This window comes from Herpetosiphonaceae bacterium, from assembly GCA_036374795.1.
Lineage (GTDB): Bacteria > Chloroflexota > Chloroflexia > Chloroflexales > Kallotenuaceae > LB3-1.
In genome coordinates, this window is sequence record DASUTC010000192.1 from 1 (window position 1) to 53,122 (window position 53,122).

Annotated in this window: 29 protein-coding genes; 9 read left to right on the forward strand and 20 right to left on the reverse strand. The window is 64.8% G+C overall.

Annotated features, from left to right (window positions below):
- Positions 1-210, forward strand: a 210-nt coding sequence (locus VFZ66_14305; GenBank protein ID HEX6290358.1) for a hypothetical protein, incomplete at its 5' end; no start/stop codon positions are given.
- A gap of 171 nt (positions 211-381) precedes the next feature.
- Here the strand turns inward: VFZ66_14305 and VFZ66_14310 are convergent.
- From VFZ66_14310 to VFZ66_14325, 4 genes are all read right to left on the reverse strand, one after another.
- The gene (locus tag VFZ66_14310) at positions 382-1,653 is read right to left on the reverse strand and encodes a PAS domain S-box protein (protein HEX6290359.1); all 1,272 of its coding nucleotides are present in this window, start codon (positions 1,651-1,653) and stop codon (positions 382-384) included.
- Between the two features lie 540 nt (positions 1,654-2,193).
- Positions 2,194-2,367 (reverse strand): hypothetical protein, encoded by a 174-nt coding sequence (locus VFZ66_14315; GenBank protein HEX6290360.1) that lies wholly within the window; start codon positions 2,365-2,367, stop codon positions 2,194-2,196.
- Positions 2,336-2,872, reverse strand: a complete 537-nt coding sequence (locus VFZ66_14320; protein ID HEX6290361.1) for a GNAT family N-acetyltransferase — start codon at positions 2,870-2,872, stop codon at positions 2,336-2,338. Before VFZ66_14320 ends, VFZ66_14315 begins: the two co-directional genes overlap by 32 nt.
- Positions 2,873-2,983: 111 nt before the next feature.
- Positions 2,984-4,330 carry an erythromycin esterase family protein gene (locus tag VFZ66_14325; GenBank protein HEX6290362.1) on the reverse strand — a complete coding sequence of 449 codons (1,347 nt, stop codon included), beginning with the start codon at positions 4,328-4,330 and terminating at the stop codon, positions 2,984-2,986.
- A gap of 395 nt (positions 4,331-4,725) precedes the next feature.
- Here VFZ66_14325 and VFZ66_14330 point away from each other — a divergent pair, with 395 nt between their 5' ends.
- From VFZ66_14330 to VFZ66_14350, 5 genes are all read left to right on the forward strand, one after another.
- Complete coding sequence (locus VFZ66_14330; protein ID HEX6290363.1) at positions 4,726-5,658, forward strand: universal stress protein; 933 nt, start codon at positions 4,726-4,728, stop codon at positions 5,656-5,658.
- A 329-nt stretch (positions 5,659-5,987) separates the two neighbouring features.
- Positions 5,988-6,926 (forward strand): NAD(P)/FAD-dependent oxidoreductase, encoded by a 939-nt coding sequence (locus VFZ66_14335; protein ID HEX6290364.1) that lies wholly within the window; start codon positions 5,988-5,990, stop codon positions 6,924-6,926.
- 55 nt (positions 6,927-6,981) lie between these two features.
- Positions 6,982-7,419 (forward strand): CBS domain-containing protein, encoded by a 438-nt coding sequence (locus tag VFZ66_14340; GenBank protein HEX6290365.1) that lies wholly within the window; start codon positions 6,982-6,984, stop codon positions 7,417-7,419.
- 317 nt (positions 7,420-7,736) lie between these two features.
- Positions 7,737-8,270 carry a hypothetical protein gene (locus VFZ66_14345; protein ID HEX6290366.1) on the forward strand — a complete coding sequence of 178 codons (534 nt, stop codon included), beginning with the start codon at positions 7,737-7,739 and terminating at the stop codon, positions 8,268-8,270.
- A gap of 47 nt (positions 8,271-8,317) precedes the next feature.
- Complete coding sequence (locus VFZ66_14350) at positions 8,318-8,680, forward strand: hypothetical protein (GenBank protein ID HEX6290367.1); 363 nt, start codon at positions 8,318-8,320, stop codon at positions 8,678-8,680.
- A gap of 164 nt (positions 8,681-8,844) precedes the next feature.
- Here VFZ66_14350 and VFZ66_14355 read toward each other — a convergent pair whose 3' ends face one another.
- The 8 genes from VFZ66_14355 to VFZ66_14390 form a co-directional block, all read right to left on the reverse strand.
- Positions 8,845-11,019 carry a GerMN domain-containing protein gene (locus VFZ66_14355; GenBank protein ID HEX6290368.1) on the reverse strand — a complete coding sequence of 725 codons (2,175 nt, stop codon included), beginning with the start codon at positions 11,017-11,019 and terminating at the stop codon, positions 8,845-8,847.
- Between the two features lie 93 nt (positions 11,020-11,112).
- Positions 11,113-12,951, reverse strand: coding sequence for a DUF5671 domain-containing protein (locus tag VFZ66_14360; GenBank protein HEX6290369.1), 1,839 nt, complete (start codon positions 12,949-12,951; stop codon positions 11,113-11,115).
- Between the two features lie 50 nt (positions 12,952-13,001).
- Entirely contained in the window at positions 13,002-13,502 is a 501-nt protein-coding gene (locus tag VFZ66_14365; protein ID HEX6290370.1) for a hypothetical protein, read from the reverse strand.
- A gap of 231 nt (positions 13,503-13,733) precedes the next feature.
- Positions 13,734-14,183 carry a hypothetical protein gene (locus tag VFZ66_14370; GenBank protein HEX6290371.1) on the reverse strand — a complete coding sequence of 150 codons (450 nt, stop codon included), beginning with the start codon at positions 14,181-14,183 and terminating at the stop codon, positions 13,734-13,736.
- 198 nt (positions 14,184-14,381) lie between these two features.
- Positions 14,382-14,843 (reverse strand): ester cyclase, encoded by a 462-nt coding sequence (locus VFZ66_14375; protein ID HEX6290372.1) that lies wholly within the window; start codon positions 14,841-14,843, stop codon positions 14,382-14,384.
- Between the two features lie 157 nt (positions 14,844-15,000).
- Positions 15,001-15,351, reverse strand: coding sequence for a hypothetical protein (locus tag VFZ66_14380; protein ID HEX6290373.1), 351 nt, complete (start codon positions 15,349-15,351; stop codon positions 15,001-15,003).
- A 502-nt stretch (positions 15,352-15,853) separates the two neighbouring features.
- Positions 15,854-16,243, reverse strand: a complete 390-nt coding sequence (locus VFZ66_14385) for a YkvA family protein (GenBank protein HEX6290374.1) — start codon at positions 16,241-16,243, stop codon at positions 15,854-15,856.
- 243 nt (positions 16,244-16,486) lie between these two features.
- Positions 16,487-16,804, reverse strand: coding sequence for a PIN domain-containing protein (locus VFZ66_14390; protein HEX6290375.1), 318 nt, complete (start codon positions 16,802-16,804; stop codon positions 16,487-16,489).
- Between the two features lie 823 nt (positions 16,805-17,627).
- Between VFZ66_14390 and VFZ66_14395 the strand changes: the two genes are divergently transcribed.
- Positions 17,628-18,800 (forward strand): threonine synthase, encoded by a 1,173-nt coding sequence (locus VFZ66_14395; protein HEX6290376.1) that lies wholly within the window; start codon positions 17,628-17,630, stop codon positions 18,798-18,800.
- A gap of 40 nt (positions 18,801-18,840) precedes the next feature.
- On the opposite strand, the gene VFZ66_14400 is transcribed toward VFZ66_14395, so the two are convergent.
- Positions 18,841-19,611 (reverse strand): hypothetical protein, encoded by a 771-nt coding sequence (locus tag VFZ66_14400; protein ID HEX6290377.1) that lies wholly within the window; start codon positions 19,609-19,611, stop codon positions 18,841-18,843.
- A gap of 501 nt (positions 19,612-20,112) precedes the next feature.
- On the opposite strand from VFZ66_14400, the gene VFZ66_14405 reads away from it, so the two are divergent.
- The gene (locus tag VFZ66_14405) at positions 20,113-21,294 is read left to right on the forward strand and encodes an MFS transporter (protein ID HEX6290378.1); all 1,182 of its coding nucleotides are present in this window, start codon (positions 20,113-20,115) and stop codon (positions 21,292-21,294) included.
- Between the two features lie 26 nt (positions 21,295-21,320).
- On the opposite strand, the gene VFZ66_14410 is transcribed toward VFZ66_14405, so the two are convergent.
- Positions 21,321-22,226, reverse strand: coding sequence for a response regulator (locus tag VFZ66_14410; GenBank protein ID HEX6290379.1), 906 nt, complete (start codon positions 22,224-22,226; stop codon positions 21,321-21,323).
- Between the two features lie 395 nt (positions 22,227-22,621).
- Between VFZ66_14410 and VFZ66_14415 the strand changes: the two genes are divergently transcribed.
- The gene (locus VFZ66_14415; GenBank protein ID HEX6290380.1) at positions 22,622-23,083 is read left to right on the forward strand and encodes a VOC family protein; all 462 of its coding nucleotides are present in this window, start codon (positions 22,622-22,624) and stop codon (positions 23,081-23,083) included.
- A 161-nt stretch (positions 23,084-23,244) separates the two neighbouring features.
- Here VFZ66_14415 and VFZ66_14420 read toward each other — a convergent pair whose 3' ends face one another.
- From VFZ66_14420 to VFZ66_14445, 6 genes are all read right to left on the reverse strand, one after another.
- Positions 23,245-24,021 carry a thioesterase domain-containing protein gene (locus VFZ66_14420; GenBank protein HEX6290381.1) on the reverse strand — a complete coding sequence of 259 codons (777 nt, stop codon included), beginning with the start codon at positions 24,019-24,021 and terminating at the stop codon, positions 23,245-23,247.
- Positions 24,022-24,270: 249 nt separating this feature from the next.
- The gene (locus VFZ66_14425; protein ID HEX6290382.1) at positions 24,271-26,883 is read right to left on the reverse strand and encodes a lantibiotic dehydratase; all 2,613 of its coding nucleotides are present in this window, start codon (positions 26,881-26,883) and stop codon (positions 24,271-24,273) included.
- 339 nt (positions 26,884-27,222) lie between these two features.
- Positions 27,223-27,447, reverse strand: coding sequence for an MbtH family protein (locus VFZ66_14430; protein HEX6290383.1), 225 nt, complete (start codon positions 27,445-27,447; stop codon positions 27,223-27,225).
- A 164-nt stretch (positions 27,448-27,611) separates the two neighbouring features.
- Positions 27,612-32,489, reverse strand: a complete 4,878-nt coding sequence (locus VFZ66_14435; protein HEX6290384.1) for an amino acid adenylation domain-containing protein — start codon at positions 32,487-32,489, stop codon at positions 27,612-27,614.
- Positions 32,482-42,237, reverse strand: a complete 9,756-nt coding sequence (locus tag VFZ66_14440; GenBank protein ID HEX6290385.1) for an amino acid adenylation domain-containing protein — start codon at positions 42,235-42,237, stop codon at positions 32,482-32,484. Before VFZ66_14440 ends, VFZ66_14435 begins: the two co-directional genes overlap by 8 nt.
- Before the next feature lies 1 nt (position 42,238).
- The gene (locus VFZ66_14445) at positions 42,239-53,104 is read right to left on the reverse strand and encodes an amino acid adenylation domain-containing protein (protein HEX6290386.1); all 10,866 of its coding nucleotides are present in this window, start codon (positions 53,102-53,104) and stop codon (positions 42,239-42,241) included.
- Positions 53,105-53,122: the final 18 nt, after the last annotated feature.

Sequence of the window (53,122 nt, forward strand, 5' to 3'; positions counted from 1 at the left end):
ATCTGGCTGATCACGCTGCGGACCTATGCCGAGGATGATATTCCGGTGCTGGTGTGTACGGCGGATCGCCAATCGCTGCATCTGCACGCTCAAGATCTGATCGATTTGCAGGCTGAGCTGCTCGCCAAGCCTTTCACGCCCGACGATCTGGTGCAGGCTGTCCACCAGCATGCGATCGGCTCGCGCAGGGCCAGCGCTGCGACGTATTGAACGAGCGATCTGTGTAAGGAAGAACAGGGAACCAATGAGGAATCGAGGACCAAGAACCGACGCCATACGGGTGCCATGCGGTGCCCTCTGGGCATGGGCACCCGGCATGATACCCCGGCGCACCAGGCACCTGGAACTTGGAGCTTGAAACCTGGAGCTTGAAACTCGAAACTAGCTGTGATGATCGAGCGCGTAGGCAATGCCGCTCTGCAAGGTGCTGCGGATGATGACCTCGCCAAGATCGATGCCCAGCGTCACCAGCGCCTGGGCAACTTCGGCGCGCATGCCGGTGATGACCATCTGTGCGCCTAAGAGCTTGAGGCTTTGTCCGGCTTGAATCAGCGTGTTCGCAACCTGGGCATCGATATGCGGCACGCCCGTAATATCGACGATCACAACCAGTGCGCGCTGTGTGCTGACGCCCTCTACCAGGGCGCTCAACATCGCCTGTGCCCGCTGCTGATCGATCACACCAACGATCGGCATCACGAGCACCTGATCGTTGAGCGGGATCAGCGGCGTCGATAATTCCGCCACGATTGCCGCCTGGGTCCGAATGATCTGCTCGCGTAGCCGCACCTGCTCCTGCTCGATGCGTCGGCGCTCCGTGATGTCGCGGCCCACCCAAACCACCGTATCATCGCCGATGGGTGAGATAGCGCCGCTAAACCAGTGCTCGTGCTCGCCGATCTGCAAGGGATACTCGATATGAACCACCTGATGCGAGAGCAGAGCACGCCGAATAATCGTGAGAAAGAAATCGGCCTGCGCTGCCGGAAAGACCTCGTGGAGCCGTTTGCCGGTCAGCTCATTGGCTGGCCTGTACAGCAGCCGAGGATTGGTCGGGGCCACTTTGCGGTAGTAGCCCTCGCGATCGAGCACCAGAATCACGTCCATGATCGCCGCGAGCAGCGCCCGTAGCTCTTGCTCCGAGTCGCGCAGTTGGATCTCTGTTTGCTTGCGCTCGGTGATGTTGCGGTTGACTTCGACGACCACCGCCTGCTGCTGCCAGATGTGCTGCTGCAGGACCCACCGGCTGCTGATGACGAGGCTGTGGCCGTCGCGGCAGCGGTGGATGAGCTCGCCCTCCCAGGCGGCGGCGCGCTGCATCTGCGCTTCGATCTCCGCGAGCGGGATCGGAAATTGTGTTTGGAGCAGCGTGTGAACATGCTTGCCAAGCGCCTCCGCACGACTCCAGCCGTAGGTCTGCTCGGCGGTCTGATTCCAAAATAAGATCGTGCCTGCCGGATCGCGTACCAGCACCGCATCATGCGTCAAGTTAAGCAGGAAGAGATGCTCTTGAAGCGTTGTGATCTGCTGCGCAAACGCCTCTTCGGCATGCCTGCGCTGATCCAACTCCTGCTCTAGCTCCTGAACACGCTGCTGTAGCTGGGCCAGCTCTTCGTCTTGTGCTGATGCGGTAGGGGTAGTAGGTTCCTTCATAAACGTGCCAGCGCGGAGACTGTCGCAACGACGTGACAGCAGAAGCGCCTCCTCCACCCACCCGCTTGCAGAGCAAGGACAGATGTGCTAAGCCGACAATGTGTAAGCAACGCTGGTGCTCTGACAGAGCAAGAATTTCCGCATATGTCCAACACGGCATATGAGGTTGCGGCATGTATACCTCGCTGCCGGGGCAACCATTCGCCCGGCATGTACGCGGTGATACCAATCAGTGTCGGGACAGCCATCCTGGAGCGCTCCGAAAGCGCGACGGCTACCCGTGCGGGTGAGGATGCCTGCGCGAGCGGACGGGTGCTAACTCCATCATCTTCCTCATCATCGGCGGCGCGATCAAGGAAATCTGGGAAGGCCGATGCAGACGACACGATCGGAAGTGTATCTGTACAGTCGGATGGTTGTCGTAGCAGGCGATATGTGCTCATAAGGCGTCTTTTTTTACAGTCTACCAGTCAACCGCGCGCTGACTAGCTGACTGATGTCCTAATGTGACCTGGGTCCTAGATTCCCGCTCCCAATGGACTAGAGTTTGCCGGTCAAAAATCGTTTACTGTTGGATGGTCGGCAGGCGGAGCGGTTGGTGGGCGCGGGGATGCCTGGCGGATAGCGCTGAATCAGCGCGGCGGTATGTCGGCTGTGCGGCAGCAGGGCATGATCGTCGGGCTTAAGCGCGTGGGAGCGCCTTCGGCGGCGCATCGCCATGTTCCTGCGGTGTCGCTCCAGAGGCCGATCGTTCAAGGAGCGTGTGGGGGGCGACAAAGCCAAAGCGTTGATACAGCGGACGACTCTTCCGGGAGGGCCACAAGATGATGGTTTCGACATCGGCTGCCCGGCACGCCTCAAGCGCGATTCGCAGCAGCCGCGAGCCGATGCCACGATTGCGCCACGACGGTACTACATACACATTGGTCAGATAGACCAGCTGCTCGGCTTCGACCACGGGATTGGGAATCTTCTCGACAAACTGTGCAAAGATCTGTCCAACCAGCTCGTCGTCGGCGGTGGCGGCAACCCAGGCCCGCCACGCGGCCTGAGCTAAGCGCGACGCCATCCAGGTGGTAGCGCGCGCGACGAAAAGCTCCTCCGGCTCGGTGGCGCTGGCGATCTCGCTGCGGAACTGGTAGCGCATAGCGGCTAGACGCGGCGCGTCGGCGACACCGGCAGGTCGAATGTGAATTTTCGTCGGGTCGAGAATCTTCATAGCTTAGCGTTCAAAGATTCGGGTTGCAGGCCCTCATCCCAGGCCCGGAGGGCGCCCGCCCTTGTGCTGCGTCTGAAGGGCACCCGCCCGGCCTGACGGCACATCAGCTCGCTACAATCCCGTCGGATACGTTTCGGGCGGCTCGCCGCTCTCCCACTCCGCCGTACGATCCAGCGGCTCGACCGCGCGCGTTTCGTCGAGATGGAGCAGCGCGTCGAACTGTTCGGGGAGCCGGGCGTGGAAATAATGGCTCAGCCGCTCCGTCTCAGGCCGGTAGATCACGCCGATCGCGCGCTGGAGACGTTCCTGGCGCAGCTCATCGATGGCAGGATGCCGCGCGCGCAGGTTGAGCAGGAATGCGGGCATGCCAACCGCGTGAAACAGCGCCTCGTAGCTGCCCTTCAGCCCTGGTCGCACGCGCTTTCGTTCGGGGGGCGCGCCCCAGTCGGAGGCGGCGGTGACGCTGCCGGTGTAGGTGCTGAAGCCGATCAGGAACGACTCGCGACCGTAGCGCTCGCGCACAAGCTGGCCCACGTTCAGCTCGCCGGACTCGCCCATCTCCGTGGCGCGCGCGTCGCCGAGATGCGAGTTGTGCTCCCAGACGACCACCTTGCTACGACCGCCGTGGCGATCGAGATGCCCGATCAGCGCGTCGAGCGTCTCGGCCATATGACAATCGCGCACGTTCCACGACGAGACGCGGCCCTGAAACATGGTGCGGTAGTAGTCTTCCGCGTTTTTGGCAAGACGCGCGTTCTGCTCAGCGTAGAAATACTCATCCTCGGCCACGCCGCCATCGCGCCGGGCGTACTCACCCGCGCGGCGCTGCAGCTCGCGTAGCTGCTCCAGCACCTCGTCGTGGCACGACTGGCTCAGGTTGAAGCTGGCGACATAGCCGTACGCCTGCGGATCTTCGCCGAAGTGCTCGAAGCAGGCGTAGCGGTAGCGCGCCCGCGCCGCCGCTTCGGGATCGACCTTCGCCAGATACTCCAGCACGGCATCGATCGAGGCGTACAGGCTGTACAGATCCAGCCCGTAAAGCCCGACCTTCGGCGCGTTTTGCGGCGCGGCCAGGTTGTGCTCGCGCAGCCACTCCACGAAATCGCGCACGACCGTGTTGCGCCACATCCAGGTCGGGAAGCGCTTGAAGCCAGAGAGCGCGGCATCGCTATCTCGATCGCCGCCTCCGCCCCGCACGTAGCAGTTGACCCGGTAGGCATCCGGCCAGTCGGCCTCGACCGCCACCGCATGAAAGTCGCGCTCGCGGATCAGCCGCTTCGTGATCTCGGCGCGCTCACGGTAAAACTCATGCGTGCCGTGCGACGCCTCGCCGATCAGCACCACACGCGCGGCGCCGATCTGCTCGATCAGCGCGTCGTAATCGGTGGCCGCGCCCGTGAGCGGCTGCGCGACGGCACGTAGGCTCTGCGCAAGGCCGGTTGACGTTGCATCTGTCATGGCGTTTCTCTCCTCAGCATCCCGGCGCGCGCCCCGCCGGATCATGGAGATCCGTGTCCTTATAGCTGCGGTCACATCCGGTAAGGCGCAATCGCTCAGACGATCCGGCTACGCCGATCCTGGGCGCAGCAGCAAGCGTGCCACAACGCCGCGCCGCGTTCTCGACCGAGACAAGCCGGCTACGCGCGCGATCCCGCAGCATAGCGAGGCTAGCCTGGAATGACGGCTGACCCAGGCGATGCAGCTTGGTGAACGAATCGCTACGAGCGATGAACCGTTTCTTTCTGTTACCGGCACTGCTCTGACCTAGACTATGCATACAACCGAGCGCTCATGCGTGAGCGCTGGATGGTGTCTCAGGATCGGGTGGCTGCTTCGTTAGAAAGGACATGCCTATGTTCCGCTCTTTGCTTGTGCCGCTTGATGGCTCGCCCTTTGGCGAACATGCGCTGCCGATCGCCCGGCAGATCGCGCTCCAGGCGCATGCAACGCTGCATCTCGTCCATGTCCACGTGCCGATTGTCTTCGTGTCCATCGGCGATGTATCGCTAGGCGGCGTGCCGATCACCGATATACGCATGGATAATGAATACCGCGAGCGCGAGCGAGTCTATCTGGAAGCGGTGCGCACGCGGCTGACCAGCGACGCAGATCTGACTGTCGATTGCGAGATCGTGGATGGGCCGGTCAGTGGAGCGATCACGCAGTATGCCGCGCGGATCGGCGCCGATCTGGTGGTGATGACCACGCATGGACGAGGTGGTCTGACCCGCTTCTGGCTCGGCAGCACCGCCGATGCGTTTATTCGTCACAGCCCAATCCCAACGCTGCTGGTTCGTCCCCACGAGGCGCTGCCGGATCTCGATCAGTCGTATGACCTGCGGCGAATCTTGATCCCGCTCGACGGATCGGCGCTGGCCGAGCAGATTCTGGATCTGGCGCTCACGCTCGGCGGCCTGAGCAACGCCGCGTACGATCTGCTCCAGGTGATCGAGACTGTGCGAGTCGGCGGCTGGGCACCCGGCGTCAACCTGGCGACTGTCGAGCGCGAGGTGGCGGAGAGCCGCTATGAGCAGGCGCAGCAATACCTGGCCGATGTCGTGGAGCGGCTGCAAGCCAGGGACGTGACGGCACAGCCGCACGTGATCTGCGCCGAGCAGACGGCATCGGCGATTCTCGACTATGCTCAGCGGCACAACGCCGATGCTATCGCGCTGGCAACACACGGCTGGGGTGGATTGAAGCGCGTGGTGCTCGGCAGCGTGTCGGATAAAGTCCTGCGCGGCACGGTCTGCCCGGTGCTGCTCTACCGGCCACGCGAGCCATAGCGCGGAATCAAGGTTTTCGAGTTCAAAGCTCTGATGTCGGAGTTTCGAGATCGGCTTCGTCTTGTTCGCTTGTGCTTTCGTTTGGCTCTCTGCTCTTTGTTCTGTTGTTCTTTCGCGTGATAGCGAGATTAACACGGACAGTTAGCGAACATACACCATAGGCTTCACCGGCGTTGCTATGCTTGAGGTGCCGGTTGGGGCATACCGCGCGCAGCCGTGCGTTACCTGCTGCGCGCGGTGCGCGTGGCCTGATCGCCGGTTGAACAGCGCAGCGCCATCCTCGAACTCTGGCTGCTCATGCGGAATGCTATGTTGCGAAGGAGCATATCATGTATGACCTGATCGTCATCGGCGGTGGACCGGCAGCGATGTCGGCGCTTTTCTATGCCACCGGCAAACAGCTCCATGTCATGATGATCTACGAGGATCTGGGCGGCAAGATCGGCTGGCTTCAAAGCCTGGCCGGTCCGACCCAGCAGCAGTACTTGCCCGGCAACGAGCTGATGCAAACGCTGACGATGCGGGCCTTGTCGCGCGACGATCAGATCCTCAACGATCGCGTGTGCCACGTAACGAAGCCCGGCACGTATTTCAGCGTCGAGACAGCAGAAAACGGAACGCTGGAAGCAGCGACGGTGCTGGTTGCTACGGGCGCGACGCCGCTGCCGCTGCATGTGCCTGGCGCGCAGCACTTCGCCGATCGTGGCCTGGGCTACTCCGTCACCACCTACGCGCATCTGCTGGCAGGCAAGCGGGTGGCGGTAATTGGCGGTACGCCGCGCGCCCTGAGCGGCGTGGCCGAGGCGGCCAATACTGCCGAGCGTGTCTTTCTGATCTCGCCCACCGCCGTGGATCTGTCTCACCCTCTTGGCCGCGCGCTGGTCGGGCGGTCGAATGTCGAGCTGCTCGAAGGCTACGAGGTGGTCGAGATCCGTGGTCAGCGCGTCGTCGAATCGGTGATCGTCGAGCGCGACGGCGTGCGCTCAAGCCTTGCTGTCGATCGGGTCTTCGTGGCGCTGGGCCTGGTGCCGAATAGCGAGATCGTCCGCGACCTCGCCGCGACCGATCCGCGCGGCTATATTCTGGTGAATGCCTACCATGAGACGACGCTGCCGGGCTTGTTCGCCGCTGGCGACGTCTCCTCGACCTTTAGCGAGCAGGTGTTGATCGCGATCGGCGACGGCGCTCGTGCGGCGATGAGCGCCTACGACTATGTGCTGGCGCAGCGGCTATTCCCCGATGCCCAGGAGGCAAGCGACGGCGCGTGAGCAGCCATCGTCGCTGATGCGCCTTGATGATACACGAAGAACGGAGGAACGAAGCATGTTATTCGTACGCGATCGTATGATGACACCGCCCAAGACCATTACCCAGGAGACGCTCTTTAATACCGCCTTGCAGATCATGCGCTCCGGCACCATCCGCCGGTTGCCGGTGGTGGACCCGCAAGGCAGGCTGCTGGGGATCGTGACGGAGCGCGACCTCCTGCGGGTTGCCGATCACTACTTCCAGGCGGCGATCCCGGTTGATGAGTTTATGGTGCGGCAGGTGGTGACGACGACGCCGGAGATGCCGCTGGTCGATGCCGCGTCGCTGATGGTGGCAAACAAAGTCGGCGGCCTGCCGGTGCTTGATCCTGCCCGTCGCGTGATCGGCCTGATTACGGTCACAGATATTTTCAGCACGCTGGTCGAGCTGCTGCGCGCCGCCGATGCTCTGGAGGCGCGCGCGCTTGGGGCGGCGAAGACCAGGCTGGAGTAGCACGCAGCCGACGAACAGCGCTCCTACCTGAAGCTTGCCCTGCGACGAGCGGCAGATCCAGCGCCAGCATGTGTAAAGCAACGAGGAGTCTCGCCTGCACACATGCTGGCGTTTTGGTGCGCGCGATTCTGTCGATTGCACCATTGCGGCGAGCGGATCAGATGTGTACGACAGATGAAGGAATTGTTAAGAAACCTCCTTGAAAATGCGATCACTCCTTTACGATTCGCGATTTCAAGCTGCCCTAAGATAGGCGCAGCAAGAGAGACGAGAAGTAAGTAACGTAGCCGAGCAGGCTGAGACTTAGGAGGTTCGCTATGTCAATGACGAGTCGCGAACTTTGGACCGTGATCCACGGAATGGGACTCGGTGCGATCTTTTTATTGGCCTTTGCTGGTGGGCTGGCCGGACTCTACAGTCTGCGCCCTGAGCTGGTGACGCCGCAAGGGATGCGCGAGCGGCTGCCGCGCCTGATCTCTGGAACATGGATTATGGCGCTGGCCGCGTGGGGCACGGTGATCACCGGAACGTATATTGTGTATCCCTGGTATCGCGCGCGACCACCGGAGGGCACGGCTGATTTGAGAGCCTACCCGCGCAGCTTCCTGCTGGCGGACGAGAATCTCCAGGCCTGGCATACCTTCGGCATGGAGTGGAAAGAGCACGTCGCCTGGTTCTCACCAATCCTGGCAATGGTCGTGGCGTTTATCGTACTGCGCTACGGTGCCCAGATCGCCGAAAATCCTTTCTTACGCAAGGCCGTGATTGTGCTCTTTGTGCTAGCCTTTGCCGCTGCTGGCATCGCCGGGCTGTTTGGGGCATTCATTACCAAGGCTGCGCCGCTGCTGTAGCAGGCGTGTCGTTTGGCAAACAACCATGTGTGGAGTGAGGTGCTACTATGGCAGTAACGCATATACCGATCAAAGGCGTCGAAGAGCGGGCGCGGGAACGAGTTGCGACCGGCGAGGCGGCAGCCGCGTTTATCGCGGGCGGGATTGGCTGCTTCATCATCGGGCTGCTGACCACCGCCGCCGTGATCAGCGAGCCGCTCAAGAATGCGCTCAACTGGTGGAATCCGGCGGGGCCGCTGACCGGCAAGACAGGCGTTGGCGTGATCGCCTTCTTCATCTCCTGGGCGATCGGGCATGTGCTGTGGAACGATCGCGATGTCGACCTGCGACGAACGTTCATCATCACGATGATCCTGCTCGCGCTGGGCTTCGTGCTCACCTTCCCGCCCGTGTTCGAGTATTTCGAGTAGTCCGCTCGATGTCCGCCGGTTGAGGGCGAAGGCTCCATACCGGAGCTGCCCCGATCATTCGATCGCGGCAGCTCTTGTTGATCTCCAATTGTCCCAGCGCTATCAGCGGGGGAGTCGAACCAGCTCGACTCCCCGCTCCGCATGACCTGCCAGCGCCATGCGTGCTACTGCTCAAGCACGTTCTTGATCTGGCCGTCGATAGCGATGCGCACCTCGCGGATGCCGGGGAACTGCTGCAATGTGCGGGTGATCTGCTCGCGGATCAGCCGCCCACGCTCCACACCGCCGCCATAGGCCCACAGCTCCTTCGAGAAGTTGGCGGTCGCCACGCCCTGCTCGATCTTCAGGTCGAGCAGCCGCACACGCGGCCCCCAATTCGCCGCGCGCCCGGAGTAGGCCACCACCTCCTCAGGCGTCGGCAGCGCCGTCGTCAGCCCGACCTCGTTCTTGGGCGACGGTCCCCAGAGCAGCTCTTCCAGCGTCGCCGCCTCAATCCGATCGGTCTTCTGGATGCGGCGATGGGCATGCTGGAAGCTCTGGCCGGACACCCAGTAGACCATCACCGACTGTGTGCATTGATCGTAGGGACAGATCACGGTGAACGACTGTCTGCCGAGCACCTGCTGCGCCGAGCCGCGCAGCTCAAGCGTCGCGGTGCGCGTGCCTGGGCCGGGCGTCACGCTTTCGGCGATCCAGTCCAGGTTGCCGATCACCAGGCCGCGCCCATCCTCGCCGCGCAGCGCGCTGAAATTGCGGGTGATCGTCGCGCCGTCTTGCCAGCGCAGCGTCGCCCGGATCTGCTCGCCGGGAGTACCGACGCGCGCCAGCAGGTGCATCGGCTCCGTCACACACGCGCCCGGCGGTGGAATCTCGATCGCCGTGGAGGGCGGCTGGAAGATCTCGTCGACGCGCCCCTCGATCGCGATGCGCACCTCGCGGATGCTTGCGAACTGCTTGAGCGTGCGGGTGATCTGCTCGCGGATCAGGCGTACCCGCTCCGCGCCGCAGCCATAGGCCCGCAGCTCACGCGAGAAATCGGCGGTGGCAATGTCCTGATCTACGGTCAGACCGAGCAGGCGCACATGATCGCCCCAGCTTGCGTCGCGCCGGGCATACGCCAGCACCTCGGCGGGCGTAGGAATCGCCGTCTTAAAGCTGCTCTGGCTGGATGGAGGACCCCAGAGCAGCTCCTCCAGCACAGCGCTGCCGATCGCCGTCGTGCTGGGAATCTGGCGCGGCTGTGCCCGGACTGTATCGCCGTCTACCCAGTAGAGCTGAATCGTCTGAGTGGTGGGATCATTGGCGCTGAGCACAGTGATCTGCTGGCTGGCGAGCAGGTTGCCCTGCGATCCGCGCAGCTCCAGCGTCGCCGCCTGGGTAGGAACGATCGGCGTGCGCAGGACATTGGTCCAGTCGAGGCTGGCGATCAGCAGGCCCTTGCCGCTCGGATCGGCCAGCGCCGTGAAGGTATAGCTGAGCGTGGTGCCGTCCTGCCAGCGGAGCGTCGCCTGGACCCACTCGTTGGGCTGCCCGACGCGGGCACGAATATGCAGCGGCAGCGTGACGCGCGCCTGATACGCCGGAGTCTCGATCGCTGCCGAGGGCTGCGGCGCTGGCCTCGTCGCCTGGACCGCGTCTGCGCCGATATTGCCGCGCTCGACTCGCCACTCAGCAGGATTCCTGGGATCGTAGGTCAGCACCGTCCGCTCGAAGGCCTGCGTCGTAATCGTGCGGCGCTCGCCGTTTTTCACAGTCTCGACATTGAACGCATCGGTCATCGGCAGGCCAATGTCGTGGAGCCAGCCGCCGGGAAAGAGATCGGCGCGGGTGATGTAGCGCCAGAAGATCGACGGGACGATGTAGCCCGGCGCGGCGCGTAGCTGCGAGTCGTAGGGCACGAACATACCGCCCGCCATCTGCATCACGCCGCTGGTAAAGCTACCTGGCGCGGGGTGGCGGTAGCGCGGATCGGCGGCGCGGCGCAGGTCCGCGTAGGTGATATTGGTGTTGTTGACCGTGCCCTGCGGGCTGCGGGTGAAGAGTTCGTCAGTTAGTCGCCCGTACATAAAGCCCCAGTTAGGATCGACGACCTCGTAGCGGTGATCCTCGATACGGCCTTTCTCGAAGTACTGAGCGGCGTAGCCATCGACCTCAAGCAGATCGGTCAGCGGATAGCCCAGCACGCGAATGCCCTGGTGCTGGCTGTAGTAATCGCGGAACGGCACGGCGACATCGTGCTCCACCTGTGCTGCCCGGCTCTGCACCTGGGCCATCGGCAGCAGCGCGAGAACGACGCCGATCACCGTCAGCGACGATAGCCAACGATAGTTGAGTAACATAGGATTCCTCCTGCTGAAGCTGAAAAGAGCCCCAACCGGTGCGATACGGTCGGCGGCTCTTTCCAGCAGTGATACCGGAAGGAATGCTGAGGGTTACGTAGCGCCCTGCGGCAGCGCCGACCGCGTCGGTGGTACGACCGGCGGAGCGCTGCGTAAGCTGCTGCGCAGCGTGCGCGCCGCATCGCGGACGATGGCGGCAGCATCCTTGTGCGCGCCGATCAGCTCATAGGACGGCACGCTCGTCGCCAGCAGCAGCCGCCGACCGCCGAAGCCGCGCAGCGCCTCGGCGGTCGCGCCGTCCAGCGCCGCCTGCAAGGCTACTACCAGCACATCTGCCGCGCTCAGCGCCTCGCCGATGATAGCTGGCTCGCCGGGTCCGACGACGCGCAATGTCGCGCCCGGCAGCTCGCGCTCGAACGTCGTCGCCACAGTCTGGCGCAGCGCCTCGTCGGCGATAACCGCGATCGTCAGGCCAGCGCCCGTGTCGGCACGAGCCGCGCTCGAACGTCGCAGCAGCAGCGTGTAATAGGCCGTCATCGCCGCGCCGACCAGCGTGTAGCCCAGCCAGCGCGCGATCGAAGCCGCCAGACCGGCCTCAGCCGCGCCGAGCAGCGCGCTCAGCAGCAGTTGCAGCAGCATCACGCCGGTGACGATCGCCGCGACGATGCCGAAGAGCAGCGCCGCGTAGAGGTAGATGCGCCGCGACAGCGTGCGCTCCTCAACCGGCGATCTGCCGACACGTCGCTCGATCGATCGCGCGGTCAGGCCGTACACCGGCAGCGCCACGATCGACAGCGCCAGATACATGCTCAGCGGCTCGGTCCAGCCCGTGCCTAGCGTATCGGGTGCCAGCGCCAGCCGCAGCAGCGTGCTGATCAGCCCGCCGATGCCGAAGAAGAGCGCGCCCAGACCGATCGCGGTGGTCAGATAGCTGTTGACGCGCCGCGCGGTATCGACTCGCATCTCCACCTCGCTCAGACGCGCCTCGTCGGCAAGCTGCCGCCGGTGATACCACCACAGCCCGCACGCGATGATGATCGTCGCCAGCGCCTGCGTATGCTCGACGAGCACCGCGCGCCAGGCGGAGCCGCCCAGCGTAGCGAGCAGCACGGCGTACAGCAGGACCGTCATGCCGCCGAGCGCTGCTACTGCCGCGATCGTGATCACCAGCGCGGCATAGACCTGCCGCAACGTCGAGCGGGTTTCGTCGGCTCGTAGCGGTGTCTGCTCAAGTATCAGCGAGCGCGACCACAGGTGATGCGGCAGCCAGATCAGCAGGCCCGCGATCAGCGACGGCAGCGCTGCGGTGATCGCGTTGCGCCCGATCGGCGCCTCGATCGACGACTGGAACAGCGCATGGAGCAGATCGACCGCTCCATAGCTTGCCACGCCAAGGCCGACCGCCTGCACCAGCACCAGATACCAGCGTCGCAGCGTCGCGGTCGCGCCGGTAGCCTCGACCAGCGGACGGTCGGCGCTGAAGATGCGCCAGTGGTAGCGCCACACGACCGCCCATACCGCAAGCGAGCCGATCGCCGGTGACGCCCTGCCCGCGCCCGTGAACGGCTCCTGCACGCCAAAGAGCGCCGCCAGCAGTTGCCGGATCGCCCCAAAGAGGCCGAGCATCGCGATCAGCAGCACCGCGTAGCCGTAGAGCCGCCGTAGCGCCGAATGCTGCTCTTCGGGACGGCTCTGCATGCGCTGTGCCCAGTACCAGTGTCCCAGCCACAGCGGCAGCCCGACGATCAGCAGCGCCACGCTCTGGCTGAGCACATACACGAAGCTTTCTTGAGCGATGCCGCTCAGCGCTGTTGGCTCGAACATCTGCGCCAGCAGCGCGCCGATAATCCGGCGCGCTCCCCAGGCGGCCAGTTGCAGGCCAAGAAACGCGGCAGCATAGATGTATAATCGTCGCACAACTTGAGTTGCCATAGCTACCTCCCTAGACCGCAAACCTCGACGCGATCATGCCGGACGGGCGATTAGCGCATCGGTTCCTCAGGGATATAAAACGGCCCGCCGATGATCTTCCAGCTCTCGCCGTCGCGCTGGAGCAGCACCTCCTCGTCCATGCTCCACTCGCCAGAGCTAAAGATACCGCCGGGCTGGAAATACGTCACCGTCACCACGACGGTCGCGTTTGTGCCGATGACCGTCGTCTCGCGCACCCGGATCTGGCTGTTTTTCGGATCGATGTTCAACTGCTGCTGCATCTCAACCATCGAGAGCTTGCTCTGGGTGTCGGCGCTGATAAAGCTGTATGCGGTGTTGTAATCGCCGGTGTATACCGCCTGGTAGAACCGCTGCACGGTGCCTTCGGGCGTGGTGGCGGGCGCAAGCGTGGGCGCGCGCCGACCCACCAGCGGAATGCTGATCAGGCCGACGACGATCAGCAGCAGCGCTCCCAGGATCAGCAGCCCCAGATCACGATCGGCAATGCGTCTGGGCCGCGCTGCCTGCGTCTGGCTTTGTGCTGTACTCATGGTAGTCTCCTTATCTATACTCCGAGATACCGATTGATGCAGGCTACAACGCACACTCATCCAAGTATGAATCTAGTATGCGAAGAGCCGTGGCGCTGTGCAGATCGCATTCCCAGCCGTTACACTTCCGCTACGCGCCGGGCAACAGCAAACCGCACCCGAATCGGGTGCGGCTCGTAGGTGGCAGCGGATGCCGTTCTGCCGATACCGGCTTCCACCGGCGGCGGACGATCAGCCGTCGGGATTGGTGTACGGGTTTTTCACCGTCGGCTGGTTCGGGTCGAGGCGCTCGGTGGGCATGCCTGCCGAGGAGGTCGGCTGCGCGGGCGGCTCGTCGTCCTGGGGCTGGATTCGCTGAAGCAGGGCGCGAAGCTGCTCGTTCAGCCGGTGGATCGCCGATGCAACCTCTTCGCGAATCTCCTGCTGCGCCTCGCCGCTCTTCACCGAATCGGCGACACGTGTCGCCTGCGCGCGCAGCCGCTGGACCTCCTCGCGCTCGCGGGCTTTGTCCAGCGTCTCCTCCATCTCCTCGATCATACCCTTGAAGCCTTCGCGCAACTCCTGGCCCAGCTTGCGCACTTCTTCGCCACCGGCAACCGCCTTGACCGTCTGGGTCAGGTGTCGACCAAGCTGCTTAAGCTCGTGGGTGATATGCACTTCATCAGGCTTTCGTTCAGTCATCGCAAGATCCTCCTTTGTCGGGATCGGCTCCGTCTCAACGCTTCTCGAACCAGCATACCACCAGCCGCACGCCGCTCGGTGAACAGCCCGCCATCGTGCGGCGAGATTGCTTCACCGAACCCTGCTCCGGTCACGGATGGCAGGCCATCTGACTGGTTTTCGCCTGGCGCGCTCCTCAGGCCAATCGCGCGCTGATCGCTACGCGCAGTAGCGAACTGCGCGGCACGAGGCCCGGCCTGGGCGCATGGCAGTATGTCGCAGCAGCTCAGCCCAGGATTGCCGGATCATCTCCACGCTGTCGCGCTGCACGCGAGCCTCACGGATGCGCTCCCCGCTGATGAAATAGACGCTGATGCCGCTCGTCTCCAGCCACGTGCCAGTCGGGGCCATGCCCATAAACTCGCCGCGCTGAGTGCCGCACGCTGTCCAGCGCACAAGCACGCGATCCGGCATAACGATCGTATCCTCAATGGTTGTCTGCCAGTCGGGAAAGGCCGCGCGCAGCATGCGCATGTTCGCGCGGATCTGCTGAATCGCCGGTTGGAGCGAGTCGCTCGTCTGCTCCGCGACTAACAGCTCGTCGAGAAGCTGGGTCTGGCCCTGGTTCCAAACATGGTCGAACAGGCGCTGGATCAGCGCTAGCTTGGTTTCGGCTGACATGGTCTGGATTCCTCCTCACGGGGGAGTGAAGGAATAGTCGCTTCAACATCGCTGCGAACCCGGCAGCAGTGCGCAGCGCAGCTTGAGCTTCGGCTGCCGGTGTGCCTTGGACGGACCAGACGATACATGAATGGGTCTAGGTTGTGCGTGTGCCGCGCTATCCCTCGCCGACGGCGCGCGTCTTGCCTGGCGCGCGCTCCTTCGCCTGGATCGGCTCCAGCACATACCATAGGTTCAGCTTGGGATAGTCCGGTGTCAGCCGCCGCCGGTCGGTGGCGTCGCAGCGCGCGGCGAACATCCGCCCGATATACACGTAGGGATCGCCGTCGATCGGGCCGCCATAATGATCGTGCGATTTGCCGCAGTAGGGGCAGGTCGGAACAATCCAGACCCAGCTAAATCGCCCGCGATCGAGCACGCACGGTGCGAACAGCACGGTTCGATCAAGCGCCGGATCGACGATCGATGGTCGTGAAGGCTGGGAGGTGGTGTTAACCGGAGTTGGCATACATCTGTCTCCTCGTGATACCTCTGGGCTATGCCGCCGATCCAGAGAGGTCGAATCCGCGCGGTGCTGGCTTACGCCCGCGTGTCGCATCCGAGATGCCGGTTGTCGATCGCTACACAGCGTAGTAAAAACCGGATGCACTAGGCCGCTGGGGGAATCGGCTATGCAGAGTTGCCGTTTCTTAAAATACCTGCCGATGGATTACGTGGACGTAGCCTACAGGGTTTGATGTAGAAGCGAGGAAGGCTCCGCAGATGTAGTTGTCTCTTTGGTCCCCATATTGTGACATATAAAAGTGCTGTGGTCAAGCCGACTTTCAAAATGGCTGACTTAAGCCACAGCAATCCGCAGGAACCATCGCCTGTTCGGCTGGCGTTCGATACGTCTCCGGCTGTGCTATCGCCACGGCGCTATTGTAGGCGATCGTCCGGACGCCTAAGGTGAAGAGCGCGCTACCTGCGGTTGCAGAAGCGCTACCCGTAAGCTTGAGAGGGGCAGCGGCTCAGGTGCGGACCCGCAGCAGCAGCATGAGCGCTGCGGCAGCCAGCAGCAGCCAGATCGCGACGATTATTCCAGCCGCGACCCAATTGGTTGGCTTGCCCTGCTGCATGACGAGCCGCGCCCGCTCGCGGCATTCGGCCATGACCTGCGCCGGTATCAGCCTGAGCGCGATCGTGATGCCGATCGGCAGCACGATCAGATCGTCAAGGTAGCCCAGGATCGGAATCGGATCGGGGATTAGATCGATCGGGCTAAAGGCATAGCCGACCACACAGGCGGCAAACAGGCGGGCGTACCACGGCACGCGCGGATCGTTGTAGGCCAGATAGAGCGCGTAGAGCTCGGTCTTCAGGCTGCGCGCTCGTCGTTTCCACTGCTCAATCACGCTCACGATCGTCTGTCGCCTCCAGGGCTAGCTTGTCACGGCAAAGTCCGCGCCGCCAGTATGCCCGAAGGTGCGTCGTCGGGCAAGTGTGATACTACTCCAGGCAGTAGACAGCGTCCCGCGCAGAGCTGCGGGACGTTCATACGGGCGATCGTAGCGATGGTGAGAGCCGCCTGGAAGATTGGAAGTACCTGCGACCGCCTGAGCCGCTATTTCTCCACGTTGAGCTTGAGCGTCACTGGTGCTGGTTTAGCTCATCAACGATGTCTGGATTGTCAAAATCTTTTGTGTTCTTGTTGCGGTGATCTCTTGGAGACTATTGATGCGCGCTGCGTAGGGTGCTGTGCGAACGAGCTGGCGTAGCTCCGCCGCGAGGGTTTGTTGTAGCTCTTTACGATTACTTGCTTGCCGTGTTAACTTCTCATGTGGCTCGGCAAGGCTATACGCTGGTAGGACTAAACGGGCATTTCCCGCTTCGCAAAGCTGCAATATTTGTTCACAGCTTGCCGCTTGTTCTTGCTGAAAGACCAACTCGAGCACAAAGTTGGTTTCAACATAGATGTTCATGCGACAACCTCATGCTGGAGTCTGCCTTCTGCTACAGCTTGATATAAGCCTGAGCCGAGTAACCATGCCTGTGACGCAGGGAGTTCAGCAGGCAAGATGTCGCCGTGAATGAGTTTGCCGAGCCAGGACGCTACAATCAGTTCAAGACTTTGTTCGCCTACTTGGTTGATGGTTAATCCTAACTGTTGAACATAAGGCTGGAGAATTGGTCGTGCATCTCAGACATCGAAATCAGGTGCTACCTGCTCCAGTATAGCACCTGATTGGCAACTTCTAATAAAGATTAGCAGCAGCGTACCCGCTCGGACGAACGATTATCTCCGCAGAACGCGGCTTAAGGATTCTCGCATGGGAACCGCTCATAGTCCACATACCCGCTCTGAGTCCCCCATGTCCAAATATTCCCATAACAATCATAGACCCAGCTTCCCACAATTTGGGTCCTGGTGCTATCGCTATAGTAGGTGCGGCGGTCCTCATACGTGCCAGGGAGTGGAATATCCGCGCGCGCTGATGGAGCGAAGAGGGCGATACCAAGCAGGAACATTCCAAGCAGCATTGCGACAGCGGCGAGCCGAGCCGCCCAACGACGAGTAGCCATGAAAACCTCCTGGGTGGAACCAATATGGAGAAAGTAAAAATATTATAACTCTGATGTCAACCGCCGCAGCTTGACCGCTGTGGTCGGCTGGTCGGCGGCACAGGTCATGCAGCGCGCCGGTCGATCGCCGAGGCGATTGCTGGTAGGATACGCAGGAGGTTGCTCGCGCGGTCCTCGCTCTCGACAGCCTGACGTGATGCGCCGGAAAGGAATCGGAACGACGTGACTCGATCAACGCTAACCCATCTGGAGTGCGGCGCGTGTGGCGCGACCTACTCGCCGCACCAGTTGATGAACCTCTGCCCGGCCTGTGGCAAGCCGCTGCTGGCGCGCTACGATCTCGCGCGGGCCGCGCAGACGATGACGAAGGATGCGCTCCGGCAGCGCCAGGCCACGCTCTGGCGCTACCAGGAGGTGCTGCCGGTTCAGGACGATACGGCGGCGATCAGCCTGGGAGAGGGCTGGACTCCGCTCTATCACGCGCTGCGTCTGGGAGCGCGCGTCGGATGCGCTCGCACGTACATCAAGGATGAGTCGCTCAATCCCACGGGCAGCTTCAAGGCGCGCGGTCTGTGCATGGCGGTCAGCCGGGCCTTTGAGCTTGGCGCGCGCGAGCTGGCGATTCCCAGCGCCGGAAACGCCGCCGGGGCGATGTGCGCCTACGCCGCTGCCGTTGGTTTGCCTGCGCATGTGTTCATGCCCGCCGATGTGCCGCCGACGTTTCAGGTGGAGTGCAAGGTGCTCGGCGCGCAGGTGACGCTCGTCGATGGGCTGATCACCGACTGTGGCGCGCGCGTGCGGCAGGGCGTGGCCGAGCGCGGCTGGTTCGATTGCTCAACGTTGCGCGAGCCCTACCGGATCGAGGGCAAGAAGACGATGGGCTACGAGCTGGCCGAGCAATTGGACTGGACGCTGCCCGATGTGATCATCTACCCGACCGGCGGCGGCACCGGCCTGATCGGGATGTGGAAAGCCTTCGACGAGATGCAGCAGATGGGCTGGATCGGCTCGGAGCGGCCCCGGATGGTCTGTGTGCAGAGCACCGGCTGCGCGCCGATGGTCCGGGCGTTCGAGGCGGGCGCGGATCATGCCGAGCTGTGGCAGGGCGCCAGGACCGTTGCGGATGGCCTGCGCGTGCCGGCGGCGGTCGGCGATTTTCTGATCCTGCGCGCGCTGCGTGAGAGCGGCGGCACCGCCATCGCCGTGGATGACGCCGAGATGCTGGAGTATGCCGGGGTGATGGGCGCGATGACCGGGATCTTCCCCGCTCCTGAGGGCGCGGCATGTCTTGCCGCTCAAGTCCGGCTGCTTGAGCAGGGCTGGATCAAGCCCGATGAGACGGTGGTACTGTTCAACACCGGCACCGGGCTCAAGTACGCGCATCTGTGGCGCTGAGCTGCCAGCGATGCGCGTAGCGTCATGGATGTTCTGTCGGTCAGGGTGTTTTTCTGACCAGGGGCAGGTACATCAGACTGGTGTAGGGGCGGCACGGCTCCTGCGCGCACGCCAGCTCTAATGTATAGCTCCCCACACGGCTGCCATTATCGTCCGCCAGGATGGCATAGGTGCCCCGGCTAGCTAATGGACAGCTCGTAATCTCGGCAACCGAGCCGGAGGTAAAGGCCGAGCAAATGTTGGTGCCAGCCGGGTCGTAGATGCGGATGCGTGGACGCAGGTCATCTGCGGTACGGCTCATCTTGATCCTTGCGCTACCGCCTCCGCTGCTCAGGAAGGTGTAGGTGTTAATCTCGGCGGCTGATGTAATTGTGCCCGTGAGGATTTGACCAAAGCCGATCGGCTGCGTGTTGCCTGGGTTGTTAAGGCGCTGGATGTACAGATTATAGGTGCCCGTGTTGGTGCGATAGGTATCGCTGGCGTGCAGCGTGTATATGCCAGCACGAGGAATGACACAGTTATTGATCTCGACGATCTTCTCCGAGGTAAAGGCCGAGCACATATTGGCACCATCCGGGTCGTAGATGTGGACCGCAGGATTGAGCGTGCCGGAGATGCGCGTCATCCTGACTTTGACCACATCATCGATCGCTGCGGTGAACGTGTGCATGTCGATCTCTCCCGCAAGATCGATCGTACACTGCATGGTTTCGCCAAAATCTAGGGCGGTGGCGCAGCTTGTCACCGTCGCCGGGAGCGAGGCGGCGATCTGCTCCCCGGCGAGCCACGGCTGTACCCGTGCGCTAGCCATAGACACCTGCGATCCGCTTGCGAACACCAAGAAGGCCAGGAGTAATCTTGTGAGCGTGTCCAACGAAGTGTACATGGAGTCCTCCTTGTCGCATCGACATTGCCAGGCAGCGGTGTCCTGCCGCCGATCATCCTCGACCATCGTCAGCGCATGTCACTCCTTGCCCCTCGCTTCTTCCTGCCACCCGATGCGTATGCTCTGTCCTCGAATGAAGCCGCGCGGAGGTTGTATGCGGCTCCTGCGGATACCAGCCCTTATACGCTTAAACGCCGAAGAAGCCCACAAAAGTACTGTGTAGCGTGGAGGATTTTTGGCAAAGAGCAAAGGAACAAAAGGATCAGCGGCGGCGATCATTCCCAGGCATTCCCGCTCTGATGCAGGATCTCGCACACCAATTCTCCAACAAGCCGCTTGATACAGCCGATTGTCACATCTTTTGTCCCTTGACGACCCGCGCTTCTGTCGGCACAATCTGGTGAAACGATCTCAGGAGTTTTCGCTGTGCTGACGTTATTCCGCAGCCGCCTCTTTCTGGCGATTGCTACCGGCCATTTTGGAGTGGATATTCTGAACAGCGCCGGCCCGGTGCTGCTGGCGGTGCTGTCGAAGCCGCTGGGCCTTTCCAATGCGCAGATCGGCCTGGCGCTGACGCTGTACACCTTCGTCGGCTCGCTCTCGCAGCCGCTGTTTGGCTGGCTGGCCGACCGCGTGCAGAGTCGACCGGCGGCGCTGGCGGGTGTGGGCGTTGGCTGGATGGCGCTCTGCTTCAGCGCGGTTGCCCTGGCGCAGAGCTGGCTGGTGCTGCTGCCGTGCTTTCTGCTGGCCGCGCTTGGCTCCGGCCTGTTCCATCCGGTCGGCACGGCCAACGCTGGCGCGGCGCATCCCAGCCGCGCGGCCAGCGCCACCGCGCTCTTCTTCTTTTGCGGGCAGATGGGTCTGGCGCTCGGCCCGATGCTTGGCGGGCTGCTCTTTCGTGTGAGCGGCAACCTGGGCACGCTGCCGATGGCCGCGTTTCTGCTGCTGCCGGTCACGCTGCTGCTGACCGCTCCGGCGGGCGCGCGCATCCACGGCGCGTCGAAGAAGTCGGCAAGCGGCCCTGCTCGTACTGCGGGCGCGATCGTCGCGGCCTTCATCCTCCTGGTCGCGCTGCGCTCGTCGATCCAGGCGGCCTATTCGGCGTTCCTGCCCAAGCTCTTCGCCGATCGAAGCTGGGACTCGGCTGCCTATGGCATGCTGGCGGGGACGTTCATGCTTGCGGCGGCGATCGGGAACATCGTCACCGGCGAGCTGGCGGATCGGCGTGGCATGCGGGCTGCTACCGTGGGGCCGTTGCTGCTGGGCGTGCCTGCCGGGCTGATCTGTCTATGGGCACCCACGCCACTGGCGGCATTTGTGGCGAGCGCGCTGAGCGGCCTGCTGATCGGCGGGCAGCACAGCGTGCTGGTCGTCCACGCGCAACGACTGATTCCGGCTAGGCAAGGCTTCGCGGCTGGCCTGATCCTGGGCTTTACCTTCGCCGCCGGTGGTATCGGCACCTGGCTGGCAGGTATCGCCGCCGACCAGATCGGGCTGCTGCGAGCGCTTCAGGCGATCACGCTGCTGGGAGTGCCCGCGGCGCTGCTGGCGCTGACGCTGCCGGGCCGCGCGACTCCAGCGCCCCTGGCGGCCAGGGCGGAGGCGTGATCGACGCGACAGCAGCGCGGCGTAGACTATCCCGACTCGTGGCCGTTGCGCTGCGACGCCTGCGACTTAAGCCGGTCGCTGATGCGCTGTGGTAGCTCTTTGATGCAGGTGTAGATGCGCGAATCCTCGTAGAAGCCGCGATCGACATAGTACTTGACGATCGCGCGACGCTCCCAGCCGTCCAGAAATTTTTGCAAGATCTCGCTGTGCAGGCCATAGCTCTTCTCCATCTGCGTCGCACAGCGCTGAAGCTCTTCGCGCGCCGCGGCCTGGCCGCCAAGCGCATACAGCAGCGCGCCCGCCCGCCCCTGATCGACATCTGACGGCGGCGGAAACGGCGTGATGCTGCTGAGCACAAGATGGGCATCCTCAGGCGACCACAGCGTCAGCGGATGGCGATTCCTGAGATCGTTCAGCGTCTTTTCGGCAAAGCTGCGAAACACGCGGAAGCCCTGCGCCTTATACGACGAGACTTTGATATTCGGCAGGACCGGTGGCTCGTGGGCAATCTTGAACAGCTCTTCGGCGTGCTCCCTGAGCAGCGGCTTGGTCAAGACCATACTACAGCCTGCGAAGAGCGCGGCCTCTTTGCGCTCTTTGGTCAGCTCGCCGGTCAGCGCAACAATCGTCGCCGGATGAATCATGCCATCCAGCATTCTCCCAAGCAATGCCGCTGCCAGCACCGAGCCTTCCATGCTCTGGAGGATCAGATCGGGCAGCACAAGATCGAGGACGATCACCGTTGGATGAGCCGGTCTGGAAAGATCGAGCAGCGACATGGCATATTCGACGCCTTCAACTGCCGAAGAAGCGACAGAAACCTCAAATCCGACGCTCTCAAGCGTGTGTCTTTCAAGGACGATCTGTTGTGGATTATCTTCGATAAGGAGGACTCGCGGTTGTAAACGCTCGCTCTGTCTTTTCGATGTCATTCCTGATCCCTGTGTTTTTGCGTAGGTTAACAAGAAGGAAGGATGGATGCGCCGACAGATTTTTTCAGTATATACTTAAATCACGAAATATGTTAAGTTTCTTTTTTGTCAGTACTGGGTCTTCTGGAATTCCTACTACAGGGTGTAGAGCCAATACCACCAGATTTTCAATACCCTGGATCGTCCGGCTGGCGTCTGGTGCTAGGCGATGCGAGGCATTCGAGCCGCCGATAGTATAATCGTTTTTCCGATCGCCGACACACGATGCAGCCGTTCGTATGGACGTATCGACGCTTACGCTACATCTTAACATAATCTTGATGATCCGGCAGCAGATCTGCTGAAGGATAGCGCTACACCGTGTCGTAGGGCTATCCATGCGAAGGAGCATGAGTGTGAGCTACTACGGCGTTAATCATCTTGCGCTGCGGGTGGTCGACCTGCGCCAGGCCGAGTCGTTCTATTGTACACTTTTTGCGCTTGAGGTTCTATTCCGTGAGGCGGAGCACGCCGATGGCTGGCGAACGCTGCCGACAGCCTCATCCTGGGATGACGCGATTGCCGCAGGGATTGATCTGGGGCTGAGCATGCTCCAGCGCGAGGGTTTTACGCTGGCGCTCGAAGCTCAATCGGCGATCATGCCGGACGGCACGCTATCGCACATCGGGCTGCATGTGGATCGTGCGGAGCTAGCGGAGCTCCGTCGGCGGGCGGCGCTGCTCGGCTGCACGATCGTCGCCGATCGACCGGACGCGCTGATCATCGACGATCCGTATGGCGTACGCTGGGAGGTGATGACGCGGGCGCATGTGCTGAGCACGAGCGAGCGCACGGGGGTATGGCTGGAGCTTGGGTGACAACAAGCCTATACGTTCGAGCACCGAGCGCTGGCTATGCTCGATTGTCCGCAACGTAGCTGAGTACGCACTCCTGCAAGGGAACGACGTTCGCGGCGCGAAACGACGCCACGCCGAGGAGCGATCCCCGGCGCGGCGTGCCGCTTCCCGATCTTGCCCGGTTATCTAGGGGGCACGCGCCGGAGCACCTGCACCAGGTCCTGGGCTAGCGTTTGCAGCAGCAGCGCGCGCGAGCCATGCAGGTAGAAATGATCGCCGGGGAACATCCGCATCGTAAAATGGGCGCTAGTATGCTCGCGCCAGGCTGCGAGCTGATCCCGGCTGACTTCATCGTCCTGCAAGCCGCCGTACGCCGTGATCGGGCAGGGCAGCGGCGCATCCTCGGTGAAGGTGTAGGTATTGCAGAGTTCAAAGTCGGCGCGCAGCAGCGGCAGCATCAGCCGCATCAGCTCGTCGTTTTGCAGCACCGCGTCGGGCGTGCCGTTGAGCGTGCGCAGCTCCTCGATAAACTCCGCATCGGGCAGATGATAGATCGGCTCGTCGTCGTCGGGGATCTGCGGCGCGCGGTGGCCCGACACGAAGATATGCAGCGGCAGCGGCGCGTTCTGCCTGCGCAGTTGACGGGCTAGCTCGAAGCAGGTCAGCGCGCCCATGCTGTGACCAAAGAAGGCATACGGCATGTTGAGATGCGGCAGGATCGCGCTGCTGAGCGACGCGACCAGCTCTGGAACCTGGGTGAAGGGCTTATCTTTCAGCCGCGTCTCGCGTCCCGGCGGCTGCACCGGATAGACTTCGATCTCAGGCGGCAGCACGCTCGACCACGTTCGGTAGATCGAGGCACCGCCACCGGCGTATGGAAAGCAAAACAGGCGCAGGCGAGCCGCTGGATTCGGGCGCGGAAAGGTGATCCAGGGTGTCTGCGCGGGTGTTGTCGTCATAATCCACTAATCCTTGTTCTAGTGCAGAATCAGGCAGCCTCTTAGGAAAACAGCATACACGATGCTGCATCAGAAAGGGGAGTGGTTGGGGGACTCCCCCACACTCCCGGCCTGACGGCCCTCTCGCTCAATCGCAGTGTACCATGTCCCGTCGCCTGGCGCAGGTATGCACGAGGATCGATCCGGAGCCGATCACGCTCATTATACTGGACGAATCCAGCATGCTCCTGCGCTGTTCGGCGCGTCGGATCAGATCCGCGTCCCGCTGTCGTAGGCGCTGAGATCAACGCCGACGATCCGTAGCTCGCTGGTATAGTGCTGGCCTTGCGCGTCGGCGAGCCAGGTCTGATCGGGCATTGGCAGCATCTCCGAGCAGGTGACGCGCGCGTCGGGACCGGCGTGCTCGACGGTGCGGCGGATCATTCTGCTCAAGATGTCGATATAGATCGGGCTGGCGAAATCCACGAAAAACGGCTTGACCTCAACCGGCACTTTGACAAAGACAAACCGGGGCATGCCGTGCTCATCCGCCCAGCGCTGCACGGCGAGAAAGCGCTCGGCCTCGTGCTTGCTGGCGGCAAACGCGATCTCAGCAGCGGCAAAGCTCCACGCTTCACGGGCGATCACCAGCCGGTCGATCGTCACGCGCGGCGTGTGCCTGGCCGGACGCAGCACCTTGAACGAGTTGGCGACGATATTCGAGAGCAGCGAGCCGAAGGCTTCCACGATGTCGAAGCGGAGCTTGCCGTCACGGGTCCGAATCGTCAGGCTATCGTCGGCAGGCTCGATCACCAGCGCGCCGATCGGCACGGCCCGCGATTTTTGCACGCCGCACGCATCCTTCGATAAGAGCAGCCGGTAGTCCCACGGCGAGACGAGCGCCGATCGAGTGCGGGCCGTCAGGTGGTGCCAGTTGCGCGGCGTTACCGGCACCAGGCGCGGGCCGGGCAGGTCTTGCACGACGGCCTGAAACAGATCTTCGGGCGCTGGATGCTGCGTCAGAAAGGCCGCGCCGCCGATCGTATTGTGCGCGACATGAAGCTCGCCCATCACAAACAGATACTCGTCGCGCTCGATCGCCTCGGCGTCGGGCGCGGCGATCATCACGTCGGGGCTGTGGTAGTGAGCCAGGCTCCAGCCGGGCTGTGCGTCGCCAAACGCCGTCTCGACCGGCTCGCGCAGCGCGTCGCTGCTGTACTCGACGCGGCGCTGATCCGGCGGGATCGACAGAATAGCGGCCCAGCGCGCTTGGAATTCTTCTGTCACCGCCTGAACGATCTGGCTGCTGTCGTCCTGGAGCAATTCCTGCACTTTGAGCCAGAAGTCGAGCGCCGCGACCGTGGACGAGCCGGATTTGTGGGCGAGATCGGCGTAGATCTGCTTGAACGTCTCGCGGTAGGCCGCTGCCGCCTGCGCGGTAATCCAGCGCGCGCTGAGCAGCAGCAGCGAGAGCGGCCCGCCGAGCGCGTCGAGCACCGCAGGGCCTAGCTCCAGCTCCAGATCACGGCGACACTCCTCATAGACCAGCGTGCGTGCCGCGTAGGTCTGGCCCGCCGAGCGCGTCGGCATCGCGCCCGTGATGCGATTGAACGTCGTCTCAAGCTGCTCCAACGCCTGATCGAGCTGCTCGACGCTGCCTGCGGCGCGCGCCACGGCGGCACGGGCGGACTCAAGCTCGGCCAGCGCATTGAGCGCGGGACGGCGCAGGCTTTCATCGCCGATCCGCTCAAGCAATCGGCGCAGGGTGCGCTCTGGCCGCGATTCGAGCGGCACCTCAAGCGTCCAGGCGATCAGGCCCATCGTGTGGAGGCTGTCAAGCACCTGATACACGTCGGCCTCGCCAGCGAACTGCCTGGTCGGCGCGCGCAGCAGCTCGACGGCGATCTCCCTGGCAATGCGCTGCCCATCGCACGCCTGCAACACCACGGCCTGTTTCGGCGAGAGCTGCATCGGCTGCTCAAGCGGTAGATGGAGCTGCGCGCCGTCGAGGTGGATGAACGGCATGCGGCGCGGCGCGAGCCAGGGCCGGATCGCTTTCTGTCTCGCCAGCGTCTCGGCCAGCGTATCGATGCACCAGCCCTCGAAGAAGACCTCGCGCGCCTCAAGCAGCTTGTCGCCGGGCGTGAAGCGGATCGGCTGGCCCTGCGGCACGAATGTCGCCCAGGCCACCGGCCCAAAAAAGCCGATCGTATCGTTCTTGGCGCAGTAGCGCTGCAAATAGTTGGCGACCAGCACGTGCTTGTTGCTGCGCTTGTAGAAGGCGCTGCCGCTTGGATGGCGTAAGAGCTGGTTAATCGCGGTGTGGAGCGCGCTTCGGTTCTGCCACGTAACGGCTTCGCGGAAGCGCTCCATGGCGGCAGCCTCGGAGATCGCATCGGAGATCTGCGCGGTTGCAGCCTGAAACGCTGCCTCAAAGGCCACCTGCGCCGCCTGGAGCTGTTCGCGCGCCGCGTGAAGCTCCGCCAGCGCCGTTGCGGCCTCGCCGCCGACGACGCCGGGAGCGGGCCACTTGCCCTTCTTCAACTGGCGCAGGGCCTTGACCAGCGGCATGCGCTGATCGGGTGGAGTAGTCTGCATCTGCTGTCGCACCGTCTCGCGCGCGGCCTCCCGGCAGCGAGCCAGATTGCGCTCGGCCTGCATCAGCGTCATGGCTGCGGCGGCACACGCCGGGCTGCTCAGCTTCAGCACGTGCGCGATCGGGAAGCCCGCGCCGCGCAGCACCGCCGTGCGCCACACGCCCCAGCGCTGATCCGCGAGGCGCAGCAGGTGCTCAGGGAGCGTCGGCTCTTCGTCGTCCCAGCTATCGGCGGCGAAATCATTGATGAAGGAGGATAAACTGCCAGACTGTTCTTTCTGATCCATGCTCTAAGCTCCTGAGCCAAATGCAAGGCAACACGGTCGCGGCTTCAATCGATGTAGCGGATTCGGGCTAGCTAGGGCGATCCTCGGCGATCCCGAAACTGAGCAGGCGCGGCTGTAGCGGTTGACCGTGACCCATAGTGGCTTGCTCTGCGCTTCGCCGATGGTTCGACCGAGACTGGCAGCATTCAGATCCGACAGGGAGCGTTTCGTGTGGTGTTGGAGCCTCGTGAGCGGCGCGTGGCGTCACGTTGGTAAGGATCGTCCGCTGCAAGCATCGACCTGGCAGCGTATAGCACCGGCTGGGTACACGCTGCCAGGTCGACTGAGAGCCGCGCAAAGCTACTGATTGCCTGCGTTCTCTTCCATCTTTTTGCGCAGGCTCAGCGGGCGCATGTCGGTCCAGACCTCTTTGATGTAGTCCAGACACTCCTGCTTGAGTCCGCTCTTGCCGGCGTCGCGCCAGCCCAGCGCGTTCTCGCGGTCGGCGGGCCAGATCGAATACTGCTCTTCGTGGTTAACAACGACCTTGTAGATCGTCGTATCTTCTTGTTCGTCCCGATTCATGGTGCCTCCTAAGGATAACTCAGTGCTCAATGGGATTGCTCCGGCGCTGATCATGCGCCGATGCTCGCTATCGTTGCGGGATCGACGGCTTGTGCTGGCCGACCCGCCGTGTATGTTCTGTCGCGTTCCAGGCCCTCACCCCGGCGCCGTCGCGCCACCCCTCACTAGAGCGGCTGCGGCAGCGTGCTGGTCTGCTCAGCGCGAATCTCCTCGGCCTCGCTCTCCTCGGCCTCGCTCTCGCTCACGCCGAGCGGCGCGTCGGGTAGCTCGTCCTCTACCAGCCGGATGCGCGGATAGGCATAGCCGACGGCGACGGCTGCCAGCGTGAGGATGCCGAAGACGATAAACATCAGGCCGATACCGCGTCCGGGTCCGTACCCGATGATCTGCCCGATCGAGCCAGCCAGTGGCGCGCGCTCATCCCGCAGCAGCGGCTGGAAAACATAGTCGGCCAGCGGACCCGCCAGCAGATATGCCAGCGGCGTGGCCGAGGTGGCGATCATCATGCGGATCGAAAAGACGCGGCCCTGAATGTCGGCGGGAACCTTGCTCTGCCAGATCGCCTGGCTCGAGCCGCCGACGAACGGCATCATAAACAGGAAGAAGAAGGCCATCACGGTCAGGATCAGCGCCGACGGTTGCAGCCCCGCGATAATGATACACAGCCCGGCCAGGCCCATTGCGCCGAGCACGCCGTTGACGCGCCGCCGGGGACCGCCCCAGATGCTCATCACGACGCTGCCGACGAGCATGCCCGCGCCTGCCACCGAGAGCACCGTGCCCAGCACGGCGGGCGAGCCCGACGGGAACGACAGCACAAGCGGCTGCGCCAGCACAATCACCATGCCGACCATGAAGTTGCTTGTGGCGAAGAACATCAGCAGGCCAAGCAATCCAGGCCGCTGCTTGATGTACGTCCAGCCATAGCGCGACTCATGCAGCAGCGAGCCGCGCGCCTCCTGGCCTGCCGTGGTCTGCTCCGGCCTCGGAACCCTGACGCTCATCAGCGTCAGCACCGCCACCACAAAGGTTGCCAGGTCGACGGCGATCACGCCGGACAGCTCGACGTATTGCACCAGCACGCCCGCCAGGATCGGCGAGATGAGCTGCCCGATGCCCTGCGCAAGCTGCACCAGGCCGTTGGCGCGGCCAAGCTGCTCCCTGGGCACCAGCAGCGTGGTGACAGCGGTGTAGGCGGGCATCTGAAAGGCCCGCGCGATCGAAGAGATCGAGGTCAGGAGGTAGATCATCCAGATCGCGAGGTCGCCTGTGTTGTAGAGCACCATGATCGCCAGGGTCGTGAGCGCCGCGATCGTATCGCTCATAATCATCGTCTTGCGGCGATCCCAGCGGTCGACCATCACTCCGGCGAGGGGCGAGACGAGGATGAAGGGCACCGCCGCGAACACGGAGATCAGGGCAAATTCCGTAACAGACCTGCTGTTCTGGAGCGCCCACACGCCAAGCGCGAAGCCGGTCATCATCGATCCGAGGATCGAGACAAGCTGGCCCAGCCAGATCACGAAGAAAACCTGCATGCCTCGCGCAGCAGTCCGTTGTTCCACAGCATTCTCCTTTGCTTGCGAGCGAGCCGACGCGGTTCCTGCCTCGGCGCTGGATGGTTCCATGGGCTTGAGCTGCGGTAAGACGACCTCATCCTGCCGGATTGAGTCGGCCTGCGCCTCAAGCTGCTGCGCCAATTGCTCGATCGTCGCCTCGCGGACGATCCGCGCCAGGTGGTCGATCGTCGGGTTCTGAAAGAACGTCGCCAGCGGCACGTCCTGCCCGAACACCTTTTGAATCAGCAACATGAGCCGAACGGCAAGAAACGATGTTCCGCCGAGGTCGAAGAAGTTATCGGTCACGCCGATCGGCTGCGTGCGAAGCACCTCTTGCCAGATCGCGGCAAGCTGCTGCTCCAGATGATCGCGCGGCGCGACAAACGCGGCTGGGAGTGTCTTTCCGTCTGCGGCGGGCACCGGCAGCGCCTGCCGATCAACTTTTCCGTTGGTCGTTCGTGGTAGCGCGTCCAATGAGACGAAGGCCGCAGGAATCATATACTGAGGAAAGAAATTCCGCAAGTAGCTTCGTAGCGCGATCGTCGGCGGGGCCGGTTGCTGGCGCGGCACGACATAGGCGGCCAGATATGTCCTGCCCGGCTCGTCGGTGTAGGCGCGCACCGCAGCCGCGCGCAGCGCGGGGTGGCGCTCCAGCGCGGCCTCGATCTGCCGCAGCTCGACCGGATGATCGGCAACCTCGACGCGATAGTCTGGACGACCCAGCAGCTCGACACGGCCATCGGGCAGGTAGCGCGCGTAATCGCCGCTGCGGTACAGGCGCTCTCCCGTGCGCGGATGCGTCAGGAAGCTGGCGCGAGTCTGCTGCGCGTTGCGCCAGTAGCCGCGTCCCACGCCCAGCCCGCCGATGTAGAGCTGGCCGACGACCCAGTCGGGACACGGCTCCAGTTGCTCGTTGAGGACATGGAGCCGCTGGTTGGTCAACGGCCTGCCCAGCGTCACGCGGCTCTGCTCCGGCTCGACGGCGGCGATCGGCTCGGCGCTCGACCAGATCGAGGTTTCGGCTGCGCCGCCCAGGTTGATCACCGTCACCTGCTCGGCCAGCGCCCGTAGCCGCTCCGCCAGCGTCACCGGCATCCAGTCGCGGCTCAGCAGCACGAGTCGCAGTGTACGCGGATACCGATCAGGCTGGTCCTCCACCTGCGCGATCAGCGCTTCCAGCAGCGCGGGCGGCGAGTTCCAGATCGTGACGCGCTCGCGGAGCATCAGGTCGGCCCAGTATGCCGGATCGTGGCGCGAGGCCGCGTCGGGCACGACGATCGTGCCGCCCGCCGCCAGCGTGCCGAAGATGTCGAAGACCGACAGATCGAAGCTCAGCGGCGCGAGCGCCAGCGTGCGGTCGTCGGCGTCGATGCCGCAGCGCCGGTTGATGTCGAGCACGGTATTGACCGCGCCGCGATGGTCGATCATCACGCCGAGCGGCTCGTCGCTGGCGCTGCTGTAGATCACGCAGGCCAGATCATCGCCCTGCTGCACCGGCTCGATCGGATGGTCGTCGACGCCGCTCCACTCGTCGGAGTCCAGGCACAGCCGCTCGATCGCGGCGGGCCAGCTCATGCGGCGCTCGATCGAGGTTTGAGTCAGCGCCAGCGTGGCCTCGCTGTGGGCAAGAAGCCGCTGGAAGCGCTCGCCGGGCAGCGCGGGATCGATCGGCACATAGGCCGCGCCCGCTTCGAGCACGCCCAGCACCGCGACGATCTGCTCCCATCCCGGCTCCATGACCACCGCGACTGGCGTGTTGGGCTGCGCGCCACGCTCGCGCAGCCGCCGACCGACCTGCGCGGCGCGTCGTGCAAGCTCGGCATAGGTCAGCGTGCGGTCGGCGGCCACAACGGCGCTCTGCCGGGGGCGTAGATGAACCTGCGCCTGGAAAAGGCTGTGCAGCAGCCCCGGCGGCGGCGTTGCCTCGGCGGCGTTGAGCGCCGCGCGCCGCTCCAGTTGCTCGGCGGGCAGCAGTTGCGGCAGCGTCTCGCTCCAGGCCGTCTCGTCGCTCGCCAGGCGCTGGATGAAACGCCCGTAGGTATCCAACATTTCCTGCATCAGCCTTTCGGGGAAGACCTGCTCGACGGATTGCCAGCTACAGGTCAGCGCGCCGTCGGCGCTCTCGCTGACCGTCGGCGAGAGCAAAATCTGTGGAATATGCAGGCCCGCGTCGAGCTGCTCGAACGACAGCATCCCGCCGTTGCCGGACCTGCCGACGCGCGTCTGGTAGCTGGCGTGGCTGTACTCGATCACGCTGTTGAAGAGGATCGGCAGCGTGGGCCGCGACGTGCCGCCTTTGCGCCGGTTCAGCTCGCGGAGCACCTGATGGCCCAGGTAATAGCGCTGCTCCAGGTCGGCGGCGATCTGCTGCTGGATGCGCCGGGCACGTGCCTCGAAGGTGCCGGAGTCGTCCTCGACCGCCAGCAGGTAGATCGTGTTGAAGTTGCCGAGCATGTCGGCCATCTGCGCGTGGAGCGGCGGGCGATAGGTGCCGACCAATCCGAGCGTAAAGCGGCGGCTGGGCTGCCACGCGGCCAGCACCTCGACAAACGCCGCCGTGGTCACGCCGGAGGGCGTCAGATCGGCGCGCGCCGCGCGCGCCTTGAGCCGCGTCCAGGCATCGGGCTCCAGCAGCGTCACGTTGTGCTTGACGAAGGCCGAGAACGTCTGCGGGCTGAGATTCACCGCCAGCGGCAGCTCCGCGATCGGCGGCAGCGTCGGCAGACGGTCCAGCCAGTACTGGCGGGCGCTCTGGCACAGCTCGCTCCGCTGAAAGGCCGTCCAGGTCAGGACGTAATCGCGGTAGGTCGCGGCCAGCGGCTCGACCGGCGCGTTGCCCAGGTGCCGGAAGAGCTCCTGAATGAACAATCCCCGGCTGGTGCCATCGACCAGCAGCGCGTCGAGCCGGATATGCAGCCGCACACGCTCGCCGTCGAGCCGATGCGCCAGGATCTCGAAGAGCGGCCACTGGTCGATCGGTGCCCTGGCGGTGCGCATCCGCTCGCGCACCTGCTCGATCGCGGCCTCGACCGTCGCTGCGTCTTTGCCGCGCAGATCGACGACCTGAATCTGATAGGGCGGCACCTGCGGCAGAATGCGCTGCTGCCCGTTGGGCTGAACGACCACGCGCATGATGTCGTGGCGCTCGATCACCCGCTGGAGCGCGCGGTTAAGCCCGCCCAGCAGGAAGTTCGTCTTGAGGCGATCGAGCCGCGAGGGCGTGGCCCAGCGTAGCTCGGCCTCGGTGTACACATTCGTGCCAACCGCGCCCAGGTCGAAGAAGCCGCTGCGCCCGGCCCAGTAGTTTTGCTGGATCGGCGACAGCGGGAAGGGCCGATGCCGATCCCTGCGATTCACGCCCAGCGCGGGCAGCGTCGCGGCAACTTTGGGAGCCGCCGTCGGCTGCTTCTCGCGCAGACGCCGCAGCAGCAGCTCGCGCTTCTCCGGCGAAAGCTCGGCGACACGCTTTGAAACCTCACTCATCTCGGCCTTCTCCGCTGGCGAGCAATGCCTGCACTTCTTCATCCGAGAGCTGATCAAGCTCGGCTAACATCTCGTCCAGCGCCTCGTTATCGGCCTGCTCCGCCTGTTTTTGGACGATCGCCAGCGCCAGATCGGCAACCGTCGCCGACTCGTACAAGATCCGCAGCGGCAGCTCGACCTGGAACGCATCGCGCAGCCGCGAGATCAACTGCATCGCCAGCAGCGAGTGGCCGCCCAGCTCAAAGAAGTTGTCGTGGACGCCCACACGCTCCACCACGAGGATATCGGAGAGGATGCGCGCGACGGTCTGCTCGGTGGGGGTGCGCGGCGCGACATAGCCCTGCTCCGATCCGGCGCGGCTGCTGTCGGGCGCGGGCAGCGCCTTGCGATCGATTTTGCCGTTAGGCGTCAGCGGCAGCGCGTCCAGAAACACAAACGCGCTCGGCACCATGTACTCCGGCACCTGTTCCAGCAGGGAGCGACGCAGATCGGCTCCGAGTTCCAGATTCGAGGTTCCAGGTTCCGCGTTTTCTGCTCGTTGTGCTCCCACCACGTACGCCACCAGCCGCTTATCCGGGTGCCCGCCTGCGGACGGCTGATCCGCGCGCAGCAGCACCACCGTGTCGCGCACGGCCGCATGCCGCCGCAGCACGGCCTCGATCTCGCCCAATTCGATGCGGAAGCCGCGCACTTTGACCTGCTGGTCGATGCGCCCGATGTAGTCGAGATCGCCGTTGGGCAGGTAGCGCGCCAGGTCGCCCGTGCGGTAGAGCCGCGTGCCGCCTGTTTGGCTGAACGGGTTGGGCACGAAGCGCTCGGCGGTCAGATCCGCGCGACCATGATAGCCCCGCGCCACGCCCACGCCGCCGATGTAGACCTCGCCGGGGATGCCTACCGGCGACGGCTGGCGCTGCTGGTCGAGCACATAGACCTGCATGTTGGCGATGGCCGGGCCGATCGGCGGCGTGCGGCTGCCGTCCCGACAGCCGGCGATCGTCGCGCAGACCGTCGTCTCGGTGGGGCCGTAGGCGTTGAGGAAGCGCCGCTCCGGGGTGGCCCAGCGCGCCACCACCGTGGCAGGACACGCCTCGCCCGCCGCGATCACCGATTGCAGCGAGGGAAAGTCGGAGGGCGTGAGCACCGCCAGCACCGAGGGCGGCAGCGTCGCCACGGTGATCGCCTGCTCGCGCAGCACGTTCAACGCGGCGGGACCGGGCACCATCGCGTCCTGGCTGCCAAGGCAGAGCGTCGCACCGGCCAGCAGCGCCATGCAGATCTCGGAGATTGAGGCGTCGAAGCTGAACGAGGCAAACTGAAGCACGCGGCTATCGGGCGTGACGCCAAAGGCGCGGATCTGCGCCTGGGCCAGGTTGCCCAGCCCGCGATGCGGCACCAGCACGCCCTTCGGTCTGCCGGTCGAGCCGGAGGTGTAGATCATGTACGCCAGGTTATCGGGCTGCGCGCCGCTGCTGGGGGTGTCGCGGCGCTGCTGCGCGATCTGCGGCCAGTCGGCATCGAGCCGCACCACCTGCGCATGGTGGTCAGGCAGGACGCTCAGCAGCGGTGCCTGGGTCAGCAGCACGGATACCTGCGCATCTTCCATCATGAACGCGAGCCGCTCCTGGGGATAGGCCGGGTCGAGCGGCACGTAGCAGCCGCCGGCCTTGAGGATACCGAGCAGCCCGACGATCAGATCAGGCGAGCGCTCCACGCACAGCGCCACGCGCGACTCGGGCCGAACGCCCAGGCTGCGCAGGTGATGCGCAAGCTGGTTGGCACGCTCGTTGAGCGCCCGATAGCTCAACGTCTGGTCGCCGGAGAGCACGGCGATAGCGTCGGGCGTGCGCATCGCCTGCGCCTCGAAGAGCTGATGCAAGCACTGCTGCGGATACTCCGTCGCGGTCGCGTTCCAGCCCACGATGAGCTGACGGCGCTCGGCCTCGCTCAGCAGGGTGTTGCGATCGTAGCGGGCGTCGGGCTCGGCGACCATCGCGGCCAGCGCGCGGGCGTAGTACCCGGCGATGGCATTGGCCTGCGCCTCCGGGATCTCGGCGGCATCGTACTCGACGCCCAGTTGCAGGTGGCCCGTCCCCTGATCGAGGCCGAAGTTCGCCGACAGCGGAAAGTTCGTCTCCTGAAAGAACTGCCCGCCCATCGGTCGGAAGCCCGGCAGCTCGCCCAGGCGCTGGTAGACGTGGAAATCGATGTAGTTGAACGCCGTCTCAAAGAGGTCCTGGCCGCCCAGGCTGCGCTGGATCTCGGCCATCGGGTACCAGCGATGCGGCAGCAGCTCGCGCTCCGCCGCGAACGTAGCGCGCACCAGATCGAGCCAGGTGCCGCCAGCCAGACTGAGGCGGAAAGGCAGCGTGTTGAGGAACATGCCCAGGATGCGCTCGCTGTCCTCGGTTTCGGGGCGTCCGTGCGAAACCAGGCCGGTCAGCACGTCGTCGCGCCCATGCAGCACGCTCAGCACGCGCAGATGCGCCGCCAGCAGCACGCTCTTGAGCGGCACGCCCGCCTGTTGCGCCAGCCGCTTGAGGCCGTTGGACAGCTCCGGCGTCAGCGCCACGTCGTGGGTCTGGATCTGCCGCTGCGCTGGCTGCGCGCCGTCGGCAGGCCAGCGCGGGATCGCTTCGCTGGTGCTGTCGCTGAGCGTGCGCGTCCAGTAGGCGCGCGTCTCCTGCGAGGCGAGCGCCTGCTGCTCCAGAGCGATAAAATCGCGGAAGCCGCTGGCAGGCGGCGCGGCGAGCGCGGGCGCGGCCAGGCCCAGGTGGGCGAAGTAGAGCGTGAACAGCTCGGTGTTCATCGCGGCGACGCTCCAGCCGTCGAGGATCGAATGGTGGAAGCTGACGGTGAACTGGATGGCATCGTCGGCGCGGCGCTGGATCTGGAAGCGCAGCAGCGGCGCGCGCCGCCAGTCGAAGGGGCGGCGCTTCTCGGCTTCCATCGCGGCCAGCAGCGCGGCGTCCTGCTCGGCGGGCGAGCAGGCGCGCAGATCGTCGATCTCGACGAGGGGCTGGGCCGTGCGGTACACCAACTGCAAGGGCTGGCTGTAGTTGGTCAGATCGAAGCCGGTGCGCAGGATCGGATGGCGGGCGACAAGATCGCGGATCGCGACGCGCAGGGCGTCGGCGTCGAAGGGCGTGCGGATGTGCTGGGTGAAGATGTCGTGATAGACCGCCGAGTCGGGCTGGTACTCGCTGTGGAAGAGCATGCCGACCTGAAGCGCGGAGAGCGGATAGGCATCCTCGACCTCGCCGGGCAGCTTGAGCCGATCGTCTTTGGTGATCAGGCTGAAGGGCACGACCGGCTGGTCGACGACGGCTCGCGAAGGCTGTTCGCCAAACATACGCGCCAGCTCACCGATCGTCTGATGCTGGAAGAGCTGCTGCAACGAGAGGCTGAAGCCCCGATCGCGCGCCTGGGAGAGGACGCGAATGCTGCGCATCGAGTCGCCGCCGAGCGCGAAGAAGTTGTCGTGGATGCCGACGCGCTCAAGACCCAGCACGTTTTGCCAGATCGCAGCCAGCGCCTCCTCTTCGGGGGTCTGCGGTGCGACAAAGGTAGCCTCTAGCTCAGGCCGCGCGCTGTCGGGCGCGGGCAGCGCCTTGCGATCGATCTTGCCGTTGGGCGTCAGCGGCAGCGCGTCCAGAAACACAAACGCGCTCGGCACCATGTACTCCGGCAGCCTCGGCTCCAGGAAACGCCGCAGCGCGCTGACGCTCAGTTCCGCCGTTCCATGCTGCTGCTGCGCGACCACGTAGGCCACCAGCCGCGCGTCCGGGTGCCCGCCTGCGGGCGGTGTGTCCTGCCGCGCCGTGACTACCGCCTCGCGCACCTGCGGATGCTGCGTGAGCGCCGTCTCGATCTCGCCCAGCTCGATGCGAAAGCCACGCACCTTGACCTGGAAGTCCAGCCGCCCCAGGTACTCGATCGCGCCGTCGGGCAGAGAGCGCGCCAGGTCGCCGGTGCGGTAGAGCCGCGCGCCAGGATTCTGGCTGAAGGGATCGGGGATGAAGCGCTCGGCGGTCAGCGCGGGACGGCGATGATAGCCGCGCGCAAGCTGGATGCCGCCGATGTGCAGCTCACCGGGCACGCCGATGGGCACGGGGTGCAGGTGGCGATCGAGCAGGTAGATCTGCGTATTCGCCACGGGATAGCCGATCGGCACGGTGTGGAGCGCGCGGTCAGGGTGGCAAGGCCAGAAGGTGACGTCGACGGCGGCCTCGGTGGGACCGTACAGGTTGTGCAGCTCGGCATCCAGCCGCGCGAAGAAACGCTGTTGCAGCGCCAGCGGCAGGGCCTCGCCGCTACAGATCACGCGGCGTAAGGACTGGCAGCGGTCGAGATCGCGCTCTTCAAGGAAGACCTGCAACATCGAGGGCACGAAGTGCAGCGTCGTAATCCGCTCGTGCGCGATCAGCTCGACCAGATAGGCCGGGTCTTGATGGCCGCCGGGCCTGGCGACGACGAGGGTCGCACCCGTGAGCAGCGGCCAGAAGAACTCCCAGACCGAGACATCGAAGCTGAAGGGCGTTTTTTGCAGCACGCGATCGGTCGCGTCGAGCCGGTAGGCGTCCTGCATCCAGAGCAGGCGGTTGACGATCGCCTGGTGGGTGTTCATCGCGCCCTTGGGCTGCCCGGTCGAGCCGGAGGTGTAGATCATGTAGGCCAGGTTCGTGGCCCCGGTCCGCAGCGCGGGATTGGTCGCGGGCTGCCGGGCGATCTCGTCCCACGCGCTATCCACGGATACCACCTTGGCGCGCTGTGTGGGCAGGCGGGTATCCTCAGGGAGCAGCAGCGGCGCCTGGGTCAGCAGCACGGGCGCGGCGGCATCGCCAAGCATGAAGTGCAGGCGCTCCTGGGGATAGTCGGGATCGAGCGGCACGTAGCAGCCGCCGGCCTTGAGCACCGCCAGCAAGCTGACCACCAGCTCCAGCGAGCGCTCCATGCACACGGCCACGCGCGTCTCCGGCCCGACACCCAAGCTCCGCAGGTGATGCGCAAGCTGGTTGGCGCGCGCGTTCAGCGCCGCGTAGGTCAAGGCTTGCCCCTCGAACGTTACGGCGGTCGCGTCGGGCGTGCGCTCAACCTGCGCCTCGATCAGCGTGTGCAGGCAGACATCGCGGGAATAGTTCGCCGCCGTGGCGTTCCACGTCACGAGCACCTGCTGCCGCTCGTGCTCCGGCAGGATCGTCACGTCGGCGATGCGCTGCGTGGGCTTGCTCACGATGCTTTCGAGCACGGTCTGGAACTGCGCGGCCATGCGCTCGATCGTGGTCGGCTCAAAGAGATCGGTGTTGTACTCGATAAATCCGCCGATGCCCTCGGCTGTCTCCGTCAGATCCAGCGCGAGGTCGAACTTGGCGGTGCCGTTGTCGATCTCCAGCGAGGCCAGCGTCAGGTCGCGCAGCGATTGGTTTGGCATCGGCGCGTTTTGCAGCGCGAAGAGCACCTGGAAGAGCGCCGAGCGGCTCAGGTCGCGCTGCGGCTGGATCGCGTCGACTAGCTGCTCGAAGGGGAGATCCTGGTGAGCGTAGGACTCAAGCGCCACCTTGCGCACGCGCTTCAGCAGCTCGCGGAAGGTCGGATTGCCCGACAGGTCGGTGCGCAAGACCAGCGTGTTGACGAAAAAGCCGATCAGGTTCTCCGTCTCGCGCTGCGTGCGTCCGGCGGTCGGCGTGCCGATCAGCAGATCATCTTGCCGCGTGTAGCGCTGCAACAAGACCTGGAGCGCGGCCAGCAGCGTCATGTAGAGCGTGACGCCTTCGCGCTGGCTCAGCCCGAGCAGCGCGTGCGAGAGCTGCCGGGGCAGCGCGAGCCTATGACGCGCGCCTTTGAAGGTCTGCACCGCCGGACGCGGATGGTCGGTCGGTAGCTCAAGCAGCGGCAGCGCACCGCCGAGCTGCTGCTTCCAGTACCCAAGCTGCTGTTCGAGCACCTCGCCCTGAAGCCAGGCGCGCTGCCAGACCGCGAAGTCGGCGTACTGGATCGGCGGCGGGGTGCCCACAGGGCCCAGCAGGCCGGACGGATCGACGCTCGAATCATCGACAAAGGCATCGTAGAGCGTCGCCAGCTCGCGCAGGAAGACGCCCACCGACCAGCCATCCGAGACGATGTGATGAACGGTGATCAGCACCACATGCTCCTGCTCATCTAACCGCAGCAGCTTCGTGCGGATCAGCGGGCCGCGTTGCAGATCGAACGGCGTTTGTGCCTCGTCGCTCGTATGGCGCAGCACCGCCAGCTCGCGCTCGATCGTCGAGCGACCGCTGAGATCGACGACCGGCAGCGGCAGCTCAAGGCTCGGCGCGATCACCTGCACCGGATCGCCGCTCTGCTCGATGAACGTGGTGCGCAGCGCCTCGTGCCGCCTGACGATCGTGTTCAGGCTTTGGTGCAGTGCCGTGATGTGGAGCGTGCCGCTCATCTGCACGGCGGCGGGAATGTTGTAGGCCGCGCTGCCCGGCTGCAACTGATCGAGGAACCAGAGGCGCTGCTGCGCGAACGACAGCGGCAGCGGCTGCTCGCGCGAAACCCGCTCGATCGGCTTGATGCTCAACCCCTGCGCCGCCCGCTGCGCCTGCTCGACGCGCCCGGCCAGTCCCGCGACGGTGGGCGTGTCGAAGAGCGCGCCGAGCGGCAGATCGATGCCGAACGCATCCCGCACTCTCGACATAATCTGCGTCGCGACCAGCGAGTGTCCGCCGAGCGCAAAGAAGCTATCGTGGATGCCTACGCGCTCGATCTTGAGCACCGCCGCCCAGATCCCGGCGATCACCTCCTCGGTGGGCGTGTGCGGCGCGGCAAAGCTGCCCTCGCGCTCGGACTGGCCCTGCTCCGGCGTGGGCAGCGCCCGGCGATCGACTTTGCCGTTGGGCGTCAGCGGCAGCGCGTCGAGAAACACAAAGGCCGCTGGAACCATGTAGTCGGGCAGGAGTTGCTTGAGATAGGTTGTGAGCTTCCCGTTGCGGCCCTCAACCCCGGCCTGCGCGGCGCTCGGCACCACGTACGCGACCAGCCGCGTGTCACCTGGCCGGTCTTCGCGCGCCAGCACCATGGCCTCGCGCACATCGGGATGGCGCTGAAGCACGGCCTCGATCTCGCCCGGCTCGACGCGGAAGCCGCGCACCTTGATCTGGAAGTCCAGGCGGCCCAGGAACTCAAGCACGCCGTCCTCACGGTAGCGCGCCAGATCGCCGGTTTTGTAGAGCCGCGCGCCACCCTGAGGGTCCCCGGTCTGGCTGAACGGATCGGGAATGAAGCGCTCGGCGGTCAGATCAGGACGATTGCTGTAGCCGCGCGCCAGGCCCACGCCGCCGATATGCAGCTCTCCGGCGACGCCGACCGGCACGGGGTTGAGCTGGCGATCCAGCAGATAGATCTGCATGTTGGCGATCGGACAACCGATCGGCACGCCCTGCTGCGGCACGTCTCGCTCAAAGACCCAGGCGGTCGCGTTGATCGACGCCTCGGTCGGGCCATAGAACTGGATCAGATCGGCATCCAGCCGTGCAAAGAAGCGGTCAGGCAGATCTCTGGGCAGCGCCTCGCCGCCGCAGAAGACGCCGCGCAGCGCGTCGCAGCCGTCCAGGCCGGGCTCTTCCAGCAGCACGTGCAGCAGCGACGGCACGAAGTGCGCGACCGTCACCTGCTGCTCGGCGATCAGCCGCACGAGGTAGCCGCTATCCTGCTGCCCGCCGGGACGGCCCATGATCACCTGCGCGCCCGCCAGCAGCGGCCCGACCAGCTCCCAGAGCGAGATGTCGAAGCTGAACGAGGCGATCTGCAACACGCGATCCGCCGCGCTCAGCGGGTAGATCTGCTGATTCCACAGCAGCCGGTTGCCGATCGCGCGGTGGCTGTTCTGCACGCCCTTGGGCCGTCCGGTCGAGCCGGAGGTGTACATAACGTACGCCAGGTTATCGGGGTCGACGCCGCTGCGCACGTTGTCGGCGGGCTGTCGCGCGATCGTCGGCCAGTCCGCGTCGAGGCACACGATCCGCGCCTCGGTCTGCGGCAGATGCTCGCGCAAAGGCTCGGCGGTCAGCAGCACGCCGATCCGGGCGTCCTCGGCCATGTAGGCCAGGCGGTCGGCGGGATAGGCCGGATCGAGCGGCACGTACGCGCCGCCCGCCTTGAGCACGCCCAGCAGGCCGATCAGCAGCTCCGGCGAGCGATGGAGGCACAGCCCAACCCGCGCGTCGGGGCCAACACCCAGCGAACGCAGGTGACGCGCCACCTGATTGGCGCGGCGATTAACCTCATCGTAGGTCAGGTGTCGATCCTCGAAGACCAGCGCGGTCGCGTCGGGTGTTCGCGCTACCTGGGCCTCGACCAGCTCATGCACGCAGCGATCGAGCGCGTAGTCGGCGGCGGTGGTGTTCCACGCGACCAGCATCTCGCGTCGCTCGGCCTCGCCCACGATCTGCACGTCTCCAAGGCGCTGCTCCGGTCGCGCGACGATCTGCTCAAGCGCCATCTGGAAGTGACGCAGCAGCCGCTCGATCGCCGTCGCCGAAAAACGGCGCTGATCGTAGTTCATTTGCAGCTTCAGCTCGGTGCCTGGCTCCACCGCGATCGTCAGGGGATAGTTCGACTGTTCGCTGAAGTGCAGATCGCTGACGCGCAGATTGCCGCCGCTGGCCCTGGCGTAGGCGTCCATGGGATAGTTTTCAAAGACCAGAATATGATCGAAGAGCGGCTGTCCGCGCGGCACATCGCTCCAGCCCTGGACCTGCACCAGCGCGCTGTACTCGTACTGCCGCAGCTCGACCTGCTGCGCCTGCAACGTTTCGAGCCACGCCCGCAGCGATTCATGCGCATCGACGTGCACCCGCAGCGGCAGCGTGTTGATGAACAGCCCGACCATCGCATCGCTGCCGGTCAGCGTTGGCGGGCGGCCCGAAACGGTGACACCGAAGACGACATCCTGCTCGCCGCTGTAGCGGCTGAGCACCAGCGCCCACGCGCCCTGCACCAGCGTGCTGATCGTCACCTGCTGCTGGCGAGCCAGCGTTTGCAGCGCGGCGGTCGTGGCCGCGTCGACCAGCAGCTCCGCTTTGACGTAGCCCTCGGTGGCCTCTTCTGCGCTGCGGGCTGAGCCGATCCCAAGCTGTGTCGGCGCGGTAATGCCCCGAAGCATCCGCCGCCAGAACGCCTCGGCCCGCGACTGGTCTTGCTGCCGCAGCCAGACGATATAATCGCGGTAGGAGCGGCTAGGCGCGAGCCGCAGCTCACGACCCCGGCAGTTGGACTCGTAGGCCGCCAGCACCTTTTCGATCAGCGACGAAACCGACCAGCCATCCAGCAAGATATGATGGAAGGTCCAGACAAAGAAGTAGGCGTCGTCGGCGATGCGGAAGAGCGCGAAGCGCATCAGCGGCACCCTGGTCAGATCAAAGCCCTGCGCTTTATCGTCGTGCAGATACGTTTCCAGCCGCACCGCCTGCGCCATCGGCGAGATCCCGCGCCAGTCTTGCTGTTCCAGCGGAATGGCTACCTGCCGGTGAACCAGTTGCACCGGCTCGTCGATGCCCTCCCAGACGAACGCCGTGCGCAAAATAGGGTAGCGATCGACCAGTTGTTGCCAAGCGCGCTCGAAAGCTGGGATATTCAGATCTCCGTGCAACGTGCAGGACAACTGCTCCACATACACGCCCGATGTCGGCGCGTGCAGGCTGTGGAACAGCATGCCCTGCTGCATTGGCGCGAGGGGGTAGAAATCTTCTACGGTCTTTAAGCGCACTTTACACGTCTCCTATCGATTTCCGAATGATGTCAGTAATATTATCGAGGCTATCCTGGCTCCACTCGAACTCGGCGAAGTCGGACGGCGTGTACGCGCCCGCCTCCGGCGCGAGGCAGTGGCCGATCAGCGCCTGGAGCGTATCCAGGTAGGTGTACGCCAGATCCTCGATCGTCGTGCGGCGGTACAGGTGCGGGCTGTAGGCCAGCTCTAGCTGCAATTGCCCGCCGATGATCGCGGCGTTGATCTCAAGCAGGTAGGATCGCCGGGCAGATGGGCTGCGCTCCGGCCCACGCGACTCCTTCGCCAGGGCAAAGGGCGATTCCTCAGGCAGGATCTGATCGAGCTGGCCCATGTAGTTGAATATCACCTGGGCCTGCGGCAGCGCATGAAGCTGCTCGCGCAGCGCGGCATCCTGGCTGAGATAGCGGAGTATGCCGTAGCCAACGCCTCGGCGCGGCAGCTCGCGCAGTTGCTCTTTGACCGCCACGATCGCCTCGCCGGTGCCGTGCGTATGGCGCAGATCCAGCACAACCGGGAAGAGCGAGGTAAACCAGCCGACGGTGCGCGATACGTCCACATCGCCAAACAGATCCTCGCGTCCATGGCCTTCCAGATTGAGCAGCATCGTCTGCCTGCCGGTCCAGTCGGCGAACGTCTGGGCCAGCGCGGTCAGCAGCAGATCGTTGATCTGCGTGTTGTATGCCTGCGGCGCGTCCTGAAGCAGGGCGCGCGTCTCCTCGGCGCTCAGCTTGACCGCCACGCGCTGCGTCGACTCCTCGGTATTCGCGCGCTCGTCCGCGCCGTCTACGGGCAGCGGAGGCAGCGCCGACCACGGTCGCGTGGTCCAGTAGTCGCGCTCGGCCAGCAGCTCCGGCGCCTGGGCAAACGCTTGCAGCCGCTCGGCCCAGTGCTTGAACGCGGTGCTCTTGGCGGGCAGCGCTACGGCCTGGCCTTGGCTGAGCTGCTCGTAGACGGTCTGAAGATCGTCGAGCAGGATGCGCCACGAGACGCCATCGACGGCCAGGTGATGGATCACCAGCAGCAGGCGCGCCGGCTGATCGGGGCCGAGGTCGAAGTACGTCGCGCGCAGCAGCGGGCCATGGGTCAGATCGAGGCTGGCCTGCGCCGCCGCCGCGTGCTGCGTGATCGCCTCGGCCTGCTCAGAGGCGGGCACGGCGGAAAGATCGACGACGGACACGAGCGGCTGCGATGTGATGGCGGCGTTGTGCTGCTGCCAGCCGTGGGCGTCGTGGATGAAGCGCAGCCGCAGCGCGTCGTGGTGGGCCGCAAGCTGCTGCATGGTCGGCTCCAGCAGCGCCGGATCGAGCGGCTGGCGAGCCTCCAGCAGGACCGCCTGATTCCAGTGGTGGGGCGCGTCAAACTGCTGCTCGAAGAACCACTGCTGGATCGGCGTCAGCGGCACCGCGCCTGTCACGACTCCCTGCTCGGCCTGTACCGCCGGTCCCGTGCCGATCACCGCCGCCAGCTCCGCGATCGTGCGGTGCTGGAAGATCTGCGCGGGCGATAGCCGCAGCCCGGCCTCGTTGGTGCGCGCCACGACTTGCAGACTCAAGATCGAGTCACCGCCCAGCTCAAGGAAGTTGTCATGGATGCCGACCTGTTCCAGGCCAAGCACCTGCTTCCAGATCGCGGCCAGCGTCTCCTCGACCTGGGTGTGCGGCGCGGCAAAGGTTGCCTCTAGCTCTGGCCGAGCGCTGTCGGGCGCAGGCAGCGCTTTGCGATCGACCTTGCCGTTGGGCGAGAGCGGCAGCGCGTCGAGGAAGACGAACACCGACGGCACCATGTACTCCGGCAGCGTCGGCTCCAGGAAACGCCGCAGCTCGCTGACGCTTAGCTCGGCTGCCCCGTTGTGCCGCTGTTCCACCACGTACGCGACGAGTCGCGCGTCCGGGTGCCCGCTGGCGGGCGGCGGGTCCTGCCGCGCCAGGACCACCGCCTCGCGCACCTGCGGATGCTGGCCCAGCGCCGTCTCGATCTCGCCCAGCTCGATGCGGAAGCCACGCACCTTGACCTGGAAGTCCAGCCGCCCCAGGTACTCGATCGCGCCGTCAGGCAGAGAGCGCGCCAGGTCGCCGGTCTTGTAGAGCCGGGCGTTGGGCGTCTGGCTGAAGGGATCGGGGATGAACTTCTCGGCGGTCAGCGCGGGACGGCGATGATAGCCGCGCGCAAGCTGGATGCCGCCGATGTGCAGCTCACCGGGCACGCCGATGGGCACGGGGTGCAGGTGGCGATCGAGCAGGTAGATCTGCGTATTCGCCACCGGATAGCCGATCGGTACGGTGTGGAGCGCGCGGTCGGGCGCACACGGCCAGAAGGTGACGTCGACGGCAGCCTCGGTGGGACCGTACAGGTTGTGCAGCTCGGCATCCAGCCGCGCGAAGAAACGCTGTTGGAGCGCCAGCGGCAGCGCCTCGCCGCTACAGATCACGCGGCGCAGGGACGTGCAGCGGTCGAGATCGCGCTCTTCAAGGAAGACCTGCAACATCGAGGGCACGAAGTGCAACGTCGTGATCCGCTCGCGCGCGATCAGCTCGACCAGATAGGCCGGGTCTTGATGGCCGCCGGGCTTGGCGACGACGAGGGTCGCACCCGTGAGCAGCGGCCAGAAGAACTCCCAGACCGAGACATCGAAGCTGAAGGGCGTTTTTTGTAGCACGCGGTCGCTGGGCGTGAGCTGGTAGGCATCCTGCATCCAGAGCAGGCGATTGACGATCGCCTGGTGGGTGTTCATCGCGCCCTTGGGCTGCCCGGTCGAGCCGGAGGTGTAGATCATGTAGGCCAGGTTGGCGGCGCGAACGGCGCTGGCCGGGTTCGTATCGGGCTGCCGGGCGATGCGCTCCCACTCGGTATCGACCCGGAGCACCTGCGCGGCATGGGCCGGGAGCACGGCCTCGATGTGCTGCTGCGTGAGCAGCACGGGCGCGGCGGCATCTTCGAGCATGAAGGCGAGGCGCTCCTGGGGATAGCTGGGATCGAGCGGGACGTAGGCACCGCCCGCCTTGAGCACCGCCAGCAAGCTGACCACCAGCTCCAGCGAGCGCTCCATGCACACGGCCACGCGCGTCTCGCCCTGAGGGCACCCGCCAACGCCCATCGCCCGCAGGGCATGCGCGAGCTGGTTGGCGCGGGCGTTCAATGCGGCATAGGTGAGCTGTCGATCCTCAAAGACCAGCGCAACCGCGTCGGGCGTACGCTGGGCCTGCTGCTCGATCAGCGTGTGCAGGCAGACATCCTGCGGATAATCCGCCGCCGTGGCGTTCCACTCGACGAGCACCTGCTGCCGCTCGTGCTCCGGCAGGACGGTCATCTTTGCCAGGGGCTGCGTCGGCGCGGCGATGATCTGCTCGATCAGCACATGCAGATGCTGCTGCATGCGCTCGATCGTCGCCGCGTCGAAGCGGCTCGTGTCGTAGGTCATGGTGAATTGCAGCACCGGCTCCTGAAGCGCGATGATCGTCAGCGGGTAGTTGGTCTGGTCCAGGCTTTGCACATCGCTGATCGTCAGGCGACGCCGGGTGCTCGAAGGCTGGACCGCCGTGGCGACCGGATAGTTCTCGAAGACGACGATGCTCTCGAACAACGCCTGGCCGCGCGGCACGCTGCTCCAGCTCTGGATCTGCGCCAGCGGCGTGTACTCGTACTGGCGTAGCTCGACCTGAAGCTCCTGAAGCTGGCCCAGCCACGATAGCAGCGTGGCATCGGGATCGACCCGGACGCGCACCGGCAGGGTATTGATGAACAGCCCGACCATCTGCTCCACGCCGATCAGGTCGGCGGGCCGTCCCGCGACGGTCGCGCCGTAGACGATGTCCTGCTCGCCGCTGTAGTGGCTCAGCAGGAGCGCCCACGCGCCCTGCACGAGAGTGTTCATCGTCAGGCCGTGCTGCCGTACCAGCTCTTGCAATGCCAGGCTGGTCGCCTCACTCACCGCGAACGTGAGCGATGCCTGGTCCGATGTGACGCTCGCGGCGGAGCGTCGATCCACGCCAAACGGCGTCGGCGCGGTAAAGCCGACCAGCAGTTGCCTCCAGAACGCCTCGGCCTGCGCCAGGTCTTGCTGCTGAAGCCAGGCGATATAGTCGCGGTAGGGGCGGATCTGCGGCAGTTGGAGCGTTTCGTCCTGGACAATCAGCTCGTAGGAGTGAAAGACCTCGTTGAAGATCAGCGGCAGCGACCAGCCATCCAGCAGCACGTGATGGTGGCTCCACACGAAGTCGTAGCTCTCCGCGCCGACCTGGAAGAGCGCCAGTCGCAGCAGCGGCGCTGCGTGGAGCGCGTAGCCCCGCTGTCGATCGTCGTCGAGGAACGCCCTCAGCTCGGCGGCTTGCTCGTCCGCGCTGAGATGCCGCCAATCCTCGATCTGCCACGGGATCTCGACGCGCCGCCGCACGAGTTGCAGCGGCCTGTCCAGCCCTTCCCAGGCAAACTCGGTGCGGAAGATCGCGTGGCGCTCGACGACGGTCGCCCACGCCTGCTGGAAGGCAGCGATGTCGAGCGGTCCCGTAAGTCGGCAGGCGATCTGCTCGACATAGACGCCGGTTCCCTCCGTATAGACGGTATGGAAGATCATGCCCTGCTGCACCGGCGAGAGCGGGTACAGGTCTTCGATCTGCCGATCGCGGCTCAGCACGCGGTCGAGCGCGGCCTGATCGACGCGGGCCAGCGGGAAGTCCGAGGGCGTGTAGCCACCGGCATCCGGCGACAGGCAGTGCGCGATCAACGAGCGGAGCGCGCGCTCATAGGCCGCTACCAGCCGCTCGATCGTGCTGCGCTCGTGGCGGTTGGCGCTGTAGGCCCATTCCAGGTGGAGCTGCCCGCCCGCGACAAAGCCGGTCACTTCCAATTGATGCGCGCGCCGCTCGCGCGGGCTCTGGGTCGCGCCCGGAGATTCCGCCGCGACGCTGAGCCAGCCGTCGGAGGGCACGGCCTGATCGAGCTGACCCAGGTAGTTGAAGCCGACCTCGGATGCCGGACGATCGCTGAGCTGCTCCTGGATCTCGGCGGGACCGAGGTGGCGCAGCAGGCCGTAGCCGATGCCGCGCTGCGGAATCTGGCGCAGACGCTCCTTGATCGCCTTGATCGCCCGACCCGGCTCGTGCGAGGCTTCCAGATCGAGCAGCACCGGGAAGATCGTGGTGAACCAGCCGACCGTGCGCGACAGGTCTACACGCTCGAAGAGATCTTCGCGACCGTGGCCTTCGAGGTCGAGCCGCAGCGCATGATCGCCGGTCCACTCGCTCCAGGCCAGCATCAAGGCCGTCAGCAGCAGATCGTTGATCTGCGTGTGGTAGACCGGCGGCACGTCATGCAGCAGCGCGTGAGTCTCGTCGGCGCTGAGCGTGAGCTTGATCCGCGCCTCAGAAGCCGCCGTATTTACGCCGTCAGGATGATCGACCGGCATCGGCGCGACCGAGTGCTGCGCGACGTGCAGCCAGTAGTCGAGCTGATCGTGCAGCGCCGGAGCTTCTGCGTAGACCGAAAGACGCTCGGCCCAATATTTGAACGAGGTCGTCTTCGGCGGCAGCGCCACACCTGCGCCCTGGCTGAGCTGGGTGTAGGCGGTCTGGAGATCGGCCAGCACGATCGGCCAGGAAACGCCGTCGACGGCCAGGTGATGGATCGCCAGCAGCAGCCGACCGGGCTGGTCTGCGCCCAGGTCGATCGACGCGATCCTGAAGATCGGCCCGGCTGTCAGATCGAGGCTGCGCTGTACTTCGGTCGCGGCAGCGGTGATCGCGGTGCTCTGCCCGGCTACGGGCACCGCCGACAGGTCGATGGACGAGACGATCGACGATCCCGCCAGCGCCGCCTCAATCGTGACGATCTGCTGCTGCCAGCCCGACGGCGTCGGCGCATAGCGCAGCCGAAGCGCGTCATGGTGAGCCACGAGCTGCCGCGCCGCCTGTTCGAGCAGCGCCAGGTCGAACGGCTGCGACACCTGGAAGAGCATCGCCTGGTTGAAGTAGTTCGGCTCCGCCAGATCCAGCGCGAAAAAGTGCTGCTGAATCGGAGTCAGCGGCACGTCACCTGTCACCACGCCCTGCTCAGCCTCGGCGACAGCGCTGGTTTGGACCACGGTCGATAGCTCGGCGATCGTGCGGTGCTGAAAGAGCTGCTTGGGCGTCAGGTGCAGGCCGGCCTGATTGGCCCGCGCGATCACCTGAATCACCAGGATCGAATCGCCGCCGAGCGCAAAGAAGTTGTCGTGAATGCCGATCTGCTCGCGGCGCAGCACGTCGCCCCAGATCTGTGCGAGGGTGGCCTCGACGGACGTGCGCGGCGCGACAAAGGCCGTGCTCGTGCTGTGCTGGTCAAGATCCGGCGCGGGTAGCGCTTTGCGATCAAGCTTGCCGTGCTGTGTCAGCGGCAGCGCGTCCAGCACCACGAACGCCGCCGGGATCATATAATCGGGCAGCATCGCGCCCAGGCTATGGCGCAGCTCGTCGGTGCCGGGTATGTGCGCGCCCGGCTGCGGCACCAGATAGGCCACCAGCCCGCGTGTCTCGGCCTGGTGCTCCCAGACCAGCACCACGCTCTCCTGAATCGCGGGATGCTGCCGCAGCACCGCTTCGATCTCGGCCAGCTCGATGCGGAAGCCGCGCAGCTTGACTTGATGGTCGCTCCGACCAAGAAACTCGATCGTGCCGTCCGGCAGGTAGCGCGCCAGATCGCCCGTGCGATACCAGCGCTGACCATCGATCTCTACAAACTTTTCGGCGGTCAGCTCCGGCTGGTGCAGGTAGCCGCGCGTGCGGCCCGCCCCACCCACATACAGCTCGCCGTGTACGCCGATCGGCACGAGCTGGCGGTTGGTGTCGTAGAGGCGGATCAGCACGTTGGGCAGCGGCGTGCCGATCGGGTGGCCGGTAAGCGTGTGGCCGCGTGGAGTGCTGTAGCTGGTGCAGATAATCGTGGCCTCGGTCGGGCCGTACAAGACCGTCACCTCAGCGCCGGGAAAGGCGTTCTGCATCGCGCTCAGCAGCTCGGCAGGAACGCTATCGCCGCCGACGAAGAGCTGGCGCATGATGGCGTAGTCAGTCGGCGACGCGGCGCTGGCGCGGGTCGCCAGGACGATCTGCCGCATCAGGCTAGGAACCGCATGCAGCCGCGTGCAGCGCCGGAGCGTCTGGCTGAAGCGCGGCAGATCGAGCACCTCGGCCTGGCTGACAATCAGCGCCGTGCCGCCTGCCAGCAGCGGATTGAAGAGCTCAAAGAGCGTGATGTCGAAGGCGATCGATGCGATCCAGGGCATGGTATCGTCGGCCTGAAAGCCGAAGCGTTCCTGGCTTGCCAGCAGCGTATTGCGCAGGCTGCCATGCTCCACTTGCACGGCTTTGGGCCGTCCTGTAGTACCCGACGTGTAGATCAGGTACGCCAGATCGCTCGCTTTTGCCCCGCTGATTGGGTCAGTGTTGGGCCATGCGGCAATGGCAGGCGCGGCGTCCAGGCAGACGACCTGCGCGCCCTGGCTGGTATCCTCCAGGTGCAGCGTCTCGGCAAGCTCCTGCTGCGTGACGATCACCGGCACCTGCGCATCTTGCACCTGGAACGCCAGGCGCGCCTGCGGATAGGCCGGATCGAGGGGCACGTACGCGCCGCCCGCCTTGAGGATGCCCAGCAGCCCGACGACCAGATCGAGCGAGCGGTGCAGGCAGAGGCCGACGCGCACCTCTGGCCCAACGCCGCATGAGCGCAGATGATGCGCCAGTTGATTCGCGCGGGCGTTCAGCTCCGCATAGGTAAGCTGCGTATCCTCAAAGATCACGGCGACGGCATCCGGCGTGCGCGCCGCCTGCTGCGCGATCAGCTCATGGATCAGGTGAGCGTCTGGATAGGTCGCTGTCGGGCCATTCCAGTCGACCAGCAGCTTCTGGCGCTCATCATCGGCCAGAAACGACAGATCGCTGATCCGCTGTTCGGGATCGGCGACGCATTGCTCAAGCAGCCGCTCGAAATGCCCGACCAGGCGCGTGATCGTCGCGGCCTCGAACAGATCGGTGTTGTACTGGACGAAGCCGAAGATACCGCTCTCGATCTCGATCAGCTCAAAGGCCAGATCGAACTTCGCGGTTTCGGTCGGCATGTCGACCGTCGTGAGCGTCAGGTCGCCGAGCTTGAACGTGGACATCGGCGCGTTCTGGAGGATAAACATCACCTGGAACAGCGGGTGTCGACTGATGTCCTGCTCGTACTCGGCAATCTCGACGACCTGCTCGAAGGGCAGGTCTTGATGCGCGTACGCTCCCAGCGCGACCTCGCGCACGCGCTGAAGCAGATCCGCAAACGAGGGATCGCCCGACAGGTCGGTGCGCAGCACGAGCGTGTTGATGAAGCAGCCGATCAGGCGCTCGACCTCGCCGTGGTGCCGGTTGGCGATCGGCGATCCGATCACCAGATCGGTCTGGCCGGTGTAGCGGTAGAGCAGCGTGTTAAGGCCGCTCAGCAGGGTCATAAACAGCGTCGTGCCCGCGCTGCGGCTGAGCTGCATCAGCCCATCAAGCAGCGGCTTGGGAAAGTAGATGCTCTGCTTCGCGCCGCGATAGGTGCGGATCGGCGGGCGAGGATGATCGGTGGGCAGATTCAGTGCCGGAATCTCGCCGCTGAGCTGCTGCTTCCAGTAGGCTTGCTGTGCCTCCAAGACCTCGCCTTGCAGCCACTCGCGCTGCCAGGCGGCATAATCGGCGTACTGGATCGGCAGCTCCGGCAGCAGACTGGCTTCCAGAGCCGATGGGCTCGTGCTGAGCGCGCCGTAGAGCGCCGCCATCTCCTGGATCAGAACGCCGATCGACCAGCCATCCGAGATGATATGGTGCATCATCACCATCACCACATGGTCGTGCTCGGCGTGCTTGAAGATCAGCGCGCGGATCAGCGGACCAGTGGCGAGATCGAAGGGCCGCCGCGTTTCCTCAGAGCCGATGCGCAACATCTGCGCCCGCTGCGCGTCTGCGGGCCGGTCGCTCAGGTCGACGAGCGGCAGATCCAGCGTCAGGCGCGGCGCGATCTGCTGGACCGGCGCTCCATCGATCATCGGGAACGTCGTACGCAGCGCCTCATGCCGCCGCACGATCGTGTTCAGGCTTTCGCTGAGCGCACGGAGATCGAGATCGCCCTGCAAGCGCATCGCCACCACATCGGTGTACGCTGCGCTCTCCGGATCAAGCTGGTGCAGCACCCAGAGCCGCTGCTGGGCGAAGGAGAGCGGCAGCGGTCGATCGCGTGAGACGACCTCGATCGGCGGCACCGGCAGGCCGCGCGCCATCTGCTGCGCGAGCGTGATCTGCTCGGCCATGCCCGCGACCGTCGGCGTGTTGAACAGCGTGCTCAGCGCCAGCTCGACCTGAAACGTCTCGCGGACCCGCGACAGGATTTGGGTCGCCAGCAGCGAGTGACCGCCGAGCATAAAGAAATTATCGTGGACGCCGACATGCTTCGCGCCCAGCACGCGCTGCCAGATCGCCGCGACGACTTCCTCGGTCGGCGTGCGCGGCAGCGTCATCGCCGACTCGGCCTGCGTGAGCGCGGCGTCGGGCATGGGCAGCGCCTTGCGATCGACTTTGCCGTTGGGCGTCAGCGGCAGCGCCTCAAGCGTCACAAACGCCGCCGGGATCATGTAGTCGGGCAGGCGCTCTTTCAGGTACGCGCGGAAATCAGGTGTCAGGAGTTTTGAGTTTCGAGGTTCCGGTTCTTGGTCCTCGCTTTGTTCTTGGTTCTCAACCAGATACGCCACCAGGCGCACATCGTCGGCGCTATCTTGTCGCGCCACGACGACGGCCTCGCGCACGTCGGGATGCTGGCTCAGCGCCGCCTCGATCTCGCCCAGCTCGATGCGGAAGCCGCGCAGCTTCACCTGCTGGTCGATCCGCCCCAGGAACTCGATCGTGCCGTCCGGCAGGTAGCGCGCCAGATCGCCCGTCTTGTAGAGCCGCCCGCCGGGCCGCGCGCCGTACGGATCGGGCACGAAGCGCTCCGCCGTCAGCGCCGGGTGCCCGTAGTAGCCGCGCGTCACGCCCACCCCGCCGATGTACAGCTCACTGGCAATGCCGATTGGTACCGGCTCCATCTGCGCGTCGAGGAGATAGATCTCGGTGTTGGCGATCGGCCTGCCGATCGGCATATTGCTCTCAGGCACGCTGGTGACGGGATGCGTCGCCGACCAGATCGTCGTCTCGGTCGGGCCGTACATGTTGATCAGCCTGCCGGAGAGCAGCGGCAGGAGTTGCTGCGCCAGCGCGGGCGGCAGCGCCTCGCCGCCGAGCAGCAGCGCGCGCAGCGCGCGGAGCGGCTCCCGCGTGTCGGGCTGAAGCAGCAGCAGCTTGGCGAGCGAGGGCGTGCCTTGTAGCAGCGTCGCGTGGTGCCTGCGCGCCTGGACCGCCAGGCTGGCACCCGCCGTTTCGACGGGCTGGTTGACCAGCTCACGCAAGCGGTTGAGCCGCTGCAGCGCGGCGAGCGTCGTGTCGACGTCGATGCCGAAGTCGATCAGACAGCCGATCTCGTTCACGCCGATCGCCTTGAGCCGATCGACCAGCGCCACGCAGCTTTCGACCGTCCCGAACAGCGCGCTGGTTTCAAAGTAGCGGTCGAAGGCGAAGGCCAGCAGCGCGTCCATGTCTTCCTGGGTCAGCTCGCTCATCGGGCGCGCGATGTTGGCGCTCTGTGCCAGGTTAGCGATCAGCCCCGCCGATGAGCGCAGATAGTTGGTGAAGGGCACCCGCACGGCCTCGCGCACCGCCGCGCGGTCCTCGCCGATGTAGGTGTGCAGCATCAGCGTCACCTGCCCCGCCTCCGGATCGTACCCCTGCTCTGCCCGCGCCGCCCGGTACAGCCGGATCTTCTCGGCCACATCTTCGAGCGATTGGCC

Coding starts and splice junctions, on each gene's coding strand:
- VFZ66_14375 (HEX6290372.1), bottom strand. CDS start 14,843: ATGTCAGCCGAAACCAAGCTAGCGCTGATCCAGCGCCTGTTCGACCAT.
- VFZ66_14420 (HEX6290381.1), bottom strand. CDS start 24,021: ATGACGACAACACCCGCGCAGACACCCTGGATCACCTTTCCGCGCCCG.
- VFZ66_14425 (HEX6290382.1), bottom strand. CDS start 26,883: ATGGATCAGAAAGAACAGTCTGGCAGTTTATCCTCCTTCATCAATGAT.
- VFZ66_14340 (HEX6290365.1), top strand. CDS start 6,982: ATGTTATTCGTACGCGATCGTATGATGACACCGCCCAAGACCATTACC.
- VFZ66_14360 (HEX6290369.1), bottom strand. CDS start 12,951: ATGGCAACTCAAGTTGTGCGACGATTATACATCTATGCTGCCGCGTTT.
- VFZ66_14380 (HEX6290373.1), bottom strand. CDS start 15,351: ATGCCAACTCCGGTTAACACCACCTCCCAGCCTTCACGACCATCGATC.
- VFZ66_14370 (HEX6290371.1), bottom strand. CDS start 14,183: ATGACTGAACGAAAGCCTGATGAAGTGCATATCACCCACGAGCTTAAG.
- VFZ66_14410 (HEX6290379.1), bottom strand. CDS start 22,226: ATGACATCGAAAAGACAGAGCGAGCGTTTACAACCGCGAGTCCTCCTT.
- VFZ66_14350 (HEX6290367.1), top strand. CDS start 8,318: ATGGCAGTAACGCATATACCGATCAAAGGCGTCGAAGAGCGGGCGCGG.
- VFZ66_14315 (HEX6290360.1), bottom strand. CDS start 2,367: ATGCGCCGCCGAAGGCGCTCCCACGCGCTTAAGCCCGACGATCATGCC.
- VFZ66_14400 (HEX6290377.1), bottom strand. CDS start 19,611: ATGGCTAGCGCACGGGTACAGCCGTGGCTCGCCGGGGAGCAGATCGCC.
- VFZ66_14435 (HEX6290384.1), bottom strand. CDS start 32,489: ATGAGTGAGGTTTCAAAGCGTGTCGCCGAGCTTTCGCCGGAGAAGCGC.
- VFZ66_14355 (HEX6290368.1), bottom strand. CDS start 11,019: ATGTTACTCAACTATCGTTGGCTATCGTCGCTGACGGTGATCGGCGTC.
- VFZ66_14330 (HEX6290363.1), top strand. CDS start 4,726: ATGTTCCGCTCTTTGCTTGTGCCGCTTGATGGCTCGCCCTTTGGCGAA.
- VFZ66_14365 (HEX6290370.1), bottom strand. CDS start 13,502: ATGAGTACAGCACAAAGCCAGACGCAGGCAGCGCGGCCCAGACGCATT.
- VFZ66_14345 (HEX6290366.1), top strand. CDS start 7,737: ATGTCAATGACGAGTCGCGAACTTTGGACCGTGATCCACGGAATGGGA.
- VFZ66_14310 (HEX6290359.1), bottom strand. CDS start 1,653: ATGAAGGAACCTACTACCCCTACCGCATCAGCACAAGACGAAGAGCTG.
- VFZ66_14430 (HEX6290383.1), bottom strand. CDS start 27,447: ATGAATCGGGACGAACAAGAAGATACGACGATCTACAAGGTCGTTGTT.
- VFZ66_14325 (HEX6290362.1), bottom strand. CDS start 4,330: ATGACAGATGCAACGTCAACCGGCCTTGCGCAGAGCCTACGTGCCGTC.
- VFZ66_14390 (HEX6290375.1), bottom strand. CDS start 16,804: ATGAACATCTATGTTGAAACCAACTTTGTGCTCGAGTTGGTCTTTCAG.
- VFZ66_14320 (HEX6290361.1), bottom strand. CDS start 2,872: ATGAAGATTCTCGACCCGACGAAAATTCACATTCGACCTGCCGGTGTC.
- VFZ66_14335 (HEX6290364.1), top strand. CDS start 5,988: ATGTATGACCTGATCGTCATCGGCGGTGGACCGGCAGCGATGTCGGCG.